49 protein-coding genes and 1 tRNA gene (2 of these 50 running past the window's edge) are annotated in these 57,362 nt (G+C 57.4%); 24 read left to right on the top strand and 26 right to left on the bottom strand.

What is annotated here, in order from left to right; translation table 11 throughout:
• The 3 genes in view from glmU to gor are tightly spaced (at most 49 nt apart) and all read left to right on the top strand, a layout consistent with a single transcriptional unit that may run on beyond the window.
• On the top strand, positions 1-387 hold the 3' end of the coding sequence (gene glmU, locus HF931_RS14760; RefSeq protein ID WP_273240751.1) for a bifunctional UDP-N-acetylglucosamine diphosphorylase/glucosamine-1-phosphate N-acetyltransferase GlmU. 984 nt of this gene lie to the left of the window's left edge; the window shows 387 of its 1,371 coding nt (coding positions 985-1,371); its start codon lies off the left edge, out of view; the stop codon is at positions 385-387.
• Between the two features lie 5 nt (positions 388-392).
• Positions 393-1,094, top strand: a complete 702-nt coding sequence (gene rpiA / locus HF931_RS14755) for a ribose-5-phosphate isomerase RpiA (protein ID WP_273240749.1) — start codon at positions 393-395, stop codon at positions 1,092-1,094.
• A 49-nt stretch (positions 1,095-1,143) separates the two neighbouring features.
• Entirely contained in the window at positions 1,144-2,544 is a 1,401-nt protein-coding gene (gene gor, locus HF931_RS14750; protein ID WP_273240748.1) for a glutathione-disulfide reductase, read from the top strand.
• 23 nt (positions 2,545-2,567) lie between these two features.
• Here the strand turns inward: gor and HF931_RS14745 are convergent, their stop codons facing one another.
• Positions 2,568-4,139 carry a caspase family protein gene (locus HF931_RS14745; protein ID WP_273240747.1) on the bottom strand — a complete coding sequence of 524 codons (1,572 nt, stop codon included), beginning with the start codon at positions 4,137-4,139 and terminating at the stop codon, positions 2,568-2,570.
• Between the two features lie 62 nt (positions 4,140-4,201).
• Positions 4,202-5,503, bottom strand: a complete 1,302-nt coding sequence (locus HF931_RS14740) for an AAA family ATPase (protein WP_273240745.1) — start codon at positions 5,501-5,503, stop codon at positions 4,202-4,204.
• A gap of 152 nt (positions 5,504-5,655) precedes the next feature.
• Here HF931_RS14740 and HF931_RS14735 point away from each other — a divergent pair, with 152 nt between their 5' ends.
• Together HF931_RS14735 and HF931_RS14730 are read left to right on the top strand one after the other, a co-directional pair.
• A complete protein-coding gene (locus HF931_RS14735) occupies positions 5,656-7,032 on the top strand; it encodes a class II 3-deoxy-7-phosphoheptulonate synthase (RefSeq protein ID WP_273240743.1) in 1,377 nt (458 codons plus the stop codon).
• 12 nt (positions 7,033-7,044) lie between these two features.
• Positions 7,045-8,463, top strand: a complete 1,419-nt coding sequence (locus HF931_RS14730) for an MATE family efflux transporter (protein WP_035549468.1) — start codon at positions 7,045-7,047, stop codon at positions 8,461-8,463.
• Positions 8,464-8,500: 37 nt separating this feature from the next.
• On the opposite strand, the gene HF931_RS14725 is transcribed toward HF931_RS14730, so the two are convergent.
• The 3 genes from HF931_RS14725 to HF931_RS14715 form a co-directional block, all read right to left on the bottom strand.
• The gene (locus HF931_RS14725; protein ID WP_027836466.1) at positions 8,501-8,767 is read right to left on the bottom strand and encodes an HU family DNA-binding protein; all 267 of its coding nucleotides are present in this window, start codon (positions 8,765-8,767) and stop codon (positions 8,501-8,503) included.
• Positions 8,768-8,867: 100 nt separating this feature from the next.
• Positions 8,868-9,779, bottom strand: a complete 912-nt coding sequence (locus HF931_RS14720) for a hypothetical protein (RefSeq protein ID WP_273240741.1) — start codon at positions 9,777-9,779, stop codon at positions 8,868-8,870.
• 2 nt (positions 9,780-9,781) lie between these two features.
• Complete coding sequence (locus tag HF931_RS14715; RefSeq protein WP_273240739.1) at positions 9,782-10,804, bottom strand: NADP-dependent oxidoreductase; 1,023 nt, start codon at positions 10,802-10,804, stop codon at positions 9,782-9,784.
• 171 nt (positions 10,805-10,975) lie between these two features.
• On the opposite strand from HF931_RS14715, the gene HF931_RS14710 reads away from it, so the two are divergent.
• Positions 10,976-11,899, top strand: a complete 924-nt coding sequence (locus HF931_RS14710; RefSeq protein ID WP_273240737.1) for a Gfo/Idh/MocA family protein — start codon at positions 10,976-10,978, stop codon at positions 11,897-11,899.
• An 8-nt stretch (positions 11,900-11,907) separates the two neighbouring features.
• On the opposite strand, the gene pth is transcribed toward HF931_RS14710, so the two are convergent.
• Both pth and HF931_RS14700 read right to left on the bottom strand, forming a co-directional pair.
• The gene (gene pth, locus HF931_RS14705; protein WP_035549583.1) at positions 11,908-12,510 is read right to left on the bottom strand and encodes an aminoacyl-tRNA hydrolase; all 603 of its coding nucleotides are present in this window, start codon (positions 12,508-12,510) and stop codon (positions 11,908-11,910) included.
• Between the two features lie 86 nt (positions 12,511-12,596).
• Positions 12,597-13,244 carry a 50S ribosomal protein L25/general stress protein Ctc gene (locus tag HF931_RS14700; RefSeq protein ID WP_273240735.1) on the bottom strand — a complete coding sequence of 216 codons (648 nt, stop codon included), beginning with the start codon at positions 13,242-13,244 and terminating at the stop codon, positions 12,597-12,599.
• 265 nt (positions 13,245-13,509) lie between these two features.
• Between HF931_RS14700 and HF931_RS14695 the strand changes: the two genes are divergently transcribed.
• The 3 genes from HF931_RS14695 (at position 13,510) to acs (ending at position 17,613) form a co-directional block, all read left to right on the top strand.
• A complete protein-coding gene (locus tag HF931_RS14695; protein WP_273013290.1) occupies positions 13,510-13,776 on the top strand; it encodes a DUF4212 domain-containing protein in 267 nt (88 codons plus the stop codon).
• Between the two features lie 3 nt (positions 13,777-13,779).
• On the top strand, positions 13,780-15,546 hold the full coding sequence (locus HF931_RS14690; protein ID WP_273240733.1) for a sodium:solute symporter family protein: 1,767 nt from the start codon (positions 13,780-13,782) through the stop codon (positions 15,544-15,546).
• A gap of 120 nt (positions 15,547-15,666) precedes the next feature.
• Entirely contained in the window at positions 15,667-17,613 is a 1,947-nt protein-coding gene (gene acs, locus HF931_RS14685) for an acetate--CoA ligase (RefSeq protein ID WP_273240731.1), read from the top strand.
• A gap of 3 nt (positions 17,614-17,616) precedes the next feature.
• Here the strand turns inward: acs and HF931_RS14680 are convergent, their stop codons facing one another.
• Both HF931_RS14680 and HF931_RS14675 read right to left on the bottom strand, forming a co-directional pair.
• The gene (locus HF931_RS14680) at positions 17,617-19,221 is read right to left on the bottom strand and encodes a stimulus-sensing domain-containing protein (protein WP_273240729.1); all 1,605 of its coding nucleotides are present in this window, start codon (positions 19,219-19,221) and stop codon (positions 17,617-17,619) included.
• 28 nt (positions 19,222-19,249) lie between these two features.
• Positions 19,250-19,714: a peptidylprolyl isomerase gene (locus tag HF931_RS14675; RefSeq protein ID WP_035549491.1), complete on the bottom strand. Its 465-nt coding sequence runs from the start codon at positions 19,712-19,714 to the stop codon at positions 19,250-19,252.
• A 110-nt stretch (positions 19,715-19,824) separates the two neighbouring features.
• Between HF931_RS14675 and HF931_RS14670 the strand changes: the two genes are divergently transcribed.
• A complete protein-coding gene (locus HF931_RS14670; protein ID WP_273013299.1) occupies positions 19,825-20,304 on the top strand; it encodes a DUF3995 domain-containing protein in 480 nt (159 codons plus the stop codon).
• Here HF931_RS14670 and HF931_RS14665 read toward each other — a convergent pair.
• The 3 genes from HF931_RS14665 to HF931_RS14655 all read right to left on the bottom strand — a co-directional run bounded on the left by HF931_RS14665 (position 20,264) and on the right by HF931_RS14655 (position 22,067).
• The gene (locus tag HF931_RS14665) at positions 20,264-20,887 is read right to left on the bottom strand and encodes a hypothetical protein (protein WP_273240726.1); all 624 of its coding nucleotides are present in this window, start codon (positions 20,885-20,887) and stop codon (positions 20,264-20,266) included. The genes HF931_RS14670 and HF931_RS14665 overlap by 41 nt on opposite strands.
• Positions 20,859-21,551, bottom strand: coding sequence for a response regulator transcription factor (locus tag HF931_RS14660; RefSeq protein WP_035549500.1), 693 nt, complete (start codon positions 21,549-21,551; stop codon positions 20,859-20,861). The genes HF931_RS14665 and HF931_RS14660 overlap by 29 nt, the downstream gene beginning before the upstream one ends.
• 159 nt (positions 21,552-21,710) lie before the next feature.
• Positions 21,711-22,067: a winged helix-turn-helix transcriptional regulator gene (locus HF931_RS14655; protein ID WP_035549502.1), complete on the bottom strand. Its 357-nt coding sequence runs from the start codon at positions 22,065-22,067 to the stop codon at positions 21,711-21,713.
• Between the two features lie 149 nt (positions 22,068-22,216).
• Here HF931_RS14655 and HF931_RS14650 point away from each other — a divergent pair, with 149 nt between their 5' ends.
• Together HF931_RS14650 and nfsB are read left to right on the top strand one after the other, a co-directional pair.
• The gene (locus HF931_RS14650) at positions 22,217-23,101 is read left to right on the top strand and encodes a DUF4437 domain-containing protein (RefSeq protein ID WP_273240724.1); all 885 of its coding nucleotides are present in this window, start codon (positions 22,217-22,219) and stop codon (positions 23,099-23,101) included.
• A 51-nt stretch (positions 23,102-23,152) separates the two neighbouring features.
• On the top strand, positions 23,153-23,818 hold the full coding sequence (gene nfsB, locus HF931_RS14645; protein ID WP_273240723.1) for an oxygen-insensitive NAD(P)H nitroreductase: 666 nt from the start codon (positions 23,153-23,155) through the stop codon (positions 23,816-23,818).
• Positions 23,819-23,867: 49 nt separating this feature from the next.
• Here nfsB and HF931_RS14640 read toward each other — a convergent pair whose 3' ends face one another.
• Entirely contained in the window at positions 23,868-24,770 is a 903-nt protein-coding gene (locus tag HF931_RS14640) for a Cif family virulence factor (RefSeq protein WP_273240721.1), read from the bottom strand.
• Positions 24,771-24,842: 72 nt separating this feature from the next.
• On the bottom strand, positions 24,843-27,632 hold the full coding sequence (gene polA / locus HF931_RS14635) for a DNA polymerase I (RefSeq protein ID WP_273240719.1): 2,790 nt from the start codon (positions 27,630-27,632) through the stop codon (positions 24,843-24,845).
• 149 nt (positions 27,633-27,781) lie between these two features.
• On the opposite strand from polA, the gene HF931_RS14630 reads away from it, so the two are divergent.
• Together HF931_RS14630 and HF931_RS14625 are read left to right on the top strand one after the other, a co-directional pair.
• Positions 27,782-28,222 carry a hypothetical protein gene (locus HF931_RS14630; protein ID WP_035549511.1) on the top strand — a complete coding sequence of 147 codons (441 nt, stop codon included), beginning with the start codon at positions 27,782-27,784 and terminating at the stop codon, positions 28,220-28,222.
• A 44-nt stretch (positions 28,223-28,266) separates the two neighbouring features.
• Positions 28,267-29,292, top strand: coding sequence for an NADP-dependent oxidoreductase (locus HF931_RS14625; RefSeq protein WP_273240699.1), 1,026 nt, complete (start codon positions 28,267-28,269; stop codon positions 29,290-29,292).
• Positions 29,293-29,417: 125 nt separating this feature from the next.
• On the opposite strand, the gene HF931_RS14620 is transcribed toward HF931_RS14625, so the two are convergent.
• The 4 genes from HF931_RS14620 to HF931_RS14605 are packed head-to-tail and all read right to left on the bottom strand — an operon-like array spanning position 29,418 to position 33,872.
• The gene (locus HF931_RS14620; RefSeq protein WP_273240698.1) at positions 29,418-30,836 is read right to left on the bottom strand and encodes an SLC13 family permease; all 1,419 of its coding nucleotides are present in this window, start codon (positions 30,834-30,836) and stop codon (positions 29,418-29,420) included.
• A 28-nt stretch (positions 30,837-30,864) separates the two neighbouring features.
• Entirely contained in the window at positions 30,865-32,022 is a 1,158-nt protein-coding gene (gene metC, locus HF931_RS14615; RefSeq protein ID WP_273240696.1) for a cystathionine beta-lyase, read from the bottom strand.
• Positions 32,019-32,864: a sulfurtransferase gene (locus HF931_RS14610; protein WP_273240694.1), complete on the bottom strand. Its 846-nt coding sequence runs from the start codon at positions 32,862-32,864 to the stop codon at positions 32,019-32,021. The genes metC and HF931_RS14610 overlap by 4 nt, the downstream gene beginning before the upstream one ends.
• Before the next feature lie 3 nt (positions 32,865-32,867).
• Positions 32,868-33,872: a cysteine synthase A gene (locus tag HF931_RS14605; RefSeq protein WP_273240692.1), complete on the bottom strand. Its 1,005-nt coding sequence runs from the start codon at positions 33,870-33,872 to the stop codon at positions 32,868-32,870.
• A 159-nt stretch (positions 33,873-34,031) separates the two neighbouring features.
• Here HF931_RS14605 and HF931_RS14600 point away from each other — a divergent pair, with 159 nt between their 5' ends.
• The 3 genes from HF931_RS14600 to HF931_RS14590 are packed head-to-tail and all read left to right on the top strand — an operon-like array spanning position 34,032 to position 36,799.
• Positions 34,032-34,589 carry a cupin domain-containing protein gene (locus tag HF931_RS14600; RefSeq protein ID WP_273013319.1) on the top strand — a complete coding sequence of 186 codons (558 nt, stop codon included), beginning with the start codon at positions 34,032-34,034 and terminating at the stop codon, positions 34,587-34,589.
• The gene (locus HF931_RS14595; protein WP_273240690.1) at positions 34,586-35,254 is read left to right on the top strand and encodes a DUF6134 family protein; all 669 of its coding nucleotides are present in this window, start codon (positions 34,586-34,588) and stop codon (positions 35,252-35,254) included. The genes HF931_RS14600 and HF931_RS14595 overlap by 4 nt, the downstream gene beginning before the upstream one ends.
• A gap of 12 nt (positions 35,255-35,266) precedes the next feature.
• Positions 35,267-36,799 (top strand): cryptochrome/photolyase family protein, encoded by a 1,533-nt coding sequence (locus HF931_RS14590; RefSeq protein ID WP_273240688.1) that lies wholly within the window; start codon positions 35,267-35,269, stop codon positions 36,797-36,799.
• 57 nt (positions 36,800-36,856) lie between these two features.
• Here HF931_RS14590 and HF931_RS14585 read toward each other — a convergent pair whose 3' ends face one another.
• Entirely contained in the window at positions 36,857-39,151 is a 2,295-nt protein-coding gene (locus HF931_RS14585; RefSeq protein ID WP_273240686.1) for an AsmA family protein, read from the bottom strand.
• A 159-nt stretch (positions 39,152-39,310) separates the two neighbouring features.
• Here HF931_RS14585 and HF931_RS14580 point away from each other — a divergent pair.
• Both HF931_RS14580 and HF931_RS14575 read left to right on the top strand, forming a co-directional pair.
• Positions 39,311-39,387: transfer RNA gene (locus HF931_RS14580), tRNA-Asp, on the top strand.
• A gap of 160 nt (positions 39,388-39,547) precedes the next feature.
• Positions 39,548-39,814 (top strand): DUF6538 domain-containing protein, encoded by a 267-nt coding sequence (locus HF931_RS14575; RefSeq protein ID WP_273240684.1) that lies wholly within the window; start codon positions 39,548-39,550, stop codon positions 39,812-39,814.
• A 94-nt stretch (positions 39,815-39,908) separates the two neighbouring features.
• Here HF931_RS14575 and HF931_RS14570 read toward each other — a convergent pair whose 3' ends face one another.
• From HF931_RS14570 to HF931_RS14550, 5 genes are all read right to left on the bottom strand, one after another.
• Entirely contained in the window at positions 39,909-41,315 is a 1,407-nt protein-coding gene (locus HF931_RS14570) for an MFS transporter (protein WP_273240683.1), read from the bottom strand.
• Positions 41,316-41,641: 326 nt separating this feature from the next.
• Positions 41,642-42,997 (bottom strand): M24 family metallopeptidase, encoded by a 1,356-nt coding sequence (locus HF931_RS14565; protein WP_273240681.1) that lies wholly within the window; start codon positions 42,995-42,997, stop codon positions 41,642-41,644.
• Between the two features lie 20 nt (positions 42,998-43,017).
• Positions 43,018-44,286: a M24 family metallopeptidase gene (locus HF931_RS14560; protein WP_273240680.1), complete on the bottom strand. Its 1,269-nt coding sequence runs from the start codon at positions 44,284-44,286 to the stop codon at positions 43,018-43,020.
• Entirely contained in the window at positions 44,286-45,731 is a 1,446-nt protein-coding gene (locus HF931_RS14555; protein ID WP_273240679.1) for a M20/M25/M40 family metallo-hydrolase, read from the bottom strand. Before HF931_RS14555 ends, HF931_RS14560 begins: the two co-directional genes overlap by 1 nt.
• 87 nt (positions 45,732-45,818) lie before the next feature.
• Entirely contained in the window at positions 45,819-47,480 is a 1,662-nt protein-coding gene (locus HF931_RS14550; protein ID WP_420537745.1) for an alpha/beta hydrolase-fold protein, read from the bottom strand.
• 418 nt (positions 47,481-47,898) lie between these two features.
• Here HF931_RS14550 and HF931_RS14545 point away from each other — a divergent pair, with 418 nt between their 5' ends.
• A complete protein-coding gene (locus tag HF931_RS14545; RefSeq protein ID WP_273240676.1) occupies positions 47,899-50,910 on the top strand; it encodes a TonB-dependent receptor domain-containing protein in 3,012 nt (1,003 codons plus the stop codon).
• A gap of 246 nt (positions 50,911-51,156) precedes the next feature.
• Positions 51,157-51,957, top strand: coding sequence for an IclR family transcriptional regulator domain-containing protein (locus HF931_RS14540; protein WP_273011057.1), 801 nt, complete (start codon positions 51,157-51,159; stop codon positions 51,955-51,957).
• Positions 51,958-51,996: 39 nt separating this feature from the next.
• On the opposite strand, the gene HF931_RS14535 is transcribed toward HF931_RS14540, so the two are convergent.
• Positions 51,997-53,322: an MFS transporter gene (locus HF931_RS14535; RefSeq protein ID WP_273240674.1), complete on the bottom strand. Its 1,326-nt coding sequence runs from the start codon at positions 53,320-53,322 to the stop codon at positions 51,997-51,999.
• Positions 53,323-53,526: 204 nt separating this feature from the next.
• On the opposite strand from HF931_RS14535, the gene HF931_RS14530 reads away from it, so the two are divergent.
• Entirely contained in the window at positions 53,527-54,528 is a 1,002-nt protein-coding gene (locus HF931_RS14530) for a hypothetical protein (protein WP_420537714.1), read from the top strand.
• Between the two features lie 5 nt (positions 54,529-54,533).
• Here HF931_RS14530 and HF931_RS14525 read toward each other — a convergent pair whose 3' ends face one another.
• Positions 54,534-55,349, bottom strand: coding sequence for a GntR family transcriptional regulator (locus tag HF931_RS14525; RefSeq protein WP_273240670.1), 816 nt, complete (start codon positions 55,347-55,349; stop codon positions 54,534-54,536).
• Positions 55,350-55,557: 208 nt separating this feature from the next.
• On the opposite strand from HF931_RS14525, the gene HF931_RS14520 reads away from it, so the two are divergent.
• Positions 55,558-57,273, top strand: coding sequence for an AMP-binding protein (locus tag HF931_RS14520; RefSeq protein ID WP_273240668.1), 1,716 nt, complete (start codon positions 55,558-55,560; stop codon positions 57,271-57,273).
• Positions 57,274-57,332: 59 nt separating this feature from the next.
• Positions 57,333-57,362 carry the start of a TonB-dependent receptor gene (locus HF931_RS14515; RefSeq protein ID WP_273240666.1) on the top strand. It continues 2,385 nt past the right edge of the window, so only the first 30 of its 2,415 coding nucleotides appear in the window; its start codon is at positions 57,333-57,335; its stop codon lies off the right edge, out of view.

Raw genomic sequence — 57,362 nt, 5'->3', positions numbered from 1 at the left:
AAAGATGCGTTCGTTGGTAATTTCGTCGAAGTGAAAAACACGACGATGGGCGAGGGCGCGAAGGCCAGTCATTTGTCTTATCTGGGCGATGGCGAAGTCGGAGCGAACGTGAACATCGGCGCGGGCACGATCTTCTGCAATTACGATGGCTATCTGAAATACAAGACGACAATCGGCGACAACGCCTTCATTGGTTCCAACAGCGCGCTGGTCGCGCCGGTGAGCATTGGTCGCGGTGCCATTGTTGGTTCCGGCAGTGTAGTCACCGACGACGTGATGCCAGATGCTCTTGCATTAGGCCGCGCACGGCAGACGCAAAAAGAACACTGGGCAGGTGAGTTTCGCGCGCGAAAAGCGGCGGAAAAAGCAGAGAAGAAGAAGGGCTGAGGCTGATGGCGAACGAAAAGGAAAAGGAGAACGCCGCGCTCGCAGCGATGGAGTTCGTTGAAGACGGCATGACCATCGGGCTGGGCACGGGCTCCACTGCAAAGTTCTTTGTTGAGCTGCTGGCCGAAGAAGTGGCCGATGGCCTTGTTGTGCGGTGTATCGAAACCAGCGAACAGACGCGGCGACTGGCCAGCAGCCTGGGTGTGCCGCTGATCCCGTTCGAACAGGTTGAGCGCATTCATCTGACCGTCGACGGCGCAGATGAGGTCGACGAGCAGGGGCAGTTGATCAAGGGGGGCGGCGCGGCCTTGCTGCGCGAGAAAATCATTGCAAATGCCAGCGATCACATGGTGGTGATCGCGGACCCATCAAAGCAGGTCGAGCGTCTCGGAAAGTTTCCCTTGCCGGTAGAGGTCACACCGTTCGGTTATACGATCACGGCAAAGCTGGTTTATGATGTGCTTGCCGCGTCGGGAATTGATCGTCCACGCGTCGAGTTGCGCTCACTTTCCAACGGTGAGCTGGTGGTAACGGATGGGGGCAATCACATTCTCGATTGCCATTGCGGCCGCATTCCTGACGCCGAAGCGCTCGCTGCGCGCTTGTCCAATGTGCCGGGTGTCGTGGAGCACGGTTTGTTCATCGGGCTGGCTCGCACAGTGATCATCGGCAATGAGAATGGGGCGACGGTGTTTGAATTCTTCTGATGGCGCCTCATATGGGGTGCGAAACCAGTAAAGATTCAAGGACACCTCCATGACTGACGCGACCTATGACTTCGACCTGTTCGTAATTGGTGGAGGATCAGGCGGCGTACGCGCAGGCAGGCTGGCCGCGTTGAGCGGCGCCAAGGTGGGCCTCGCGGAAGAATATCGCATGGGCGGAACCTGCGTCATCCGCGGCTGTGTGCCAAAGAAGTTCATGGTCTATGCCAGCAAGTACGGCAAAGACATCGTGAAGGCTGAAGGCTATGGCTGGTCGACCGGTGAGGTCTCCTATGATCACACAAAATTTGCCACGGCCATGCACGCTGAGGTCGATCGCCTGTCTGGCATCTATTTCCGCAATCTGAAGAATTCTGGTGTCGAGATCTTCGAGGATCGCGCGGAGTTTGTCGACAAGCACACGCTGCGGCTGAAGAACAGCGGCAAGACCGTAACGGCAAAAAAGATCCTTGTTGCTGTTGGTGGCCGTCCGTGGCGTCCTTCCGAGGATGAGTTGCCGGGTGTTGAGCATACGATCACATCTGACGAGATTTTCCATCTGGATGAACTGCCAAAGCATCTGGTGATCGCAGGTGGCGGTTATATCGCAGTCGAGTTTGCCCACGTCTTTGCTGGTCTTGGTGTGCCAACCTGCCTAGTCTATCGCGGCGAAGAAGTGCTGCGCGGGTTTGATGCCGATGTACGTACAGAAGTTCACGAGGGCCTCAAAGAGGCGGGCGTCCAGGTGATAACTGGTACCGTGTTCGAGGCGATTGAGAAGCGCGAGGGGGCGGACCTGCCGCTGCACCTGACCCTGAAAAATGGGCATAACATCGACTGCGACGTGATCATGATGGGAGTTGGTCGCCGTCCGAACACGGAAGGACTTGGCTGTGAGAATGCTGGTGTGGACGTGAACGAAAAAGGCGCGATCCCGGTTGATGAATGGTCAAAGACAAAAGTCGACAATATCTGGGCAGTTGGCGACGTTACGGATCGTGTTGCCCTGACGCCCGTAGCCATTCGCGAAGGGCACGCTTTCGCTGAGACGGAGTTCTATGACAAGCCCTGGCACTTCGACCACACGGACATTCCGACGGCTGTGTTCACTCAGCCAGAGGTCGGTACAGTCGGCATGACTGAAGCCGATGCCCGCAAGGAGTTTGGCGAGATCGACATCTACAAGACCAAGTTCAAGCCGATGAAGAATGCGCTGAATGGGGACCAAACGCGAACCCTTATGAAGCTGGTGGTGCGTGCATCCGATGAGAAGGTGCTTGGCGTTCACATCGTGGGCGAGGATGCGGCGGAGATGATCCAGATCGCGGGCATTGCGGTGAAAATGGGGGCAACCAAGCCTGACTTCGACCGGACCTGTGCGCTGCACCCATCCTCGGCAGAGGAGCTTGTCACGATGCGCCAGAAATGGGTACCGGATGTTCAGGAGGTCTAGGCGTCCATGATCGCGCCTGACGCCTAATGTTCAAGTAGGATATAGGCGTCGGACTTCGCATCGAACGCGTGCACCTGATCTGAATCACAGACCAGCATGGAGAGCCCGTTGCGGCGGGCATCCAGTACGCCAAGGCGCTTGCAGGATGTTTCAACCGGGATCGGCTCATCGTCTCCGGCGAGTTTTACCTCGCAGGCAGTCAGCCGCCCCCAGCGGGACCAGAAGCCGCATGTGAGCGTATCTGCGGTGCCGTCATCGTCAAAATCGAACTGAAGCGATTGCATCTCTGATGCGTCATCACTGTCCTCGAACATGCTGGACCGTAGTTCGGAGACGGCGGCGGCCTCGCGTTTGAACGTTTTCAGTACGAGCTCAGGTTTGTCGCCTTTCAGTGTGTATAAGTGGATGTCCTGCTTGAAGTCTTCCGTATTCTGGCTTTCGTTGAGTGAGACGAAGCGCGCCACCCAGCGCCCTTCATGGAGCTCAGCCGTTGGCGGATCCCACGCGTAGATGTCTTCAATCTCGCTCACGAGGAAGTGCCCGCTGCCCATGTCCGCCACAAAGTAGTATTTTGCCGGGCAGCAATTGCCGCCATCATGCACCGAAATCACGGCATCCAACGTGCCGTCAGCGTTAAAGTCTTTGAGTAACTCCACTTCTGGCGCGCCATAACCGAATTCGTGGATGGTGTATTCGAGTCCGTTCACAGTTGCCTTGAGAACTGCATTCTCCTGGAACAAAGAATACTCAGTGTCTTCCGTAAACCAGTAATCGGCCTTTCGAGTTGGTTCGTTGGGTTCGCCGCTGTGCGCAGGGGACGAGGTGCAACCCGCAAAGCAAAGCCCTCGCGGCAGCTTGCCGGGTGCCATGAACGGGCGGCTCGAAGACTTGCGTTTGTCGGAGACTTCGGCGAGCGCCTGATAGAATGCCACGACGGCGTCTTGTCCCGGTCTTCGAATTTCTTCCGCCAACGTATTTGCAAAGAGGCCGTCATCGGGTGTGGTTTCGCCCGCTGCTGTGGCGAAGGCTACAAGCATGCCCGGACGCTGCGATACGCGGGTCATGCCCTTGTCTGCAATGGATTTGGAGAAAGCGAACTTCAATTCATTGCGGCAGGCATCCGACACAACAAAGACAGCCTTCGCCTGCGTGGATTGGAGACTGGAAAGAACATCTTCCAATTCGACGCCTTTGCGGAAAATATGGCTCGCCGCCGTGATGCTCTCTCTGGCAGGGATCAGGTAATTGCGAGCCTCACGATCTTCATAGGCCGCCGCGCCGTGGCCCGAATAGTAGAAGAATGCGATCACTTCGTGCCCAGCGTCAGCTTCTTCGGAGATGCGAGCTTCGAACGCATCGAAGGCGTCTTCCATTCCGTCTTCATCCAGATCAAAGCCGGGCATGGTCTCGAAGCCGACATCGATGAGTGCCGCTTCCATCGTACGGACGTCTTGGTGCGTGTTGGTCAGCGCGCCGACTTCCGGGGGATAATCCTGATTTCCGATCAGGAGCGCGATGCGTTTCTCATCCGCCAGCGCCTGACAAGCGAGTGCCGCACAGAAGAGCAGGGCGAAACAGTATCTGAGCATGGACATTGTGCGTGTCCCCTATATCCACCTGCCGAGATATTAGGAGGACACCGCCAAGGTGTCACGCGTCAAGCGTCTTCGAGGAGTAGTTTCAGCTCAAGCGCGACCGCCTTCAGGCTCTCGCGGATGGGTTTTAGTCCGCCGCCACGTCCGGAATGGATGGTCAGCTGTCTCCAAGCCGGTTGGCCTTCCTGAGGCGCCTTGACCTGGAGGTGTCCGGATCGAGGCAGGGCGGCCCGCATCAGGGCCCTCGCAAGATCGAACCCTGCCTTCGCATTGTATGTGCCATTGCGCGCGTCCGCCTCGAAGGAGGATTGCTCAGAGCGGCCTACTGCGTTGAACAATACAGATAAGTCGGGTCGTTTATCCGCCGGAATTTGCTCCTTGATGACCTGATTGAGCAGGCGCACGCCGCGCAGGGAATAGATGTCGGCATGCATGGGCGCCAGAACGCGGTCTGCGGCTTCAAGCGCGCACCGCGTCAGGAAGGTTGCGTTCGGGTTTGTATCGAAGACGATCAAATCATAGTCGCTGCGATAGCGTTCGATCGATTGAAGGAAATGTTCCTTGATCATTTCCAGCGCGGTTGGGTCTGAAGCAAATGCGTATTTCGAAATCTCAAACTGTCCTGAGACGAGATCCAGCCGCCCGCCGGGGCTGCCTTCCCCCATGAGTTCATGCACGATTTTCTCTCGCCGGGTAGGGGCGAACGGATCGGTCGACAGAGTAAGCCAGGAATCTGCAGGACTGGAGGCGTCCCGGGCGTGGAGCCGGGACTTTTCAAACAAGGATATGACCGAACGATCTTCGGCGGCGCTGGAGTCCGCAACGTCCATTTCGAAAAATGTCTGGGTGAGATTATATTGCGGGTCGAGATCAATCAGCAGGATACGGCCGCCTAGCGCGCCCTGCCATGCGCCAAAGACCTGGCTGGTGACAGTGGTTTTGCCCACGCCGCCCTTCAGATTCATCACGGCAACGACAGGGCATTTCTTCTTGTAGGCCTGCTTGGTTTCGGCAACGAGTTGTTTCAACCCGTCCGGCGTCGTTGAAGACAGGCGCAGATGGGGGAGGACTTCGTGCTTGAAAAATCCGTTGAGACGCGCCTTGTCGATCTGGTACGGAATGAGCTTGAGGCCACGCGCCTTTGCCCGCTCAACATCCTGCTTTACCGCCTTGGACCGCACCGACGACGCGGACACCAGAACGATCATGGCGAAAGCGTCGTCAATGGATTGATTGGCGGTTTCGCGTGACCCGCCATCATTCGGCACGTACCAATCGGGGATGGAGGCAGCGCGCAGTGCTTCGTGCAGCTCGAGCAGCGCGTCGAAGTCTTTCGCGGAGTGGCTGATGAAGACGTGCGACATGATGGGGCGGGTGATCCTATGGTGACGACGAGCCTGCAGAATTACTAAAGGGCCAAATCATGATTCCGCCAGCAATCTGCTGTGAAATTATGGTGAAACTTGAGCGACTGCCTGCCATGTGATTAATGCGGCTCACGATTGGAGTATTTAAGATGACCTGGACCCCCTCAGACTGGCGCCAACTGCCAGCAAAGCATATTCCGGAAGACTATCCGGATTCTGCTGCGCTCGCTGCAGTAGAGGAAAAGCTGAAAAGCTTTCCGCCGCTGGTCTTCGCAGGCGAGGCCCGTCGTCTGAAACAACGCCTTGGTGAAGTCGCTGCCGGTGAGGCCTTCCTGCTGCAAGGCGGCGATTGTGCCGAAAGCTTCAAGGAGTTTCATCCGGACAATATCCGCGACACTTTCCGCGTGATCCTGCAAATGGCGGTGGTCCTGACTTTCGCGGCGTCAAAGCCGGTGGTGAAAGTCGGCCGTATTGCTGGTCAGTTCGGTAAGCCTCGTTCTTCTCCCGTTGAGACGATTGACGGTGTGACGCTGCCTTCCTATCGCGGTGACAATATCAACGGCATGGATTTCACGCCGGAAAGCCGTTTGCCGGACCCGGAGCGCCTCACGCAGGCTTATTCTCAGTCCGCAGCGACGCTGAACCTGCTGCGTGCATTCAGCCAGGGCGGATACGCGAACCTCGCGAACGTGCACCGCTGGATGCTTGGCTTCGTAGACCGTAGCCCACAAGGCGCGCGCTATGAGCAACTGGCTGATCAGATTTCCAAGTCGCTTGACTTCATGAAGGCCTGTGGCGTTACGCCGGACAGCGTGCCGCAAATGGCGCAGGTCGAGTTCTATACAAGCCATGAAGCGCTTCTGCTGGGCTATGAAGAGGCTCTCACCCGCATCGATTCCACCTCAGGCGAGTGGTATGACACGTCGGCACACATGCTGTGGATTGGTCACCGCACCCGTCAGGTCGACCATGCGCATGTCAATTTCTGCAAAGGCGTTCGCAATCCGATCGGCATCAAATGCGGACCAGGGCTTGAGACGGATGAATTGCTACGCCTGATCGATACGCTCAATCCGAATGACGAGGCAGGCCGGATCACGCTGATCTCCCGTTTCGGATCGGATGGTGTGGCGCAGGGCCTGCCGCCGCTGGCACGCGCTGTGAAGCAGAGTGGCCGAACAGTCGTCTGGTCTTGTGATCCGATGCACGGCAACACGCTGAAGACGGATAGCGGCTTCAAGACCCGTCCAGTTGACCGCATTCTTTCGGAAGTGCGCCAGTTCGTGGACGTGCTGTCGGCCGAAGGCTGCTATCCAGGCGGCGTGCATTTCGAAATGACCGGCCAGAACGTAACCGAATGTATCGGCGGCGCTCAGGCCATTTCGGAAGAGGACCTGTCATCTCGTTACCACACTCACTGCGATCCTCGCCTGAATGGCGAGCAGGCTCTTGAACTGGCCTTCATGATCGCAGAGAAGCTGCAGTCCGTGGGCGCAAGTGGCACCCCGGCGCTGAAAGCGGGATAAAGAGACAGTTCCATGCGTACGCATCGCCTGGGCTGGCCCGCCTGGGCGCGGCCTGCCGACATTACTGACCTGTTGCGGCTGTCGATACCGATTGCGTTTACGCGCATGTCGCAGATGTTGATGGCCGTCACGGACGCCATCGTGCTCGGCCAATACGCGCCGGGGCAGTTGCCCTATATTCTGAACTCCTGGCTGCCGATGGGCGTGTCGCTGGGGCTTGGGCTTGGTGTTTTGCTCGGCGTGCAGGTTCTTACATCAGAGTTGCTTGGAATCGGTCGCGAGAAAGAAAGCGGGCGCATTTTCAGGCGGGGCCTTTGGACCAGCGTCTGGCTTGGCTTCCTGCTGATGGGGCTGGTCTATTTCTCGGCGGATGCGTTGTTCACGTGGCTGTTCGTCGATATCGCGCCCCCAACCGATATCGAGGAGATCGTCGACCCGCATACCGTCGCCGGGTCTGTCGCATCTGTCACGCGCATCCTGTCCTATGGCATGGTCGGGTTCATGATCTCGACGGTTTGCGGGTACTATCTTGAAGCGTTGCGGCGACCGTTGCTCGTGTCCGGCGTCATGTATTTCGGTGTGTTCGTGAATGCGATCATCGACCTGGCATTGGTCGCCGGTTTCTGGGGCTTTGAACCGATGGGGGCAGAAGGCGTTGCGTGGGCAACCACAGGGTCACGCCTGTTCATAACAGTGTTGCTGCTTGTCGCCGTTGTTCTCCTGACGCCGGCTCTGCGAAAGTCCCCCAAGGCTCCGGCGAACGAAGCGCGTCGCCAATTGTCTGTCGGCACGGGCACCGCAATCAGCAATGTTGCCGAATGGGGCGGCTTCAATCTGACCTTCGTTATTGCGACCTGGATCAGTCTCGCTGCCAATTCGGTCTATGGGTACGCTATCCAGATCATGGGGCTTTGCTTCATGTTTTATCTGGGTATTGCGACAGCGACGAGCGTGCGCGTGGCGGAGGCCTATGGACGCCGAAATCTGGATGAGATGCGCGATGCCGGGCGCCTCGGCGTGGCGGCGACGATCTTGATGGGCGTGGGACTGGGAATTATCCTGATCTTGTTCAACGACACACTGGCAGGCTTCCTGGTGAAAGATGATGCGATGATCGGAGGCGTGCATTTGGCAACCGGGATCGCAGCCCTGCTTGTCATGGCGTCGGTAGTGACGGTCTTTGACGGGTTGCAGGCCACGGCGTCCTTTGCCTTGAGGGCGCAGGAGATCGTCTGGTCGCCGAGCCTGATCCACATTGGCTCGTTCTTCCTGGTGATGCTGCCGGCCTGTTACTGGCTTGGCATCGTGGAGGGCCGCGGAGCGCAGGGAATGATGGAAGGCGTGTTCATCGGCGTGTTCACAGCAGGCATCCTTCAGACCATGTTGCTGGAATGGAAAACGGCGCGCCAGCCGAGCCGACGCGCCGTTTGAATTCCTGTTGTTCAGGGCTGGAAGGCCCCGAGGAACCCTAGAGGTCTTTCAGAGCCGAAGCCGGCTTGAAAGCAGCCGATGTCTTTTCCGGGATCTTGATTTCTTCGCCTGTGGCTGGGTTGCGGCCTGTGCGAGCATTCCGGGTTTTCGCCGAGAATGTGCCGAAGCCTGCGATGGCCACTTGCTGACGGTCTTTCACGGCGCCAGCAATTGCGTCGAAAACAGCGTCTACGGCTTTGCCAGCGTCGCTCTGCGACAGACCGGATTCAGCTGCGACAGCCTTTGTAAGTTCGCCCTTGTTCATAGGGGTTCTCCTCTAATGTTAAACGGCGATCCCCCGCCGTTGCAGCGACTTACCCACGATTCGTAAGGCGTGAATATGTCGAAACCCCAATAAAGACGGGCTATGCGCCAAGAATCCAGCCCTCTTCTGCCTGAATTTGCGAAATTTTTCCCTCATCAAGGGAGTTATTTGTGGAAATTCGCCTTCCCAGAACACCTTTTCCATCCAGGTCCGAATAATGGTGGGCAATCTGGCGTACCTGAGCGGCGTCGGGTGCCTCACCATTTTCAGCCTTAAGGGGAACCAGCGATGGGTAAATTTCGGCGAAAACGATTTTTACGCCCTCCAGCGTTTCCTCAGTCATTTCGCCATCTTCGAACTCGAAAGGCCAGATACGAGACTCCGGCAGTGCCTGACGAAGTGCATGTACGTGCGGAATACCGGTAAGCGACTGGCTGCCGACGCTGCCCGTATAGGCGAGTTGCCAGACTGATTTGGGTTGGCCGAGTTTGGCGTCGCGCAGATGCGTCTCAACGAACCGGTACTCTGGCAAAGGCTGGCCGTCGAAGTCTGGCTTCGTGCCGGACAGCGTGGAAACGACATCCCTCGCTGGCGCCCCCCAGAACGGATAGGGGCCCTTGGAAATGGCGTAGTTCATGCCTGCAGCGATGGCATAGCGCGGATTTGAATTGTCCGGCTTGTCTTTCATTTTCGACGCCAGGTGGGCGTGCATGGCTTGCCAGGGCTTTTGGTCGGACACGTCCAGACCGAGCGCCGACGCTGTGCCTGCAGGGTAACCAAGTGAGAAATCGAAGCCGATCAGGACGCGATCTCCGCGCCCTGTCAGCTTGGCAATGATGCCTTCCAGAAAGGTCCGCGCTTTCAGGCGCGTATCAATGTTGGCAGACTGATACTGGAACTTCAGCCGGGCATCCTTAGCCAGGATTCCGATCCATATGGAGTTTTTCCCCGTCACAGGTTTTGACGCGGCGCTCCAGTCCACCATGATGTAGGCATCAAACAGACGCGACATAACTACCCCAGCTTGACCAGCATCTTGCCGGTATTGGCACCTTCGAACAGACCGAGAAACGCCTCAGGCGCCTTGTCGATCCCTTCCTTTACAGTCTCTTCGAATTTCATCTGGCCGGACGAGATCCACTTCGCCATGTCTTCAAAGAAAGCGGGCTGCATATCTGCGTGGCTCGATACGATGAAGCCTTGAATCTTAAGCTGTTTGCCAACCACTTGGATGATGTTGTGCGGGCCCACGGGCGTGCCGGTATCGTTGTACTGGGCAATCATGCCGCATTCGGCGAAGCGCGCCATTGGCCGTGCGCACTCGATCGCGGCTGTCAGATGATCTCCGCCCACATTATCGAAGTAGACATCGATGCCTTTTGGGGCTGCGTCTTTCAACGCCTTCACGAGGCCCTCATAGCCACCGGCGGCTTTGTAGTCGATCACGTGATCAGCGCCGAGAGATTTCACGAACTCGCTTTTTTCCGCACCGCCCGCTGAACCGATGACGGTGCAATTCTTGATCTTGGCGATCTGGACAACAGTTGATCCGACAGCACCGGCTGCACCAGATACGAAGACCGTGTCGCCCTCTTTGAGTTCTGCGATTCGAAGGATGCCTGCATAGGCCGTAAGGCCCGGCATGCCGGCTACGCCAAGGAACGCACTTTCCGGAAGGCCGACATCCGGCAGCTTTTGCGCCATCACCATTTCCGGCTTCGCAACCCATGCAGTCCGCCAGCCTGCCATCGAGGAGACCAGATCGCCTTCCTTGTAGTCCGGATGGTTTGAGATGGTGACGCGTCCAACCGCGCCGCCCTGCATGGTCTCGCCAATCTGGAAGGGAGGCACATAGCTTTCGCGATCATACATCCGTCCGCGCATGTAGGGGTCGACGGACATCCACTCATTCTTCACTTGAATTTCACCGGCGCCGGGAGGGGCGACATCAATAGTGGTTTTCTGAAAGTCCGACATTTTTGGCATGCCAACCGGCCGTGCGGCGAGGGACCATTCCGTCGATGTGAGGGCTGTCATGATGTTTCCTTCCTGTGTTTTGTAGAGGCGTAAGTGGACCGGCCCCTCTTGCGTGTGAAGGGGGCGAGGCGAAAGAATCTGTAATTCTCTGTGTCTGCTCCGTCTGAACCGAAGGCTTGCGACTTGGCGGGATGCAGTGTCTTAAGGGACGGGTATGAGGGCCCTTCTGTTATGACCACATTGAAAGTAGGCGTCGCTGGCGCTGGAGTATTCGGCAACTATCACGCGCAGAAAGCGGCTGCTTCAGTTCGCACGGAGCTTGTCGGCGTGTTCGATATCGATCTGGAGCGAGCTTCGCGTATTGCCGGTCAGTTTGGGGCCAAGGGCTATGACGATTACGAGAAGTTCCTCGAGGATTGCGATGCGATCGTGATCGCCGTTCCAGCTGTCTGGCATGAGAAGCTAGCGCGCCAGGCGATTGAGGCCTATTGCCATGTACTCGTTGAAAAGCCGCTGGCTTTGACCGGGAAAGCCGCGCGTGATCTCGCTGATGAAGCAGCTGCACGTGGGCGCATCCTGCAGGTTGGGCATCAGGAGCGTTTCGTCGCCCGCGCAATGGGCGTGTTGGCAATTGAAGAAACACCCCTGTTGATCGAGTCGGTGCGGGCGGGGCCGCCAGCGCCAGACAATCGTGCGGGCGACGTTTCGGTAATATGGGACCTCATGATCCATGATCTGGATCTGGCTGCGATGATGATGGGAAATGAGTTCACTGGCGTAATGGCCAGCGGCAAGCGCGTCCATTCAGAACATATCGATGAAGCGAATGCGCAGTTCACCTATGCCAGCGGCGGTGTTGCACGTTTGCGTGCGAGTCGCGCCGCCGAGGCTCGTGAGCGTACGATGCATGTCGTCTACCCGTCAGGCGAGATTTCGATCGACTTCCTGACGCGCCAATTGGTGAACACGACGCCATATGACGTTCGCGTCGACATTGCAGCGGATCTGCCAGATCCGCTGGGCGCTGCGGACGAAGGCTTTTACGCAGCCTGCTTGGGCCTCGGCCGCAGCCCGGTTCCGGCGCATGGTACGGTCGGCGCGGTAGCGATGGCAGAAGCGGCCGAACGGGCAGTCCTCGCCAAACTCGGCGAATAGCCAGATTTTCAGCGCTGTTGTTTCGGGTCGTTTTTGGGGGCAGGCGCCAAGCGCATCACCTCCGTCTGAAAGCGTTCGTCATTGCCGCCTGCCAGGAAGGGGAGGGCGTCGGAAATCGCTTTGACGAGTGGATCAAACCAGTCGTGATCTGCTTTTGAAAAATCGGAGAGAACGTAGGGCATGACGCGCGATTTGTCGCCGGGATGCCCGACCCCAATGCGGACGCGTCGGAAATTCTCACCGAAATGGGCGATCATTGACCGGATACCGTTGTTTCCTGAATGACCACCACCCTGCTTCAGGCGCAGGCGTCCGGGGGCAAGATCGATCTCGTCATGCAGAACCACAATGTCGTCCGCAGACAGCTTGTAGAACTGGGCGACCTTTGAGAGCGCGCGCCCGGTTTCGTTGTAGAAGGTCTGGGGTTTGACGAGCAGCGTTTTTACGCGGTCCGGACCGACAAAGCCTTCTGCGATCTCGCTTTCAAATTTGGAGCGCCAAGGCTGGAACCCGTAGGCGGCATGGATCTCGTCCAAAACGAGAAAACCGGCATTGTGCCGGTTCTTCGCATACTTTTCGCCTGGATTTCCCTGACCGGAAAGAATGAGCACGATGGGGCCTCCCTCTTCCGAATTAGCAGGGTCTGGCTGTGTGCCCAGCCCCAGAAGGCCGGACACACGGGACCAAATCGCCTGGATCAGTCTTCAGACTCTTCGCTGGCTTCGGCAGCTTCACCGTCTGCCTCATCACCTTCTTCGTCGGTGGTTGCTGCGGCTGCTGTGCGGCCAGCAATGGTCGCGATGGTGAAGTCACGGTCGGTGATGGTCGGTTCCGCATCGCCCGGCAGGTTGATGTCGGAGATCTTGACGTTGTCGCCGATTTCGAGCGCGGAAACGTCAGCTTCCAGCGACTCCGGAATGTTGCCGGCAGGTACGAGCAGTTCGACGGTGTGGCGCACAACGTTGAGTGTGCCACCTTTTTTGAGGCCTGGAGAGACTTCCTCGCCTACGAAGTGAACCTGGACTTCCACCTTGATCTTCTGGTCGCGGCTGACGCGGAACAGGTCAACATGCATCGGCTGGTCGGAAACCGGGTGCATCTGGATGGCTTGCGGGATAACGAGTTGCTTTTCGCCTTTGTGGACGAGCGTTGCGGTCGAGGACAGGAAATGGCCCGTTTCGATGGCTTTCAGCACTTCGTTGCGTTTCAGGGAGATCGCAACCGGATCTTCGCCGCCGCCATAGAGAACGCCTGGGACGAGGCCTTCGCGGCGCGCTGCGCGGGAACCGCCTGTGCCGGTGCGCTCGCGCAATTCGACGTTAAAGGTGATGTTTGATTTGGACATGGGTTTTCCTTTCGCCCTCGACTCCGCCTCTCATTTTCCGTTGATGAGGTAAGAAGCTGACACGCACGGCCTTGCGCCGCCGTTTCTGAAGGCGCGCGGATAGCCCATAAGGCCAGTAATGGCAAGGCTTCAGCGGCATGTGCGGCAAGGAGGCAGGTTTCAACGTTGCCTTTAGCGCGGTTTCCGAAAATCCCTTTATCAATTCACAGCATTCGTGCAGCTTGTTTGTAACAAGGGCTGCGCAGACGGCCAGGGAGGAAAATCCATGTCTCAATTGCCGACAGAGGTCGACAAGAAAAGGTATTGGCGTGCTGTGGTCCGCCTGACCCTCAGCCTGCTCGTGATCTGGTTCGCCGTCTCGTACGGGGCTGGCATCCTGTTTCGCGATCTGCTCGACAATTTCTCGATTGGCGGCGCGCCGCTCGGCTTTTGGTTCGCGCAAAATGGGGCAATCTATGTCTTCGTCGTGCTCATCTTCTATTATTGCCGCGCAATGAACCGCCTCGAAAAGAAGTACGGCGTGGGGGCATAAACGGTGGGGCTGGATTTCTGGACGTACTTCTGGGTGGTCGGCACTTTCGGCACCTATATCGCCATCGCCTTGTGGGCACGGGCGGGATCAACGAATGATTTCTATGTCGCCGGCCATGATGTGCATCCGACCGTGAATGGAATGGCAACGGCGGCAGACTGGATGTCCGCCGCGTCCTTCTTGTCGATGGCGGGACTGATCGCATTCCTGGGGTATGGCGGCTCAGTCTACCTGATGGGGTGGACCGGCGGGTTCGTCCTGCTCGCCCTGTTGCTTGCGCCATTCCTGAGGGAGTTCGGCAAGTTCACCGTGCCGGATTTCGTAGGTGACCGCTATTACTCGACCGCGGCGCGTCTGATCGCTGTGATCTGCGCGCTTTTCGTGTCGTTTACCTATATCGCCGGTCAGATGAAGGGGGTGGGGGTGGCGTTCTCCGGCTTCCTCGGCGTTGAGTTCAACACTGGCATCATGGTGGGGATGGCGATCGTGTTCGTCTATGCCGTGCTCGGTGGGATGAAGGGCATCACCTACACACAAGTGGCGCAATACTGTGTGATGATCTTCGCCTATACCGTTCCGGCGATCTTCATCTCTCTCATCATCACCGGAAATCCCGTGCCGCAATTGGGGTTCATTTCGAACGTGCGTGGGGAAGATGTGGCCATGCTGGAGAAGTTGAACACGGTGGTTCAGGACCTTGGGTTTCAGGAATACACGCAAACCAACAAAACGATGATCGACATGTTCGCCATCACAGGCGCGCTGATGTTCGGAACGGCGGGGCTGCCGCATGTCATCATACGCTTCTTCACCGTTTCCAGTCCTCGCGCTGCGCGCGTGTCTGCGGGGTGGGCGCTGGTCTTCATTGCCCTGCTTTATACAACGGCGCCAGCGGTGGCTTCTTTCGCGCGACTGAACTTCATCGATACCGTCAACGAGTCGACCTATGTCGCGGACGATGCAGATTATGTCGCCGAAGCTGCGGAGATCGTTGCGGAAGGCGGAAAACCAATTCCCGAATGGTTCAAGGATTGGGAAAGAACCGGTTTGCTCGGTGTTGAGGACAAGAATGGCGACGGCGTCATCCAGTATCGAGCGGGTGACGAGAACGAAGTGACGAAACTGGATCGCGACATCTTCGTGATGGCCAATCCGTCCATCGCCAATCTTCCGGACTGGGTGATTGGCCTGGTTGTGGCGGGTGGTTTGGCGGCAGCGCTGTCTACCGCGGCAGGTCTGTTAATGGTGATTTCGTCATCCATCTCGCATGATCTGTGTCGGCGGACCTTCTTCACCAGCATGTCCGACAAGGATGAGTTGCGGGTCGCCAGGGCATCGGCGGCGGGTGCAGTCATCCTGGCCGGAATCATGGGGATGAACACTGCCAAGCTCGGCTTTGTTGCGCAGGTTGTGGCTTTCGCCTTCGGGCTGGCGGCTGCATCGCTGTTTCCCGTTATCGTGCTGGGAATCTTCTGGAAGCGCATGAACCGGGAAGGGGCAATCGCCTCCATGCTCACCGGGCTCGTCTCCACGTTCAGCTATATCTATCATTTCAAGTTCGTGGACACGGATCCTGTAAATTGGTGGTTCGGCGTGTCGCCTGAAGGGATCGGCTTCCTGTTCATGTTTGTTTCGCTGATCGTGGGCGTCGTCGTCGCTCTGTTTACACCAGCGCCTCCACAGGAGGTTCAAGATCTGGTCGAGGACATCCGCGTGCCGGGGACTCGCAGGCCACATGGCGCGGGAGACGCGGCCCAGATGCCGAGCTGACCAAGCTGAAATTTTGGAAAGTCCCCGGGTTTTCCCGAATCTGGATGTTGACGTTGATGCGAGGGGGCGCATCATCGCGGCAATAAGCGTATGCAGGAAACAACAGACCACGAGGCGTTCATGACCGAAACAGCGAAAACCTATCCGGTACCTGCAGAGTTTGCAGCCAAGGCAAACCTGACTCCGGGCAAGTATCGCGAGATGTATGAGGCATCGATCGCGGCCCCGGAAGCATTCTGGGACGAGCATGGCAAGCGGCTCGACTGGATCAAACCCTATACGGTCGTGAAGGATGTCTCGTGGGAGACGGGCGATTTGCACGTGAAGTGGTATTCGGATGGCGTTCTGAATGTGTCTGCCAATTGCCTGGACCGGCACCTTGAAACTCGCGGGGATAAGGTTGCGCTCATCTGGGAGGGGGATGAGCCCGGCATGACGCACAAGATGACCTACCGCCAGCTTCACACGGCGGTGTGCAAGTTCGCCAATGTGCTCAAGAAGCTGGGCGTGCAGAAGGGCGACCGGGTCACGATCTACATGCCCATGATCCTGGAGGCGACATACGCCATGCTCGCTTGCGCGCGCATCGGGGCGGTCCACTCCGTTGTCTTTGGTGGCTTTAGCCCGGAAGCCTTGGCCGGGCGGATCACGGATTGTGAATCAAAGTTCCTGATCACCGCAGATGAGGGCGTGCGCGGCGGCCGGAAAGTGCCGCTGAAGGTCAACGCGGACAAGGCTGCAGAGATTGCAGGCGGCATGGTCGAGAAGATGTTGGTGGTCAAGCGCACGGGCGCAAACGTCGGCGTGAAAGAAGGCCGCGATCATTGGCTGCACGAGGCCGCGGAAGGCATTTCTTCGGATTGCCCGCCAGAGCCAATGAACGCCGAAGACCCGCTATTCATTCTTTACACGTCGGGGTCCACTGGAAAGCCCAAGGGCGTGTTGCACACGACCGGTGGGTACCTGGTCTGGGCATCGATGACGCACGAATATGTCTTTGATCTGAAAGAGGATGACGTATTCTGGTGCTCGGCCGATGTCGGTTGGGTGACGGGTCATACCTATATCGTGTACGGACCGCTTGCGAATGGCGCGACCAGCCTCGTCTTCGAAGGCGTGCCGACCTATCCCGACGCGTCACGTTTCTGGCAGGTGTGTGACGAACAGAACGTTACGATCTTTTACACCGCGCCGACTGCTATCCGCGCGCTGATGCGAGAAGGCGAGGAGCCGGTCAACAAGACGTCACGCAAATCCATCCGATTGTTGGGGACCGTCGGCGAGCCGATCAACCCCGAAGCCTGGGAATGGTACTTTCATGTTGTCGGTGAGCAGCGATGCCCCATCGTGGATACGTGGTGGCAGACCGAGACCGGCGGTACGATGATTGTCCCCTTGCCGGGCACAACGGATATGAAGCCGGGAGCCGGCAGCCACCCATTCTTCGGTATCAAGCCTGTTCTGGTCGATGCGGACGGAACCGAGCTGCAGGGGGCGGCTGATGGAAATCTGCTGATCACGGACAGTTGGCCAGGGCAAATGCGCACTGTTTATGGGGATCATCAGCGCTTCATCGATACATACTTTACCGCTTATCCCGGAACCTATTTCACGGGCGATGGCTGTCGTCGGGATGAGGATGGATTTTACTGGATCACCGGACGCGTGGATGATGTGATCAATGTGTCAGGTCACCGGATGGGGACTGCTGAAGTCGAAAGCGCGCTCGTCAGTCATGATGCGGTCGCGGAAGCTGCTGTTGTAGGCTACCCCCATGATGTGAAGGGACAGGGCATTTATGCCTATGTCACCCTGCGCCAGGGAGTTGATGTCGACGACGCGCTGGTAAAAAATCTGATTCAGCATGTGCGCCAAGAGATTGGCCCGATTGCGAGCCCGGATTTGATTCAGATTGCTCCGGGTCTGCCGAAGACGCGCTCCGGCAAGATCATGCGACGCATCCTGCGCAAGATTGCCGAGAATGAGTATTCGAACCTTGGGGATACATCTACGCTGGCTGAACCCGAAGTGGTCGATGACCTGATCGAGAACCGTCAAAATCGCTAGGGGCTAGATTGCGGGAAGGTCGACCACGAAACGCGCGCCGCCCTCGGCGCGGTTTTCGGCCCAGACTTTCCCGCGATGCGTCGTAACGATCTGCTGCACAATGGAGAGTCCCAGTCCGGAATTGTTGCCGAACGCGGTTCCGGCGGGGCGGTCCGTATAGAAGCGACTGAAAATCTTTTCGAGCTTGTCTTCCGGAATGCCTGGGCCGCTGTCCTCAACCATGATGCGGGCGATGGTTTGTGGCCCATCATTGCTCTGGTCGACGATGACGAACACTTCGCCGCCTTCTGGAGAGAATGAACGCGCATTGTCGATCAGGTTTCGGACGACCTGGCCCAGTGGGCCATCGCGACCGCGCACGAGAAGCCGCGCCCCCATCGTATCGTCACGGAATTCGACATGGACCGACCGATCATCCCGGCTGAGCCCCTCATAAGTCTGCACGACGTCGTGAACGAAACCGGCAATATCCATTTGCTCGGTCGGTACGCGCGTCATTTCAGCTTCGAGGCGGGACGCGTTTGAAATGTCTGTAATCAGACGGTCAAGACGCTTCACGTCTTGTGCAATCACTTGGCGGAGCCGTTCCAGAGCGACAGGATCGTCCTGAACCCGTTCGGCTGTTTCAACAGCGGACCGGATAGAAGTGAGAGGATTCTTCAGTTCGTGCGCCACGTCCGCTGCGAATTGTTCGTTGGCCTGAATGCGTTCCAGGAGCGCTTCGGTCATGCTTTGCATGGACTCGGCGAGATTGCCGATTTCGTCTTTGCGACTGTTGAGCGCCGGGATGTCGATACTGTCAGATGTTCCGGCCTTGATACGGTCAGCCGCCACTGAAAGCCGGCGCAAGGGGCGCGCGATTCCGAGCGTCAAAAGAACGGATGTGATAAACGCGACGAGTACGGCTACGCCAATGAACGGGATAAGGGCGGCGCGTTCAGACCGTATGATTTCGTCGATATCATTTGATTCCAGCGTCAGTACACCGACAACGGCGGACACTCGCTGGATCGGCATTGAGACCGAGATGATGCGCTGACCACGATCCGAAAAACGCTGGCTGGCGGCTTCTTGTCCGCGGACGGCAATCTCGAATTCCTCTTCAAAGCTCTGGGCAACCAACGCTTCGGAGCTGCGCCGTGGCATGATCGGGCCGAGCGTGTCACTTGCCCATTCCGAGAGGCTCGCGCCGAGCCGGGCAAAATCGCTTGGTTCCTGCAACGGGGGCAGGGCGTCGATATCTACGCGTTCAGAGAGATAGAAGCTGTCGCCAACCAATTCGCCGTCCGGCGTATAGATGCGGGCGCGAACTCGTTCAGGCAGGTTCAGCCGGACAATAGTCTGCCGGGCAGCTTCGACGTCCAACAGGGGCGCAGGTGTTGTGGCATCGTCGCCCAGAAGACTCGTGAAGATTTGCGCCTGCGCGACAAGATCCTGCTTCTTGGAGACGACAAAACCGGCGCGCATTTCATTCAGAACCATCGCGCCGATGATGAGGATGGCAAGGCCGGCCAGGTTGGACGCAAAGATCAGCCGGGCGATGCGCGAACCGAATACTTTCGATCCATGCCGCGCGATCGCTTTACGACTGACTTTACCGTTCGCCATCCTGGCCTGCCTGACTGCGTGCCTTCGATCAGGCGTCCGCAGCGACTTTCATGCTGACGATCTGGTCGGGATTGCGCGGTGGCTCGCCCTTGGCCAGTTGATCAACGACATCCATGCCTTCGGTTACCTGACCCCAGACAGTATATTGGCGGTCGAGGAACCGGGCGTCGTCAAAGCAGATAAAGAACTGGCTGTTGGCCGAATGGGGCGCAGATGTGCGCGCCATGGAGCATGTTCCCCGGACGTGTGGCTCTGCGTTGAATTCGGCTTTCAGGTCCGGTTTGGACGATCCGCCCATGCCCGTGCCTTGTGGGCAACCGACCTGTGCCATGAAGCCGTCAATAACGCGGTGGAAGATGATGCCGTCATAGAAACCTTCGCGCGCCAGTTCCTTGATGCGCTCGACGTGACCGGGGGCCAGGTCTGGGCGAAGCTCAATCTTCACCGATCCTTTTGAGGTTTCGAGAAGCAGGGTGTTTTCCGGGTCTGCCATGAAGTTATCCTATTGCTTGTGCTAATCTGAAGTCTGGCTATTGAATGATGGAGGGAACGGCAAGTGGTCGACGCATTTTAGAAGTGTCGCCAAGCCTCGGGAGTGTAGACATGTTTGCGCCCATCACATCTTTGATCCTTGTTTCAATCCTGGTCGCGCTGGGAGTGTTGCATCTTCTGTGGGCGCTGGGCAGCAGTTTTCCCTGCGCAAATGAACAGGCGCTGGCGCGCGCTGTTGTTGGGCGTAGAGGCATCACGAAAATGCCGTCTTCGCTGTCTTGTGCGGGCGTTGCGTTTTGTTTGTTTGCGGCGGCAGCGCTGGCGGGTCTGCTCGGCGGACATGTGTTCGCTACGGAATTGCTGTTCTTGCACAAGGCGGCGCTGGCGCTGGCGGGACTGGCGGCTGCGCTCGTGTTTCTGGGGCGAGGAATTATTGGCGTGTTGCCAGCTTTTGAACGGTCAGCGCCAGAATTGCCATTCCTGAGCCTGAACCGCCGCGTATATTCGCCTCTGAGTTTCCTGATCGGATTGGGCTTTCTATTGCTGGTCATCAGCTTGCCGAACTGGAGTTGGCGGTTCGGGGGCGGCTGAAACGGTCTCCAAGTTGATTGATGTAATCTATCGCAGACAATCCGTTGTCATCCGGGGAGGCCATCATTTGCGCAAATGCAAAATGGTTCAGGTCGGCGACGATTTGAGTGTGCGCAATTGCAAGGCGCCGGTGCAGTGTGCCCCCGATCCACTGGCCGAGATCTTTCACGCTGTCTGACTGGTTTGGGCGGGTTGGCCGCGCATCGACATGGATGATGTGCCTGGCGTTACGCGGTGTCGGTGGCGGATTGAGCCGCGATTTGGGAACAGGGTCCACACAGACAAGCAGGTCAACAAATTCGGGGTTGAGAGACCTCAGCACCCGCAAAGCCGTGTCGCCGCCCCAGCTATGGCCGACTATTAGCAGTCGGCGACCAGCGGCGACCGCCTGACGTGCGCACTTCAGGCATCGGCGGGGGGCGTAGTGCGGGAAGTAGTGTGCCTTGCGATGTGCATCGTGCGCAAACATACGTTGCCGGGTTTCAGCAAAGGTCGCGACGAGGCGCGTGCGGGTATCGCCCGCCCCGCCAATATAAATTTCGGTAACGCCGAGTCTATTCAGTATAGCGGTAGCCGACGCCATAGAGGGTCTCGATCGCATCGAATTCATCGGTCACTTCGCGGAACTTCTTGCGAAGGCGCTTGATGTGGCTGTCGATGGTACGGTCGTCGACGTAGATCTGGTCGTCATAGGCGGCGTCCATCAGTTGGTCGCGGCTTTTCACGTATCCAGGGCGCTGGGCCAAGGCTTGCAGGATCAAGAATTCGGTGACCGTCAGGCGAACAGGATGGCCATCCCATGTGCAGGCATGACGGTTTGGGTCGAGTGTCAGTTTCCCGCGGACGATCGGCTTTTGGTCGCCTTCTTCCGTGCCTGCAACGCCACCGCGCGCGCGGCGCAGCACCGCTTTCACGCGTTCGGCCAGCAGACGATTGGAGCAGGGCTTGCGCACAAAATCGTCAGCGCCGATGTTGAAGCCGATGACCTCGTCGATTTCCTCATCCTTGGAGGTCAGGAATATGACGGGCAATTCCGATGTCTGGCGCAGGCGGCGCAGCAGTTCCATGCCGTCCATACGTGGCATCTTCACATCCAGAATGGCGATATCTGGCGGTGTTTCGGTCAATGCGGGCAGGGCGGCTTCACCATCATGATAGGTGCGGACATTGTAGCCTTCGGCCTCGAAAAAGATCTTCAGAGACGCAACGATGTTTTCGTCGTCATCCACCAGTGCCAAAGTCGTCATCGGTCTATCCTTCTCAGCCACAGCATATCCGCGCGCGGGATCTGGCCGTCTCACATTACGGTGTTCAAACATGGTTCGCGTCACGGCAAAAGCCCTCCTTCATCGCAATTGCAATGAAATCAAGGGATCAAGGCATCCGCGAGCTCACATTACGGCAATTTAAGGGATATTGGTCGCTGGTTCTGGCGCGGCGAATACGTGCTCTTCGCCCCATTCTTTCAGAGCATTCAGGATAGGTCGCAATGTTTCGCCTTTTGTCGTCAGGCTGTATTCGACCTTTGGCGGGACCACGGGATAGACCTCACGGTGGACGAGACCGGCATCTTCCAGCTCGCGCAGTTGCTTGGTCAGCATGCGCTGGGTGACGTTGCCGACATCGCGCTGCAATTCATTGAAGCGCTTCACGCCGTCCAGCAAATGGAAGAGCGTGACGCCCTTCCACTTTCCGCCGATCACTTCCAGGGCCGCCTCGACCGGGCAGCCAGCGGAACAGTCATATTTTTCGAAGCGGGTCATGTCTTACAGTATACTTTCTGTGCGTATAGGCCAAAATTGTGCGTACTTGCGCATTCAGTTTGTATGAATAAATCGGAGGGCGTCAACTGATTGAACCCATCTGGCGTGCCATACGCCACCATAGAACCCGCCGCGTGGAAGGATCACTCATGCCTCTGAATTCACTTCCCTCAATAACAAACGCCGTCTCCGGAATGGGATGCGCTGTGTTGGTCGTCTCGCTGATGGGGGCATGTGCCACCGCCCAGCAGGTTCAGGGTACACCGTCGCACTCCGAAATCGTTTTGACCTCTGACGTGGAATGGGGCCCTCTCAATCCCGCCCGTGGTGATGCGAGCCCGAGAGCCGGAACGCTCTGGGGAGATCGCGCGGCAGAGGGGGCTTCCGGGTTCCTTGTTCAGTTCAAGCAAGGCTTCTCCTCCCCACCACATATTCACAACGTGACTTACCGCGGTATCGTGATTGAGGGACGAATTCACAATGATGATCCGGGAGCGGCGGATATGTGGCTGCCCGCCGGGTCTTTCTGGACGCAGCCAGCAGGAGAGGCGCACATCACGTCGGCCCAGGGCGCGTTCAACATGGCCTATATTGAAATCGATGAAGGCCCTTATCTGGTCGAACCAACCGAAAACGCATTCGACAATGGCGAGCGCCCTGTAAATCTGGACCGGTCAAACCTGGTCTGGCTGGACGCATCTGATCTCTCCTGGGTCGAGCAGGGTGGCGGCGCTGATGTTGCTTTCCTTTGGGGAGGTGAAACAGATACCAGCGCCCGCGGCACTTTAGTGAAGATACGTGCTGGACAGTCTGTTCGTCTGTCCACTGACCAGGCAGGCATCAAGGTCGTCTCGATTTCTGGAAAATCCGAAGTTCAGATTGGCGATGCGCATGCAAAGCATGAGCTGGTGCCCGGCAGTTTTGTGTCAGGCGCGCCGGACGCTGCGAATGTGTTCGTGTGCAACGCCGAGGCGGACTGTTTATTTTATGTTCGCAGCGAAGGACATTTCAAGATCACCTCTGCTCGGAACTGAACCTTCCCTCCCGAAACTTTCTCCAAATTTTCTCCTTGAAAGGACTATCTCATGGAACATGATATCACCTGCTATGCAAAAAAACGACATACAACGAAGGCGTACGATCCGAACCGTCGCATTCCGGACGAAACGGTCGAGAAGCTGAAAGAATTGCTGCGCTTCAGCCCGTCCAGCACGAACATTCAGCCTTGGCATTTCGTCATCGCCTCCACGCAGGAGGGCAAGGCGCGCGTTGCCAAGGCGACGGAGAAGTATCCTTTCAATCGCCCGTCCATCCTCGACGCCTCGCATGTTGTGGTGTTTGCCAGCCGTCTGGCCGTAGATGAAGACTATCTGCAGCACGTGCTGGAGCAGGAAGACAAAGACGGCCGCTTCGATGCGGACAAGGAAACCCATAAGCCGGCCATGCATGGCGGGCGCTCCCTGTTCGTGAATCTGCACAAGCAGGACTTCAAGGATGTCCAGCACTGGATGGACAAGCAGGTCTATCTCAACCTAGGACAATTCCTGTTGGGCGCTGCAGCGCTGGGTATGGACGCAACGCCGATGGAAGGGATCGAGATACCGGTTCTGGATGCCGAGTTCGGCCTGCGCGAGAAAGGCTATTCCGCCCTGTTCGTCGTGCCGCTCGGCTATCATGACCCGGAGCAGGACTATAACGCGTCCCTTCCGAAATCTCGCCTTCCGTATTCGGATATCCTGACGGAAGTTTAGCCTGGTAGCCGTCCTGGTCGCTCACCCGCGCCGGGACGGCTTCGCAGTCTTACTGGTCATGCATTGAGATTATGCGGTAAGTCCGCAACGACCCATCCTTGTTTCGCTTCATGATACGTATGCCCTTGCCGATGGATACGCCGGAATTGTCCAGTGAATCCCAGCGAAGGTTGTAGGAAATCAGAGACAAGACATAAGGCGAGGTACCTTCAATCCTGTGAGAGGCTGCTTTTATGAAGTCAAAACTGGGCCAGCCAGACGTATAGCCTTCCAAAAAGTCTTTTATCGCTTCCCGGCCCACTTCCGGTTCGCTGTCATGTGGATACATTACGGCGTCTTCGGCGTAAACGTAGTGGAGAAGGTCGGGTTGTTGTCTTATCATCGCAGCGTCGTTGTATAGGTCGACGGCAAGATGATCGAATGCTACGCCCGTATCGATGGGCACCGATGGCGTAAAGGCCAAATGGACGCCTGGCAGCTTATCAAACATCTTGGTTTCGCGTACTTCCGGGTACACGCTGTCAAAATTCCAGGCTTGCGCCAGTAGCGTATAATCTCCCGACGCGCTTTCCTGCCAGACATCTACGTAGTGCCCGGATATTTCCTTCGTTTCTGTGGCGTCCGCTGCCGTATAGTGCAGAGTGAATGCGCCAATGTCGATTTTCAGCGCGTCCACCGGAATGGTCTCGGTCAGCGCTTTGTCAAAATGCGTGATGTCGATGCCGGCAAACAGCGTTTTGTAGTACAATGCGGCGTGTTCGCGCCCGATCATGGTTTTTTGGTATTCCGGCATGATCCAGACGTCCTGTCCGAATGCTGCGGAGATCGTCGGCAAATCTTCAGATACCATTGCCTGCTCAATCTGTGTCCTGAGCGTAGACAGATCTGTCTCGGCGATCGCCGGGCTACCCAAGCCTACCGCGATCAATCCCGACAACAAGCCGTGTCTCATAATTAGCTCCCCCATGTTCCGGGAACGCTAACATGAGAGCAGGCACAGCGTGTGTGAAAACTTGGTTAGGCTTTAGTGCGCTTCGGCCCAGTTGCTGGCGGCCCGCGCGTCCACGACGAGTGGCACTGACAATTCAAGCGCAGGTCCGGCGGCGCCCTGCATCGTGGCTTTGACGGTGTCGATCAACGCGTCAGCCTCCTTTTCCGGGCATTCGAAGACGAGCTCATCGTGCACCTGCAACAGCATGCGCGCCGACAAACCTGCCTTGGCCAATGCTTCGGGCATGCGGATCATGGCGCGTTTGATAATGTCGGCGGCCGAGCCTTGAATCGGTGCGTTGATGGCCTGACGTTCAGCGAAGGAGCGTTGAGGGCCTTTTGACTTGATACCGGACAGATTGATTTTCCGTCCGTAGGCGGTCGTCACGAAACCATTCTCTTTGGCAAATGCCTTGGTTTCGTCCATATAGGCGCGGATGCCGGGGAAGCGTTTGAAATACGTCTTGATGTATTCGCTAGCTTCGCCCTGTGGAATGCCCAGTTGGCGCGCCAGGCCGAAGCCGGAAATGCCGTAGATAATCCCGAAATTGATCGCCTTGGCCTGGCGGCGGACCATCGGATCCATGCCTTCAATTGGCACACCAAACATTTCACTGGCCGTCATGGCGTGGATATCAAGACCATCGCGGAACGCATTCTTAAGAGCATCGATGTCGGCTATGTGCGCCAGGATACGTAGTTCGATCTGGCTATAGTCGGCGCTGACCAGGACATTTCCCTCATCGGCAATGAAAGCTTCGCGGATCTTGCGGCCTTCTTCGGTGCGGACGGGGATGTTCTGCAGGTTCGGATCCGTAGATGAGAGGCGACCCGTCTGTGCAACGGCCATGGAAAAACTGGTGTGGACACGACCTGTCTTTGGGTTGATCGCCGCTTGCAATGCTTCTGTGTATGTCGATCGCAACTTCGATAATCCGCGCCAATCGACGATGGTGCGCGGCAGGGCGTGACCTTCGGCGGCGAGCCCTTCCAGCACATCGGCGTCGGTTTGCCACGCGCCAGTCTTGGTTTTCTTGCCGCCTTCAAGCGCCATCTCGTCGAACAGGATTTCGCCCAATTGTTTCGGGCTGCCGATATTGAATTCGCGGCCGGCCTGCTCATAGGCATCTGCTTCGAGCGCGGCCATGCGTTGAGAAAAGTCGGAAGACAGGCGAGACAGGTGATCGCGGTCTACCTTGATCCCTTCCTGTTCCATTTTTGCCAGCACCGGTACGAGCGGTCGTTCCAGAGTCTCGTAGACTGTCGTCACTTTCTCGGTCCGTAGCTGCGGCTTGAAGACCTGCCATAGGCGCAATGTGATGTCGGCATCTTCGGCGGCATATTCGGTCGCCTTGTCCAGCGCGATCTGGTCAAACGTTTTCTGGGACTTGCCCGTGCCGGCAATCTCCTTGAACGGAATGGTCTTGTGCTCAAGATAGCGCTCGGACAGAGTATCCATTCCATGATTGTGCTTGCCCGCATTCAGCACGTACGACAGCAACATCGTGTCATCGATCGGTGCGACATTGATCTTGTGCGTGGCGAAAATGGACAGGTCATACTTGATGTTCTGCCCGATCTTCAGAACACTTGGGTCTTCCAGCATTGGCTTCAAAGCGCGAAGCGCGTCCGCCATCCTGATCTGGCGCGGTGGGTCTGCGCCGAACATGTCACCATCACCAGCATTGTCCGGGTCTATATGAGCCAGCGGAATGTAGCACGCTTCGTTCGGGGATAGCGCGAGCGATACTCCAACAAGGTTTGCGGCAATGGAGTCGAGACTATCGGTTTCCGTGTCGACGGCGACAAAGCCCTGTTTTATGGCGCGCGCGACCCATTCTTCCAGTTCAGCAAAATCCCGTATGCAGATGTATTTGCTCCGGTCAATCGGATCTGCCGCAGGCTGAGCGGTTTCAATGGCGCCTTCCAGTTCCATCATTTCGCGCACGCGGCGGGTGATGGTGCGAAATTCCATCTCTTCCAGGAAGCTGATCAAGGTGTCCGGGTCCGGGTCCTGCACAGCCAGGTCTTCCAGCGGTACGTCCAGCGGGACATCATCCTTCAGGGTGACAAGCTGTTTCGAAATGCGGATCAGGTCCGCATTGTCGATCAGGGTCTGGCGGCGCTTCGGTTGCTTGATCTCCTCGGCCCGCTCCAGCAGGGTTTCGAGATCGCCATAAGTGTCCAGCAATTGCGCCGCGGTCTTCACACCAATTCCGGGCGCGCCGGGCACATTGTCGACGCTGTCGCCGGCCAGCGACTGAATGTCGACAACCTTTTCCGGGCCCACACCGAACTTCTCAAACACGGCATCCCGGCCGAGCGTCTTGTTCTTCATCGTGTCCAGCATGACGACCTGGTCAGATACCAATTGCATCAGATCCTTGTCGGACGAGACGATGGTCACGCGGGCGCCCTTGGCCTCGGCTTGTCTGGCATAAGTGGCGATCAGATCGTCGGCCTCGAATCCTTCTTTCTCAATGGCGTGGGCAGCGAATGCTTCGGCGGCGCGGCGGACCAGGGGGAATTGTGGACGCAATTCTTCCGGTGGCTCTGACCGGTTTGCCTTGTACTGGTCGTACAGATCATTGCGGAAGGTGATTGAGGACTTGTCGAATATGCAGGCGAAATGCGTTGGCCGTTCGTCGCCTTTCAAGTCTTCCAGCAGTTTGAACAACATGTTGCAGAACCCGCTGACCGCCCCGATGGGAAGATCGTCACTCGCCCGCGTCAGCGGTGGCAGAGCGTGAAAGGCGCGAAAGATGTAGGCGCTGGCGTCTACCAGATAGAGGTGACTGTCCTTGTCGACGGGGGCAGTGGCCATGAGTCGGGATTCCTTGTTCTGGCGAATTGTTTAGCCCGCCTTCAGGACGGCGTCACCCATTGAGCGCGCAGGATTGCAGGCGCATGGGCGCGGAATTGCCCAATGGGGCTACGCAGCGTAAACTCTCTCCATAATCCTGGGAGGGAAACATGAACGAGACACCGAAAACGCAATCAGTCGGTACGCCCTGGCACCTTTGGTTGGTGGGAGTGCTGGCCACCATATGGAATGGTTTTGGCGCGTTTGATTTCACCGCAACGGTGACACGCTGGGCGCCTTATATGTCGAACTATACCGAAGAACAGCAAGCTTTTTTCTATTCCTTCCCAGCCTGGCAATACGTCATCTGGGCGCTTGGAGTCTGGGGCGCTCTGATTGGGTCGATACTTCTGCTGATGCGCAGCCGGTACGCGGTTTGGGCATTTGCTGTCTCGCTGGCCGGGGCCACGATATCAATGATCTACAGCCTGTCTTTGAAAGACGTACCCGAAGGCGCGTCAAACCCTGCATTTGCAGCCATAATCATCCTGATAGCCGCCTTGCTATTGTTCTATGCGTGGCGGATGACGCGGCGGGGCGTCTTGCGCTAGCGCAGTTTTGGCCTAGCCTCCACTTCAAAGCATGGGAGGAATGAATGGCCGAATTGAACAAAAGCTGGATTCTGCGTCAGCGTCCGGTGGGCGATCTCAAAGAAGGTGATCTCGAATTGGTTGAGGCACCGCTCGAGCCCCTGAAAGACGGGGAGGTGCGCACGCGGTTGATTTACCTGTCGCTGGACCCCACCAACCGCATCTGGATGAGTGATGTTGATGGCTATCTGCCACCTGTGGGTATTGGCGATGCCATGCGAGGCGGTGGCCTTGCGGAAGTGGTGGAAAGCAAGTTTGACGGGCTCAAACCCGGAGACATTGTGAACACGGGACTTGCCACCTGGTCGCTATATTCGAACTTGCCGGGCGAGGCCCTGAATGCGCTGCCGCGCCTGCCGGGCGTGCCGCTGACGGCTTATATGGGGCCGCTCGGCGCAACGGGCATGACGGCCTATTTTGGCCTTATGGATATTGCCAAACCGAAGGCAGGTGAAACGGTTGTGGTGTCCGCCGCTGCGGGTGCCGTCGGCTCGATGGTCGGTCAGATTGCCAAGATCCAGGGCTGCCGGGTCGTGGGCATCGCGGGCAGCGATGAGAAATGCAAATGGCTGACCGAGACGGCCGGCTTTGATGCAGCGATCAATTACAAACGGGAAGATGTCGGTGCGGCGCTGGACGCGCATTGCCCGGATGGCATCGACATCAATTTCGAGAATGTCGGCGGCAAGATCATGGATCAGGTAATTGCCCGGCTGAACGATTTCTCGCGTATGCCTCTGTGCGGCCTGATCAGCACTTACAACGCGACCGAACCGGTGCCCGGACCGTACAGCTTTTCGAATTTGCTTATGCGGCGCACCTTGTTGAAGGGCTTCATCGTGATCGACTATTTCCCACGCTTCCCCGAGGGCATTCAGCAGATGGCTCAATGGCTGATGGAGGGAAAGATCAAGTTCGAAACGGACATCGTCCACGGGTTGGAGAATGCTCCCGGCAGTCTGTCGCGCCTGTTTGAAGGCAAGAATTTGGGCAAGCTGATGGTGCAGGTCAGCGAGCCACCTGAAGCCTAACCGACCAAAAAGTTCAGGTCGCGTTCAGCTGTGCTGGCTATGTCTTGTGTCGGACAAGCTGGGATCGCGGGACGCGAACTTGTCGGCTCAAAAAGAAGCCCGGTGCTGGCAGGCATCGGGCTTCGCTACAATACGAGCGGTGCAATCCAGTACCCGACAGCGGCGATGATCACGATGCCCGCGAGATTGATGTAAAATCCCTTGCGGATCATTTGCTGTATCGTGACATGCCCAGACCCGTAGATGATCGCATTCGGAGCCGTGGCAACGGGCAGCATGAAGGCGCATGAGGCGGCGACTGCGGCTGGCGCGAGCAAGCTTTCGGGCGCGGTCCCTAGCGCGACCGCGAGAGATCCGAGCACGGGCGCGAGCGTCGTCATCGTTGCCACGTTCGACGTCACCTCGGTCAGGAAGATTACGAGGGCAACGACGATTACGATGAAAACGAGCGGCGGCAGCACGTCCAATATGCGCAAATTTTCGCCAATCCACTCCGAGAGACCAGTTCGTGAAATCGCTTTGCCCATCGCAATGCCGCCACCAAACAGCAGCAGTACGCCCCAGGGAATTTGCTCCGCTTCTTTCCAGTCGAGCAGGCCGCGATCTTCCTCGCCGCCTGCCGGGACCAGGAACATGAGCACACCGCTAAAGATTGCGATCATCATGTCTACTTCCGCGCCGCCAAAATTCGCCAACAGGTCGATGCCCGCAGATTCGAGGAAGATCTGTATCGGAAGCCTCAGCAACCAGAGTGTCGCCGTTATGCCGAACACAATCGCGACGCGCATTTCCTGCTTCGTCATGCCGCCGAGTTCGCTGAGCTGTGTCCTTACATGCGCCTGGACGGCATCTGCGTTGTCTGAACGTGCCGGCATGCCGCGTGTCACGTTCCACCAGGCGACTGGCAGCAACAGCGCCATGGCGGGTAGTCCGAAGGCCATCCATTGCGCGAACCCGATATGCGCGCCCGCCTCGGTCTGTAGCCAACTGATCGCGATCAGGTTTGTCGGCGTGCCAATTGGTGTCGCCACACCGCCAATGGAAGCAGCGTAGCAAATCCCCAGCATCAGGGCTGTCGTGAAATGTCGCGATATGTTGCCCAGCACCGCGCTGGCTGAAATGGCAATGGGCACCATCATGAGCGTTGATGCCGTGTTCGATATCCACATCGACAATACGGCAGTGGCCAACATGAAGCCGAACACAATCGCCCCCGGAGACGCGCCGACCCGCGCGATCACATTCAGGGCAATCCGCTTGTGGAGCCCCCATCGCTCAATACCCAGAGCGACGATGAAGCCGCCGAGTAGCAGGATAACGATATGGTTCGCGTAGTCGCTGCCTGTCTGGGCTGGAGACCCTGCACCGACCAAAGGCAATACGACGAGTGGAAGCAGGGATGTTGCGGGGATCGGAATAGCCTCGGTTGCCCACCAGACGGCCATCCACACCATGAGGGCGCCTGTGCCCCACGCCGCATCGCTCAAGCCCTCCGGTGCACCGGCCAGCCACATCAGACCGGCGAGGGCTGGACCGAGTAGCAACCCAATTTTCCGTGCCCCCAATTGCACCCTAGTCTCCCTGCATCGCAGTAAACCCGGCGTCGAGGTCGGCAATCAGATCGTCCGGTGATTCCAGGCCGACATGGATGCGTAACAAAGGGCCGGCCTTGTCGTGGATCCAGTGATCCGCAGACCGGTTGAGCTGCGGATCGCAAGGGATGATCAGGCTTTCAAAGCCGCCCCAGGAAAAGCCCATGGAGAAGAGTTCCAGACTGTCAAAGAAGCGCTTGAGCGCATTTGGTCCTGTGGCCTTCAGAACGAATGAGAAAAGGCCGTTGGAACCTGAATAGTCCCGTTTCCAAAGAGCGTGATCCGGATGGTCTTCGAGGGCCGGATGTAGCACTTGCGAAACTTCATTCCGTTGAGACAGCCAATGAGCCAGTTTGAGCCCAGCCGCTTCGTGGGCATCAAGACGGGTTTTCAAACTGCGCAAGCCACGAAGCGCGGTATAGGCGTCGTCCGGGGCAAGGCTGATGCCCCAATCGTCTGCGCAATCGAGAACATCCTGCGCGATACGCTTGTCGCGGCTCATGACGGCGCCGCCGAATACATCTGCATGCCCGACCACATATTTTGTCAGCGCCTGAACGGAAAGGTCGACGCCAAGATCCAGCGGCCTGTGTAGCAGCCCGGCACCCCACGTATTGTCCAGAATGGTCCGGATATTGTGCTTTTTTGCAATCTCGACAATCGCTGGCGTGTCGCTGATTTCGAATGTCAGGGAGCCTGGAGATTCCAGATAGATGACGCGCGTATTCGGCTGGATGTATTCAGCAATGTTGGCGCCGCATCTTGGGGGGAAACGAGTCGCGCTTATCCCCATATTCTGCAGCCTGCGTTCGAGATACCGCGCAGTTGGTCCGTAGGCGGAGTCCGTGAACAAGACATGGTCGCCAGCCTTCACCTGACTGCCGATGGCGAGGGCGCATGCCTGCAATCCATTTGATGTCAGCTTTGCGTGACTGGCATTTTCGAGAACGCATAGCGCGGCTTCGAGCTCGCGGTGGACAGACAGGCCCATACGTCCATAGCCGGGCTTTGCGCCATAGAGATCAGAAGATGTATCGAACAGGACTGTCGAAGCACGCTCAACCGGTGGATTGACGGTCTTCTGGTCCATTCGGCGGCCGCACGTATGGATCAAGCGGGTCGCGGTGTCTTTTGTCATGCGGCGCCTTTTGCGATTGGGCGAGAGCTGTCAGAGGCCCATTCCGTCCATGACCCGTCATAAACGGCGACGTCCCAATTGCCGAGGCGCGCGAGGGCGAGGGCGGTGACAGCAGCGGATACGCCGGATCCGCACGTCGCGATCGTTGGTGCCGTCGGATCTGCGAACAATGTCCGAAGCTCGTCCGCTGATTTCAGCCTGTCGTCGGGTGTTCTCAATTCTCCAGATGGCTGGCAGATGCTGCCCGGAATGTGTCCTGAAGGGAGGTCCTCGCGTGGCTCCGGTGCGTCACCGGAAAAGCGCTCTGGTGATCTTGAATCAATGATGGTGTGAGACCCGGCCTCTGAGGCTGCGAGAACCTGGTTTGCATCCTTCACCAAGTCGGAGCGCACACGTGCCGTGAAGTGGCGTTCGACAGGTACGGGCGGCAGGTCTTCGAGTTCGCCACCCGCGTCAATCCATGCCTGCAATCCGCCATCGAGGACCTTCACATCCTTTTGGCCCATCACGCGCAACATCCACCAGACGCGTGCCGACGCGAAGAACTTGAACTGGTCGTACACAATGATGCGGTTGCCGTCGCCAATACCGAGTTTGCGGACGCGTGATGAGAACATCACCGGGTCGGGCAGCATGTGCGGCAGGTCAGTGCCCCCAGCCTTGATCGCGTCAATGTCGAAATAGACCGAGCCTGGAATGTGGCCTTCGCTCCAGGCCTGGCGCCCGGTTTTCTCCATGTTGAGGAAAGGTGGAAACCAGGTGGCATCGACCACTCTGACATCAGGGGCGGTGATGTTCTCTTTCAGCCATTCGGCGGTGACGAGCGGATCTTCGTGTTCCATGAATCAGGCCTCCATCCAGTCGGGCACAGGAAGGTCCTTCAATTTCAGGAACTCCGGATTGTAGAGCTTAGACTGGTAGCGATTGCCATAGTCGCAGAGCATGGTGACAATGGTGTGGCCCGGTCCAAGGTCCTTTGCCATCTGAACCGCGCCGGCCACGTTGATCCCGGCGGAACCTCCAAGGCAGAGGCCTTCATTGCGAACCAGATCGAACAGGATATTCAGCGCTTCCTCATCGGTGCAGCGGTAGGCGCGGTCAACTTCAATGCCCTCAAGGTTCGCCGTTATCCGTCCCTGACCGATACCTTCGGTGATGGACGTGCCTTCAGACCTCAGCTCGCCATTCTTGTAGTATTCGTACAATGCGGCGCCGCCGGGGTCTGCGATGCCAATCTGGATGTCCTTGCTTTTTTCCTTGAGGGCCAGAGAGACACCGCCAAGCGTACCTCCGGAGCCAACAGCACAGATGAACGCATCCAGCTTTCCGTCGGTTTGGGTCCAGATTTCCTGGCCGGTCGTATCGTAGTGGGCCTTCCGGTTCGAGACATTGTCGAATTGGTTGGCCCAGATTGCGCCGTTCGGCTCTGACTTGGAGAGGTCTTCCGCGAGGCGGCGGGAGAAGTGCTGGTAATTATTGGGGTTTTTGTAGGGGACCGCGTCAACTTCGATCAATTCTGCGCCGAGCAGGCGGATGGCGTCTTTCTTCTCTTGGCTCTGCGTGCGCGGCATGACAATGACGACGCGATAGCCAAGCGCCGCGCCCACAAGCGCGAGCCCGATGCCGGTATTCCCCGCTGTGCCTTCGACGATGGTGCCACCGGGCTTCAGCTCTCCTGACGCCTCTGCATCACGCACGATCCCCAGCGCAGGGCGATCTTTCACGGATTGACCGGGATTCAGGAACTCGCACTTGCCGAGAATTTCACAGCCGGTTTCGTCTGATACCTGGTTGAGACGGAGCAGGGGGGTGTTGCCGATAAGGTCGATCACCGAGCGATGAAACTGCATCAGGAGGGGTCCGATTCTGGTCGTTCTGTTGTGCCATCGAAGCTAGTGCGCAAAGGCCGTTTTCACAACCGCTGGAAATCCTGCAGATGCAAGGTGATCCGAGGAGCGTCGCAGTGCGTAACGATAGCGACAGACACTTATTATATAAGGACACCTCGCTTGACCCGGAACGACACGTATATCGCCTTCATGATGGACCACGCTGCTGGGAACCATCCGGAGTCCTTTGCGCTGGCAGCGGATCTGCACGTCGCACTCAACCCGGATGGCGCCGAAACGGCGGATATCTGGTCGATGATCGGGGGCGTCCTGCTGGAGTCTTCTGATATCGCCGAAACGGGCGGGACTGTATACGCTCACAAACGGGTACAGTCGCGAAAGTCAGGCTTGTCTGCAGCAGGATTGCTGGCGCAGCCCATGGAGTCTCTCAAATGGCGGCGCGGCCTGTCAGGCGTGCAATACGCATCCGCCGGGGCACCGGGAACCAAATTCATGAAGCTGGACCCGGGACAATCGGCGCCAATGCATGGTCATGGCGATTTGGAAGCAACCGTCGTGCTGTCCGGGCGTTTCTCTGATGGACATGGGACCTATTCACGCGGTGATCTCGTGCTTGGTCAGCCCGGCATGCGGCATAAGCCGTCCGCGGTCGGTGAGGAAGCCTGTGTCTGCTTCGTGGCCCATCGGCCGAACAATTTCTGGAGAATCTTCCAATGAAACGCACACTCGCAGTCCTGTTTGCCTCTACCGCAATGATCGCCTCACCTGCCGCCGCCAAGAATTCGGGGGGTGTGTGGACACCGGAGCCGGGTGATGTCATCGAATTTGATGTGCTCCGCAAAGGCAAACCGTTCGGCTCGCACTCGGTGACGTTTGGTGAGGACTCAAACGGTCGACTGACAGCCAGGACGGATGTGCTGCTGAAAGCTGGGCTGGGGCCTATCACGGTGTTCAAGTACGAATTGGACGCCACCGAGGTCTGGCAGGATGGTCAACTTGTCTCGCTGAACGGCGAGGTCAATGATGACGGCAAGGAAGGCCAGGTAACAGCGACGCGGGCCGGCAATGAACTGAACGTCGATGGAACCCAGTTTGAAGGCCGGGTAGCGACATCGATCATTCCGTCCAGTCACTGGAATTTTGCAGCCACGCAGGCTACCGAGCTCTTGTCGACCGAGGATGGTGAAATCCTTGATGTGTCCGTGTCCGAACAAGGCAAGGAATTGATCGTTGCCGCTGGCGAGGAAGTGGAGGCCACGCGGTACTTGCTGGCCTCCGATATTGACGTGACGCTGTGGTATGATGAGGCGGGGCGCTGGCTGAAGCTTGCGTTCGAGGCGCGCGGTCAGGACATCGAATACGTGCTTACAAAGCCGTACTGACACAGATTACAAATGCCGTCCCTGATACTGGTTCTGGGCGATCAATTGTCGCTCAGCATGTCATCCCTGAAAGATGCGAACCCTGAATCAGACATTGTTCTGATGGCGGAGGTTATGGAGGAGGCGACATATGTCGGGCACCACAAGAAAAAGCTCGCCTTCGTATTTTCTGCGATGCGCCATTTTGCCCGTGAACTCGAGAAGAAAGGCTTCTCGGTTCGTTACGTGCACCTGACGGACAAGAACAATCAGGGGGCTTTGCGAGCGGAAGTTTCACGAGCGCTCGAAGACCTGTCTGATGTGGAGAAGCTGATCGTCACCAAGCCGGGTGAATGGCGCCTGCTGGCCGATATGGAAGATTGGCCAGATCTCTTCGACGTTGAAGTGGAGCTGCGTGACGATACGCGCTTCATCGCGACATTGGACGATTTCTCTGATTGGGCTGCGGATAGAAAGCAGCTCCGTATGGAATATTTCTATCGCGAGATGCGCCGTAAAACCGGTCTTCTCATGGATGGCGATGAACCTGCTGGTGGAGAGTGGAATTACGATCAGGAAAATCGCAAGCGGTTGCCGAACTCCAAGCAGACACCGCAACGGTGGTTTTGCGAGCCGGATGACATCACGCAGGAGGTGATGAATCTGGTTGAAGATCAGTTTCCGGATAACTTTGGACGCCTCAGACCTTTTAACTATGGGGTCACACAAAAGCAGGCCGAGGCTGCGCGAGATGCGTTCATTTCAGATATTCTTCCGGGGTTTGGGGACTATCAGGACGCGATGGCACAGGAGGAGCCGTGGATGTGGCATTCGATCCTGTCGCTGTATCTCAATGTGGGGCTACTGGACCCGCTGGATCTTTGCAAGCGCGCCGAAGCCGCATGGCGGGAAGGGCGCGCGCCTTTGAACGCTGTAGAAGGGTTTGTTCGTCAGATCCTGGGATGGCGCGAATATGTGCGGGGGCTGTATTGGTACAAGGGGCCGGAATACAAGAACAGCAATTTCCTGAACGCACAGAATGATATGCCGGAGTTCTACTGGACTGGCGAAACCGATATGGCCTGTATGTCCGACGCAATCCAGCAAACCATCGAACATGCGTATGCGCACCATATTCAGCGCCTGATGGTTACGGGGAATTTTGCGCTGCTGACAGGTATCCACCCCGATCAGGTCAACAACTGGTACATGCGCGTTTATGCTGACGCCTATGAATGGGTAGAGCTGCCCAATACGCATGGCATGGCAATATTCGCCGATGGCGGCGTGATTGCCTCCAAGCCCTACGCAGCCAGCGCGAATTATATCAACAAGATGTCGGATTATTGCGGCAACTGCCGGTATAATCACAAGGGGCGGGTAGAAGACGACGCTTGCCCGTTCAACGCATTGTACTGGAATTTCCTGATCGGAAACCAGGACGTGTTGCAGACTAATCCGCGCATGGGTCTTGTCCTCAAGAATGTTGACCGACTGAGTGACGACGACCGGAAGCAGATACAGGCGCGTGCAGCGAGTCTGATGAAGTCATTTGGAATGTGTTGAGGCGCACCACTGGCGGAGTGGCGCGCTTCGGTTTCATCATTGTTCAGACATTCTGAATTAGTCGTCAGTTTTCTTCTTGTTGCGATTGCTGAGCAATCCGCCAAGTGCCTGAAGCGCAGCGTCCTCCGCGGAAGTCGGCGCGTCTTCATCGGATGAATCCGTGTCACCTTGCGCGCCTCCAACACCCAACAGCCCGTTAATTACAGACTCTGTGCCCCCTGAACCTCCCGCTTCAGTCAGGCCAAGTTCCTGCAACACACGTGATCCAAGCTCCGCCTTCAGGGCATTGGTGACTCCGCTGAGGTCAGGGGTAATTTTGGGATTGTCCCAAGCGCCGGATATGCGCACCGGCACGGGAATTCCATTCAGCTGGACAACGCTTCCTTGCCCCTGAGCAGCCTTGTCCACGCTGGTGGCAAGCCGCAAATCCATTGACTGACCGGCCAGATTGATTTGTCCACTTCCATCGATTCCCAACACCGGGTTCAACAGCTTCATGAGATCAACATTGGCCACCCCGTCATTGATGGTGAGGACCGTGTCAAAGCTGGAAAAATCCGTCTCCGCATTCTCTGACAAGGCTTCGCTGAAATTGAGGTTCTGCACTGATCCGGTTGCCACCGCCTCTTTCAGCGTCGACGCGCTGCGTACCAGGGCAGCCACGTTCAGCCCCTTGATCACGCCTTCGGAGAGATTGGTCGATACCTGACCATCCAGCGCGTTCATGATCTCATCGATCGAGCCACCGGTAGACTGCGCAGAGACCTTGAACTGTCCGGTTCCTGTCAGACTGTCGAAGCCTGCCAATGTACCGAGCAGATTGGACACGGCGACGTTCTCGCCCTGCATGTCGAAATTCACCTTGGGAGCGGTGGGGCGTGCATCCACTGTAAGCTTGCCAAGCCAGTTGCCGTTGAACGCCTTGAATTGAGAGAGGTCTGCAGTGAGGAGGCCATTTGAGAGATCCACCTCCATGACTGCGTCGGTGAGCGTGATGTCGCCGACCGTCAATGTGCCAACCTTCAGGTCCAGATCGGCATTCACTGATTTGAGGCCAGACAGGTCAAGTGGCTCGTCGCTCCATGGTTGAATGCCCTTGGACGTCGTTGATGCATCCTGTTCCGGCTCTCCCATGAAGGGCGTCAGGTCGAGCGTTGGCATGTCCAGATCCCCGATGATGCGAGGTGTTGCTGCCGAAAGGTCTATGCCAGCCTTTCCAGTGCCGCTCAGCTCATCAAGCGAGAGAGACAGATTGTTGACCATGATGGATTTGAAACTGCCCGCGGCCGCGCCCGATACGGCAAAGGACTGAAGTGTGTCGCCCGGCGCCAATTCAGTGTCAGCGGCTGCGAGCAAGCCTCTCAGCTCCTTGCTTGAAACCGATAGATTGCCACTGATTGAGCCATCTCCGGCGAGGGACACGTCACCAGCATATGATGCACTCAGCAATTCACTAGAATGCGACAGGTCCAGCCCTGTGAATACCAAGGCATCAAGTGGGCCATTGGCCTGACCTGAAATCTGGACCCGTCCAAGTGCATCTTGTGCAGGCAGCTCCAGATCGAACTGGCGAGCCAGCGCCGCCACATCGGATGAGGCGATATTGAATGCCCCATCAACGCTCGGCGCGTCGCCCAATTGTACGTTTCCGTCATAGCGGATGTCGCCCAGATTGGACGAGAGTTTGAACTCCATTGTCGCGGGCAGATTACTGGTCAGCGCTTCCGGTGTTTCCAGTCGAAGTGACAGGTCGAACACCTGATTCTGGAACAGCCCGCTTGCCTCTGCGGACAAGGGCTGGTCCATGCCGCGAAGCGAAGCCTGAAGATCAAAGTCTGTCAGCTCATACGTTTTGCCCGACTCGTCATCCTGGTATGTCAGGGACGCGTTCTGCAGGACCGCCGACGCAATACCTGCATCGAAGCTGCCCCCGGAATTTTCAGTGGTCTCAGAAGGGGTGTCGCTGGAGGCGAGTTCCCAATTCGTGCTGCCATCCGCTTTTCGCTGGAGGAATACGTTTGCGTCTACGAATGCGATTTCCTGAACATCCACGCGTCTGGACAGCAGGGGCATCCATTTGACGGATCCGCGCAATTCGCCCGCCTCAATCATGTATGGAGTCGCAAAGCCATCGGGATTCGCCACTGTAACTTCGGACACCGACGCAGCGATTCTTGGAAACACAGAAATGTTCACATCGCCCGCCAGAATCACTTCCCGCTGCAGCGCATTGGTGGCGGCGGTCTCGATCTGCTTCTTGTAGACAGACTTCGGAATGAAGAAAGGCACTGAAAATGCAGCAATTATCAGCAGAAGTATGACGCCGGAGAGGATGACAAGAACGCGTTTCATGGGGGAGCCTCAATAGTGGAGCGGCAGGGTTTCATGGGAATATGGCCGGGGAATGACACCTTTATACAGAAAAGTACAAATTCGCGTGAAGTTCCCCGCTTGACCGGCCATCCGGGGTCTAATAGAGAAGCGGCTCGCCGGATTGCGGCAAGGAAATGCGCGGGTGTAGCTCAGCTGGTTAGAGTGCCGGCCTGTCACGCCGGAGGTCGCGGGTTCGAGCCCCGTCACTCGCGCCATTTCTCTTCAGATGGCGACTGCCAAATCCCTTGAAATCATTGAAAGTCTTGGAGAATCTGCGGGTCTTCCACGCCTTTCCGCCGATCGTGCACCACAAAATGCAAAATTTTTGCACTACAAACGGCGATGAAGCATTTCTCACTTGGATCACGATTTCTAATGGATCGCGGCGGTTGGTGGCACTATGTCAGGCGGGTTCCGGCTCGCTTCAAAGACGTCGACACACGCGGCCTGATCCAGATCGCCTTGCGCACCCAGTCTCTCGAGCTGGCCATGATGCGCCGCAACAGTTTGGCAGAAGCCGACGCCGCCCTCTGGAACAGCCTGGCTCTCCAGATTGAGGGCACGCAACGATCAAGAAGCCGGGCCGGACAGGCCGGCGTGCTGATGCCGGAACCGCAGCGCTGCCAAAATCCGCAAGGCTGATTTGAGACCAGGCTGACGCGCTTTTCTGTGCGAGCCCGAAGCATCCGACAGATCCACCCGGTCCGAGGCCTTCCCGTCGCGTGCACATGGTTGTTTAGTCAACAACACCGCGTTCGAGCTGCGTCGTATAATGCTTGCGTGTGAAACAGATGAGGGCAGTCGCGGGAACGAGCACGGCGAACGAGATGATTGCCAGAGCCGGCCCCAAATCGGTGGGATTGGCCGATATCGACGACAACCAAGCCACGAGGGGCGGGCCCAATCCGAGACCGATGAGGATTGTGCACATGAACATGATGGCAATCGCTGTCGCGCGAAATCTGGCTGGAACGGTGAATTGATTGGAGATGACGATTAGATTACTGCAACCCGTCAAACAAAACACCATGACACCAAGACAGATCAGTGCGCCAATCCCGTTTGTCTGGATCGCGGCAAGGCCAGCCGCAGCACAGCCAAGCGCCGCGCCAGCACTTGCGACAAGGACCAAGCCATCGCGGATGCCGTTTCGGGTGAGGCTCTCAGCCAGGCTCGAGAAGGCCAGCGTCCCAATTACGCTGCAGCACAGACCGGTAATTCCATAGGACAGTCCCGCCTGCTCGACGGACCAGCCTTGGGAGCGATGCAGGTATTCCGGGACCCAGGCGCCGAAGGCGAAAATGACAATCGTAATGAGGCTGGCTCCCAGGAACAGGCCGCCAAAAAGATGGGTATGCTGGAAGAAAAAGCGGGTAACCTGCGACAGGCCTGACGCCTCAGTGGTCTCGTCTCCGTCACGTACAGGCTCAAATGTGGTTGCGAAAAATAGGATGCCGATCAAGAGTCCCGGTACGCCAACGCAAAAGAATACCACCTGCCACACGCTGAAACGGTCGAAGAAAACCGACCCATCCGAGGCCGCCCATCCGAGTACGCTCGCTCCGGCGATATAGGCGCCATAGGTTCCCACATTTCCAGATGCCGCGTAGATGGCCGACGGCAAAAACCTGCGCTCCGGTGTGAACATGCTGCCAATCATCGAATAGGCCGCCGGTGACAGGACAGCTTCCCCGATCGCAACGCCCATGCGGAGCAACACGAGCGCAATGAACGTGCCTGCGAGACCGGACCCTATCGTGCAGAGGCTCCAGAATGCCACACCGGCCAAGATCAATTTCTTTCGATTGCCCCGGTCCGCCAATCTCGCCGCCGGCAGGCCGAGAAAGCCATAGAAGACGGCAAACGCCGCCCCGAACAGCAAGCCGATGTGCGCATCGCCGACGTTAAAAGCGGCTTTCAATGGCCCCACGAGCAAACTTGGAATGATCCGGTCGATATAGGAAACAATGTAAAGGCTGGACAGAAGGCCGACAGTCCACCAGGCGCGCCAAACCTGAGCCGGTCGAGGGGCGCTGTTCAGTTTGCGCCTGAGGGGCGGTTCATTGTGTGACGTTGCGTCAGCTTGGGCGCTCAACCCGTTCCGGGGCAGCTCTGTTTCCCTTGGAAACTGGCAATCTGCCATGTTCAGCGTATCATCCTTCCAGCGAGAGGAAGGCGACTGTAGTTTACTTGTCGGATTGTCAGCCGTTTGCGCCGAACTATCCCGCTATCAGCTGTGAGATCTGGCATGTTCAATTGCAGTATCCAACGTGTTGAATGCGTTAGATGACACAATGATGCCCAATGGCACAAGCGTGCAGTTTCTGCTCAGCACTTCGCTGAACAGAATACTCCCTCAAAGTGGGGGGTAGCTTGCAGAAATTACCGGCCGGGCATGTGCAATCCTGAAGGGGACCAGGTTGCGAGCCCGGCCGGAGGTTCATCCGGTGAGCGGGATGAAGGGAGGAATCAGTCGGTGGCGCTGCCGATGAGGTGAAGCCGTGTTTGGCGCCCATCAATGTAGCGAACGGTCGCGCCGTCAAAGAATGCATCTTCTTCCGTCCGGAAGGTAATTTCCTGGCCACCCCATTCAGGGACAGCGGTCTTGGCATACAATTCGATTGACCAGGCCGTGTTCGGGCGCAGGCGATACTCACCTTTCTCTGTGGGACCTTGATTGTCCCAGAATCCGATTGAAGGACCAGCTCCATGGCCGTGATTGCCGAGGGGGTGAGTGTAGATGCTGGGCTCAAGGCCTTGGGCGATTGCCTTCTCTCGGGCATTTTTCAGAATCTCGTTCCCGGAAAGCCCGGTCACAAAGGATGATGTAAGCGCATCCTGCACGTCATTGCTCGCGCGAAGACCGGCTTTCAGCCCTTCCGGGGCATCGGTCTCGCCCTCTTTCAGGACATAGGCCAGATGTTGCGTGTCAGTGCTCAGGCCCATGTAAACGATGCCAAGATCAATCCAGAGAAGGTCTCCTTCCTGAATGATCGCATCGCCCATCAATTCCTCATCTTCGCCTTCACGGAATATATGGACAGAATTGTGAAACCAGGAGTCGATGCCGAGATCTGCCGTCTTCTGTCGAGTCCACCAAACGACGTCGTCAGTTGTCGTAATGCCGGGCGTGATCACCTTGTTGGAGAAGGCTTCGCCAATGATGCTGTGAGCCGTGCGCACAATGTCGTCATAATATTCCATTTCGGCCGGAATACGCGTTTCGAGCCAGCCGATTGCCAGATCGAAGCCTGAGACAAGACGTGCCTGATACACCGGATCGAGCGCGTTATAGAGATCCGTATACTGGCTGCTGGTAAGGCCGTCAGCAAAGGCAGACACCGACGACACATTTATCGCAATATTCTTAGGGTCGCGCTCGGCGACAATTTCCGCGAAGCGTTCCCATTGGTCATCGCCGTCTTCCGGTACCCAGGCTGGTTCGAAGAAGCCGCCAAGGCCGTAACGGCTGACTGTCAGTCGTTCGATGTCCTGACCTTCGCCCGGATCATTGAAAACAAGGATGGTCCGGCGGCGCGCGTGCAGGCTCGTTGCGTTGAGCATCGTATCAACAACGGGATCTTCAAGATATTCTCGGGCCACGAGCACCCACATATCTATTCCGTTTTCACGCATGAGTTCTGGAACGACCGTGTCGAGGCGTTCGCCAAGCCATTCATCGTGCAGCTTGGCACGTTCGCGAAGGGACAGGATTTCCGGAGTTGCTGGGGAAAGACTGACTTCACCCTGGGTGGGCTCGTCGGCCGCCGCTGTGCCACCTGACAAAAGGGCGAGGGCAGACAGTCCGTAGATCAAATTGCGCATTGTGAATCTCCTTCAAGGGATCAGCCGAAAGGGGCGTCGAGAGTGTTCGGGGGTTGGGTGAAATAGACTGGGCCGTGCTGGCTCATATAGAAGCAGTCTTCGATGCGGACGCCAAATGAGCCCGGTATGTAGAGACCGGGTTCATTGGAGAAGCACATGCCCGCAGCGAGTGGTGTCTGTTCACCATGAACAAGGTTGATCGGCTCATGGATGTCGAGGCCGATGCCGTGTCCGGTTCTGTGTGGCAGGCCGGGGGTCGCATAGCCGGGGCCGTAGCCAAGGCTTTCATATAGCGCGCGCACAGCATCGTCCACGGCGCCGGCGGGGGTGCCGATCTGCGCAGCCATCATGGCCGCCTCCTGTCCCATGCGAACCTGTCTGTACACGTCCCGGTGCTTTTTCGTCGGTTCGCCGTAAACGAAGGTCCGAGATATATCCGCGTAGTAGCCGTCGACCCTGCAGCCGCAATCCATGAGAACGACCGAACCGGGTTTCACGGTTTCCCGAAACTTCGATCCGTGAGGCAAGGCCGATCCTTCATTGATCTGGACGCCGCCTGACGGGGCGGTGCCGCCATGTTCTGTGATCGCCGCGCTCATGATCATGAAGATGTCCTGACCATCCATTCCAGCTTCGATCTTGCCGGCAATGCTGCGATAGGACGTATCGACGATATCCGCTGCCTCTTGCAGCAAGGCCAGTTCCGGAGCCGTCTTGATCATGCGGCAGGCGCTGACCAGGGTAGCAGCGGATACGAGGTTGAGCGAGGGAAGTGCGCTCTGAAGTCCGTCTACGGCGAAATACCGGACGGTCTCTTCGATCGCGACCGGGCGATCCCCGAGTTTCTGTTCCTGAATCCAGCCTGCAACGAGCTTGTGGGGATCCTGGTGTTCGTTCCAGATCCGAACGTCTCCCGGGACCACAAGCATTTCGCGGATCGAGGGTTCTTCAAATTCGGGCGTCACAATACAAATCTCGCCCTCTGCCGGAATCAGGGCCGCAGTCAGTCGTTCGCTTCGCCACCAATTCACCCCGGTGAAATAGAACAGCGACGCGCCTGCTTCGATGAGGGTGGCCCCAATGCCTTGCTCACGCATCAATTGTTGAAGGCGGGCCAATCTCGATGCGCGTTCGGTCGGGCTGATCGGGTCCGCGCGTTTGATGGGATCGGGGCTGGGCTCGGTGTGAGCACACGCTGACTGCGCCGCGGTTGATGCCATCAGCGCGGTGCCGCCCGTCGCAACAAGGAAACTGCGGCGGTTCAGCGGGGGGGAGGCTATGTTTCGCATCAGCCCTGACCTCCTGCGAGGTCCTTGAGCAGACCATCCCAGAAGATCAGCTGATCGAAATAGGATTTGATCGGAAGACGCTCATCGATGCCGTGCGCGCGGAAGTCATCCGGACGCACGAGCGTGATTGCACCGGCACCGTAGGTCGGAATGCCTGCCGACCTGAACTCCCGGCCATCGGTTCCGCCTGACGACATGGAAGGCTTCACAATCGCGCCCGGCTGGACAACTTCAATGGCGTTACGCAAGGATTCAAAGAGGGGTTCATTTATCGGTGACACCGGGCTTTCAACCGGGGCGCCGAGCACCTCAATGGACAGGGCTGAATTGTCTATCACATCGGTCAGAGTCTTCTGGACATCGGCGACAGACGTGCCTGGCAGGATGCGGCAGTTCACGGTCAGGCGGGCCTGCTGCGGGAGTGCATTCTCTGCAGTTCCGGCTGCCAGCATGGTCGGCACACAAGTCGTTGAAATGAAATGCGTGCTTACGGAAGACGCATCCACAATGGCCCGGGCTTCCGCATTCGATGGATCTCGTGTCAGGGTTTCAAGGGCACGACCGAATTCGCCCCCTTCGGTTTCTGCGAGATCCAGAGCCATTTGCCGAGAGATGTCGTTGAATCCGACAGGAAATTTTAGGGAACGGATTCGGGTAATCGCATCTGCAATATCGAACAGGGCGTTGTCTGCGCGTGGCGCAGAGCTGTGCCCTCCCTTGTTTGCAGCCGTGATGTGAAACGTTGCATAGGTCTTCTCGGCAGACTGGATGGAGAAGGCTGGATTGTTGCCATTTGCGTCTACGGATCCGACTCCCGCGTCAGAATTCAATGCGTACTCAGCATTCTCCACCCAAGGATGGGTCGTCAAAAGTCGCGTCGTATTCATTCCGGTTTCTTCGTCACCGGAAAAGGCAATGACGAGGTCCCGGTCAGGCTGGAAGCCCTCCCGCTTCAGGCGGATGAATGTCGTGACCAGAAGCGCGACCCCCGCCTTGTTGTCGACCGAGCCGCGGGCATAGATATAGCCATCCTTTTCGACCGGGACGTAGGGGGCGGTTTGCCACAAATCTGCGGAGGCATCGACCACATCCATATGTGCAATCAGCGCGATGGGGCGCTTGGTTGATCCGGCGGGGCCCTTGTAGCGCACGACCAGGCTGGCGACGGTCTCGCCATCGATCTGCAGCGTTGGGATGTCGATGTCTTCGTCACGGAACCCGCCTGCGCGCAGACGGTCGGCAAGAAGCTCCGCTTGTGGTTTGGTTTGTGCGAAACCCTTGACGGTACGAAGTTTTAGAATGTCTTCCAATAGGCTCCGGGCGAACGTGAAGTCGGAGCTTTCGATTTCGACCTCAGCCGTGTCAGCGCGCACAACAGGCGCGGCCATGCCCCATGCAATCGTTGACATACAAGCTGCAGCAGCAAGTCTGGTGATGAGTTTCATGATGTCCTCGTATCGGTCTGTTCTGGGGCAGATCACCTCCCGGCCCGCTGACATGGCGTCCGGAAGGTGTCGCAAGGAGCAGCGCGTCTAGTAGCGCCAGCTTTCGAGATCCGCGCCGTCTGGCGCCGAATCTTCAATCCGTTTGAGGATTTTCGGCACATACATCCAATTGTAGCGCAGACGTGAGACCGCGTTTGGAAGGTCTGGATCGCCGTTCCAGCAATGCTCGTCGCGGTCGCCATATGTCACCTCGCCCTGATAGGGCGGATCGGTTTTGTTGAGGAAGTCTTCCATCAGATAGACGGCATTGTTGAGGTAAAAATTGTCCATGTCGCCGGTATAGATATGGATCTTGCCTTGCAGTTTCGGGCCAATCTCTGCCCAGTCACGCTCCAATATGTATCGGAGGTCATAGTTCTCGCGCCAATACTCTGCGACGTCGTGATTGATCTCGCCTGTGCGTTTGTCCCAGATGCGCTGTGGGTATCCATCGTCCCCATTGGGGGAATACACGGCCTCCCAGACATCCCATTGGGCGCCGGATCGGGTTTTGTCACCCAGAACAAGTTCCCAGCGATTCTCCATTTCCACCGTGTACGGGACTTGACCGAGATAGTTGCGTTTGCCCGGCTTCGCCACTTTTCCGAACGGTCCGAAATTGTAGTAGGCATTCTCCTCTTCATATATGTCCGTCAACATGAATTGGCGGAAATCGATCGGGTCCGGGCAGGCTGCAAAGGCGCCATTATACTCGTCTGGATACTTGACCTGAACAGCCAGGGCTTCCCACCCGCCTGTCGACCCACCGTAGACGAAGCGTGACCAGCCTTCACCAAGACCGCGAAATTTCTCTTCCAGAGCTGGCACGAATTCATAGGTGATGGCATCCCCATAGGGGCCGATGTTCGCGGAGTTCACCGCGTAGCTGTCATCATAGTACGGATTGGAATGGTCGATTTCCACAATCAGCATGCGTGGGAAGTCGTCGGATGTCCATTTCTTGTAGAAATCGTAGGCCTCCTGCTGTTCGATACGATTGTAGCAAGGCTCATCAAAGCGTTCGCTGTACTCGCATTCCAGGTCCGGGTCCGGTGGGGATGTGCGGAAGCCTCCGAAATCAGCCGGGAAGTGGCCGTGGAAAATGATGAGCGGGTATTCGGCTTCCGGATGGTCATCGAACCCCTCCGGCACAAGCACATGACCGCGGATGAAGACATCAGTTCCCCAAAAGTCTGACAGCTTGTCGCTGCGAATCTTGAAGTGACGAATATATTTCGTGTCCTGAGGTTCTTCGATTTCTGGCAACACCTCGTTCAATGAAATCGAAATGGTATCGCTTCCTTCAGGGTCAAAGCTGACCTTTCTTGGCTTGCTGATCACATTGTCGGGTTCAAGTCTCCAGTTCTGGCCGGCGCCGCGCGCTGCCGGAAGCTTCACGGTTTTTCCGTTTGAGAGGTTGAACGTGTCATATTTGTGCAGAACGGCCTGCACGTAGTAATCACCGGCCGGGACACCCTTCATGTCTTCGGCTGGAAAACCGAGGACGCCCGTGCCGATCTCGACAGCCCCGCCGGGTTGAAGGCTGTTTACATTGACACCGAAAATCTGTGGCGCGTCATAGGACTGCTTTACCTGGAACCGCGGCTCCTTTTCTCCGTCAGGCGTGATGATGAGAAGGACGCGACCATCATGCGCCTCGGTCACGGCTGTATCGGACAATTGGATCTCAAACGAATCGGCGTGTGCCATGCCGCTGGTGGCGGCGATCAAGGCAGCGAAACCGACGGAGCCGGCAAGGTTCTTTAAAGTCACGGAGTGTCCTCTCATAATTCTGTGCGCGGAGTTAAATCGGAATTCGATCCGCCCTCTTCCCTAGTGCGACTTTACAGGCGGGGCGCCTGCCTATGTCAACAAAAAAGTGCGAATAGCGACCAGAAGTGCGATATTTAGATTGTGGAGGATTGGGGTGGTTCATTCTTGGGCTATGGGTGCCTGAGCACCGGGCAAGCCCATCGTATTTGCTGGTAAACCCTACAAAATTTGGTTGTTATCGGCGATTTCGGTTGACACGACCTGTGACATTGATGTGAACGTGACCTCGAACTGAAAATACGCATAACGCACAAAGTTCGTAAAACGCACACAAGTGAAGACTATGGGGGTCATCATGTTCAATAAACTTAATCAGAATTCGCGTGATAAGAAAGCGCACTTCAAGCGACAAGTTTTTCTCGGGGCGGCTTCTGCTCCCATCGCCGTGGTCCTGGCGACGGGGTCTATGCAGGCCTTCGCTCAGGAGGGAGTCGAGCGAGTAGAAGCCGAGGCTGAGGCGAGCAAGGTCGAGCAGACGATCATCGTTACCGGCTCTCGCATCAAGAACGCAAATCTCGTGTCTCCGAGCCCGGTCACCACGGTTGGGGCCGACCAGATCCAGGCGCGCGGCACGGTGCGTGTTGAGGACATGCTCAACACGCTTCCGCAAGTCTCGCCATCAGAAGGCGCAGGGCGCGCCAATGAAGCGGCTGGAACGGCCAATGTCGACTTGCGCGGTCTGGGCGCTGAGCGGACCCTCGTGCTCGTGGATGGACGCCGCATGCCATATGGCTCTCCAGTGTCTGCTCCGGCAGATTTGAATCAGATACCATCGATGCTGGTAGAGCGCGTTGAAGTGCTGACAGGTGGTGCTTCGGCGGTTTATGGCGCGGATGCTGTTGCCGGCGTTGTGAACTTCATCATGAAGGATGATTTCGAGGGAGTGATGGCCGATGTGCAAATTGGCGCCTTCCAGACTGCGAACAGCAACAATCGGATAGAACAGACGCTGCGCGCTTATGACCAGCCGATTCCGGGGTCAACAATGGATGGTGAGTCCATTGATGTGAATCTTGTATTTGGTTTGAATGGCGATGACGGTCGCGGCAACATTACTGGCTACTTCAATTGGAAGAAGCAGAATGAAGTCCTGCAGGGAGAGCGCGTCAGCAGTGCGTGTGCTTTGGGCTACAGCAACGACACGTTTACCTGCGGTGGCTCAGGCACCACCAATCCAGGGCAGTTCACAAGCTTCGGGGGCGGGGACGTCCCATTCTCCTTCACGCTCGCCGAAGGGGGCGGCATTCGGGATTACAATCCGGACACGGATACCTACAACTACGCGCCATTGAATCACTTTATTCGCCCCAATGAACGATTTTCATTTGGCGCGATGGGGCACTATGACCTCACCGATGCGGTTGAGCTTTACGGATCATTCGCTTTCACGAATGATCTCACGACGGCGCAAATTGCACCGGCTGGGAACTTCTTTCAGACCAAGACAATCAATTGCGACAATCCGTTCCTGACGGACGAGATGGTCCAGGTGATCTGCCTGAATAATGGGTACAGCCCGACGGCCGCTGACCTCGAAGATCGTGTCGCCCCCCTTCAGATCGGCCGCCGCAATGTCGAGGGAGGGGGTCGTCAGAACGAAACCGAGCACACATCCTTCAAAGTGCTTGGAGGATTCCGCGGAGATCTGGGCAGTGCCTGGTCATACGATGTGTATGGGCAGTACTCGAAAGTCATGTACTCCGACAGCGCGGCAAATTTCTTCAATCTGGACAAGGTTGCGAATGCGCTGGAAGTCAGGATTGATCCGGATACCGGAGCGCCAGCCTGTCAGGTGGCCATTGATGGAACCGATCCGAGCTGTGTCCCGTACAATGTGTTTGAGCTTGGCGGCGTAACCCAGGAAGCACTGGATTACGTTCAGACCCCGGGGTTCCGGGAAGGCGAGGTGACCCAAGAGATCTACAGCGCCGTGCTGACAGGTGATCTGACCGAGTATGGCCTAGTGATGCCTTGGGCGGAAACAGGGATTCAAACCGTATTCGGCGCAGAATACCGTGATGAGTATCTCGTGCAGACCAATGACGCCCTGACCCGCGAAGGCAAGCTCGGCACAGCCCGCGCTGACGTCGAGGGTGGTATCAGCGTTTACGAGTTCTTCACCGAAGTGCAGGTGCCACTGGTCGAAAGCCGTCCCGGAATCGAGGAGCTTGCGATCAATGGTGCGTATCGTTTCTCTGATTATTATGAAACGACGGGAACCCAAAGCACTTACGCGCTGGGTCTGACTTACGCGCCGGTTTCCGATTATCGCTTCCGGGCGCAGTATCAGCGCGCGACCCGCTCGCCGAATCCGATTGAACTCTATGCGCCGCAATCGCCATTCGAGTTTACGCTACCGGTGAATGCGAATGGCTTGTATGATCCTTGCGCAGGCGCCAACCCGGCGCGTACGTTTGAAGAATGCGCGCGCACAGGCGTTACCGCCGCCCAATATGGCAACATAGCTGATAACCCTGCGGCCCAGTTCCGGAATATCAGCGGCGGCAATCCGGATCTCGATGTGGAAAGCTCGGATACTTACACGATCGGTATGGTCGCATCTCCCGGCTTCATTCCCGGGCTGAACGTGTCTGTCGACTATTTCAGCATCAAGGTTGAAGACTTCATCGGGAGCGTCCCTGAGGAGCAGGCGCTCAATCAGTGTCTCACGACCGCAGATGAATTCTTCTGTGGCCTTATCAATCGGGGCTCGAATGGTGAGCTCTGGGCGAGTGAGGATGCGTTCGTGATTGCCACGAAACTCAATACGGGCTCGCTGGAAACGTCCGGGATTGATGTCTCCGCGAACTATGCCTTCGACATCGGATCGTACGGGTCGCTGCGTGTGGATTATCTGGCAACCTTCCTGCACGCGCTCGACAAGGAGCCGCTGCCGGGCCTGGATATCATTGAATGTGCGGGGTATTTTGCGTCCACCAATGCATCTTGCGGCACGTCCAAGCCGGAATACCGGCACAATATCCCGGTGACATGGACGACACCGTGGGGCGATCTGACCGCTCGTGCAACCTGGCGACACATCGGATCGGTCGACCTTATCGGATCGACTGCGAGCAATGCCAACACGGTATTGGACGCGCGTGATTATCTCGACCTTTCCCTCCGGGCGACTGTTCGGGATGGTGTCGGAGTGCGGTTTGGTGTGAACAATGTGTTCGACAAGAACCCGCCGGTCAGCACGAATGTCGGCTCAGCTGGCGGTTCGTTTGGCAACGGAAATACATTCCCGCAGGCCTATGACGCACTTGGCCGATACATTTTCGCCGGCGTGAACGTCAAATTCTGATGCTGGCGGCGGACTGAATTGAATCGGGTGAGGGCGCGATGTTCGGGCCCTCACCTTCATCGCGTCCTGGTTCCAGCTCTGAGCCAAATCGGGAAGGTATTAAATCCGGCGCGCACAAATCGCATCTGATGCGGCAGAATTGTTTGCAATATCAGTGACATATTTTAGTCTTTAACTGTTGAGGCGTAACCTTCGCTGCGCGCCAACAAAAATTTGCCATCGGGTTCAGGTGGGGAGGGAGGCATCGTGCCGGAAAATATGGAAGAGCATGTCGAGGATAGTGACCGCGACTATGTGGCGACCCTTGCGCGGGGCCTGGACGTAATCTGCGCCTTCACGCGTTACACCCCTAAGATGACTCTCAGCGATGTGGCGAACGCGACCGGCATGACGCGGGCCTCAGCGCGGCGGATATTGCTGACGCTTGTAAAGGAGGGGTATGCGGAGAAAACGGACCGGGTATTCTCGCTTCGCCCCAAAGTGCTGCAACTCGGATACTCCGCACTATCATCAGTCGGGATTCTGGATGTGGTGCAGCCAGTCATGAATGAGCTGACGCAATCCACTCAGGAATCCATCTTTGCGGCAGTGCTGACCGGGGATGATGTCACCTATCTTGCAAGGTCCACGCCGGACCGGGTGATGTCGGTCAGTTACAATATCGGAAAGCGCTTGCCGGCCTATGCTGTCTCTACCGGTCGCGTGCTGCTTGCATACGAGCCAGAAGAAGCGCTCGAGCAATATCTTGCGCGCGTAGATCTGCAGCAATTCCAATCAAAGACGGTGGTGTCAAAAGTCAAACTGCGGGAGATTATCCATGAGACGCGGCAACTTGGATACTCCCTCGTCGATGAAGAATTGGAGCCGGGTGTCCGATCACTTTCAGTGCCAATACGCGATGTGAACAATCGCGTCATTGCTGCGCTGAATGCGTGTTGTCCGTCTGTCCGGTTCAGTGTGGATGAAATGCGCAGTCAGCTGGTTCCGAAACTTCTGGAATCCGTTGCGAGAATCAATCGATCATTTGTAAACGGAGCAAGTTCCTGAGCCTGTGCGAAGCTGGTAACCAGAGCCGCGTATCCTGACTCATTGTTCCGGCCTGGAAACCTGCTGGATGTAAGGCTGGCGTGACCACATGACCAGGCCGGCAGACAGAGGCAGCGTCACGCCCGCGAGCAGGGAGAGGGCGGGTGCAAGTCCGCCGGTTCCGGAGAACACGCCTTCGGAGAGCATGGCGACGACGGGGGGGCCGAGCCCAAGACCGATCATGGTCGTGCACATGAAGAGGAGCGCAATGGCCGTCGCCCGTATTTCGCCAGGCGCGATGAATTGGACCGACACGACGGCCAGATTGCTGCAGCCCGACAGGGCGAAGATCATGATGGCAATGCCGACAAGCGCCTGCGACGCCTCGGGTGCCAGCGGCGCGGCAATGGCCGCTGTGCAACCAGTCAATGAGGCAAGCAGTGCGGCAAGCACGAGTCCATCGCGCCGTCCCCGCTTTCGAAGGAATTCTGCCAGCATGGTGAAGGATATTGTGCCTGCGGCGGCTGCGATGATGCCGGTCGCCCCGAAGGCAAACCCGGCCTGGCTGATGGTCCAGCCATAGGTGCGCCTGAAAAGCTCAGGTGCCCATGCGCCGTACGCGAACACGATCAGATTGACCCCGCCTGCGCCCAGAAACAGACCAAGATACAACTGCCATCGATGCCGGAAATATGCGATCACTTCAGCGAGTGGCTGCGTGGTCGACGTCTCGGCTGAATGACGCCCCGGCTCCCGGGTTGTGAGAAAGAATACCGCACATAGCAGCAGTCCCGGCACGCCCACCGTAAAAAAGACCAGCTGCCAGAGCTTGAAACCTGCAAGAAACGGAAGGTCTGCCAGCCCGCCCGATGACAGGGCTGTGATGACCGCTGCGCCGACAATGTAGGATCCATATCCGCCCATACTGCCGGCAGCAGCATAGATGCCGGCTGGCAAGGCGCGGCGCTCGGGCGGGAACATGTCCCCGATCATCGAGTAGGCTGCCGGGGACAGAGCAGCTTCTCCGATCGCGAGTCCAATCCGTAGACTGACGAGAATCCCGTAGGAGGTCGCAATTCCGGAAAACGTTGTGCACAATCCCCACAGGGCAACGCCTGCGAGAACAAGGTGCTTGCGATTGCGGGTGTCTGCGACGCGCGCCAAAGGCAGTCCGAGCAATCCGTAGAATATCGCGAAGGCGCCACCAAACAGCAAGCCGATTTCGAAGTCATTGACATTGAAATCCTGCTTCAACGGTCCAACCAGGAGGCTGGGAATGATCCGGTCGATGTAGGAGATGATATAGAGACCGCAGAGCAATCCGACGGTCCACCAGGCCCGAAATCCGGGTTTCGGGGGAGCGGGAACGTGTTCGACGGGTGGCATGGTGGATCCTCCGCAAGGCTCTTCATTGGAGCCGTCTGTCTGGCGTCACCTGCTCGACATTCTGTGCTCATGGCAAAGACCAGAAAATTGCAGGACAATCTCGGGATGCTTGTCATGCGCACCGATCAATCTGATGACGGGCAAGTTTAATTATTGTTGACACTTGAGGGCGTGACGAACAGATTGTCAAACAATATTGGAAATATGTCGATCAATCGACTGATAGGGAGGATCAAGCTTGTGACCGACAAGACGCCATTTTCTGCAGACATCACCGAGGTCGATGGTGTGCTCATGGGACCCTGGCGATCGCCGCGACAAATGCTTGGCGATCAGACCTATGATGATCATGCCTCCATTCATGATGATGCCACGGCGCAGAAGCTTGGCTTCCAGGGCGGGACCATCGAAGGGCCGACCCATTTCAGCCAGTTCTCGCCGCTCGGCCATGCTGTTTGGGGGGACAGATTCCTGGCGCAGGGATGCCTGTCGGTTCATTACCGCAATCCTGCCTTCGAAGGCGAAAAGATCCGGGCCTGTCTGAAGCGAACGCCGGACGAAAACAATGCCGAAATCTGGGCCGAGAAGGAGGATGGGGTGGAAGTCCTCCGAGGATCTGCATCCATTGGCGAAGGGCCGGTCGCAACTGCCCTGGAAACCCGGCTTCAGTCTCTTGCCCCTCTCGAACGGCCGGTCATTATGGCAGACCTGAAAGTGGGGATGACCACCGGCCGTGTGCCCGTGAGCATGGCATTCGATCAGCATATGGGAGACTTGTATCCGTTCTCCCTGGAGCAGAAACTGAAGGTGATTACAGAGCCGTCTCCATGGTATCAGGGCGATGGCACGCCGTGGGGAAGGGCCATCATCCCATTTGAAATGTTGAGCGTACTTCTGCAGTACACGGCCCGAACAGAGCATTTTCCCGTGCGCGAGCCCGTGGTCGGTCTGTTTGCCGACCAGGAAATCCGGCTGATGGATGGACCGTTGTTCGTTGGTGAAGCCTATGAGGTCGAGCGCGAATTGGTGGCATTGAGCGGGAGCCGGCGCACGGAAAGCTTCTGGGTCAAAACGCGAGCTTTCCGGGCATCGGACAACAAGCTGGTGGCCAGCATGTTGCTCAATCAGGCCACGCTCAAGGAGACCTATGCGGCGTATGACGCTGACTATGCCGATCTGTACGGCGCGGATGCGCGACCGGCCTGACCGGCTCAGGCGGTCGGCTGCGACAGGCGTGAGACAAGCTGCTCAAGGCGGTCCAGACGGCTTTCGAGGTCGGGTGTCTGACCGGTTTGCGTATCCGCCTGCGCAAATGTGACCAGTCTCGCCGGGTCGATCGACTGTTTGCGACGAATGGATAATTGTTTCAGGACGGCGTCGCGATGGCTCTCATGAAACAGGCGGATTTCCCGCTCTGCGCCATCGCTGTCGCGAATTTCAATTCTGTTCCATACCGCCTGCACCATTCGGGCAACCTCGCGCTGACGGTCCAGCGTAAGATGGTCGCAGGGGATTTCCCACATCGCCTCCCAGGATGCCTCCGTCAGGATCGTGGAGATCATGCCGCGTGCTGTCCGGTTGCCGCTGGATGTGATCATGATCGAGAAAAAACGTCCCAATGCGGAGGCAAACTCGATCGGTGGGGTGAACCCAGACTTCGCCAATCGCACAATCTCATCATGGCGGGCCTCCACCTCATGAATGATGTCCGGTCGCGCTTGCTGTATGACATAGCGGCAGGCCAGTCCGATGAGTGTGGATGTGACAGCAAAATTATCGGCGATGATTTCCAGCGGAATACCGATCACGACCGCGCCGCGATTGGGATTCATTTCAATCAAATTGCGTTGTTCCAGCAAGCGCAGCGCATCGCGTACGGATCCCCGACTGGCTTCGAACCGGGTGGCGAGCTTCATTTCGGTCAGCCGCTCGCCGGGCTTCAGGTGTTCGGCGGCGATTTCGCTGGCCAGGGTGGCAGCGATTGATTCCGGCACCGAGCGGGCGGCGGAGGCGGGGGGCTTGGTCATGCTCTTGGATTGTCCCGTGTTGATCTCGGCGCGTCGCCAAATTGTACCATTTTGCAGAACAATGTGTAGAATTGTTGAACAAAAAAATCAATTGAATTCGAAAAGCCTCAAAATACCGATATTTTGATTGACAATATGCACATCGGGCTGAAATTGTCCTTCAAAATAATAAAAATTGTTCGTCAAAGTGGATGGAATTGGAGGCATCATGGATGCGTCGGTCGAGACGGATCGAGAGGCATATCTCGCGGATCTGAAACAACGTATCGCGGCGGCGTGGCCGGAAGACATGCCGCGGGACCCGGTATATCCGTTCGGTCAGATTTGCGTCCCGGATTATCTGCGAGCCTGGTCAGACCGCAAGGGCGATGAAACCGCAATCGATTTCTATGGATACCCTGTCAGCTGGGCCGACCTCGATCGCCTGTCCGACGCCTTCGCCTCCTTTCTTGCGACGCGGGATGTGGGCCCGGGGGATCGGGTCGCCGTGTTCATGCCGAATTGCCCGCAATTCTCCATCACCTTCTTCGGCATTCTGAAGCGGGGCGCGATACTCGTCCCCGTCAATCCCATGGTCACGGGGCGGGAGCTATCGCATTATCTAGAGGATTCCGGTGCCAGCCTGGTTGTGGCGCTGGACAAGCTTGCCCCGCTTGTGAAAGAGGTCGATCGTGACAACGCCCTGACAATTGTCAGTACCGCATTGCGCGAATTCCTTCCAGCCGATCCGGCGTATCCCGTCCCGGCCGGCGCGCTTGATGAGCCCGTCGATGTTCACGGAGTGATTCCATTCTCCTCCGCCATCTCGACCCCCGTCGATGAGTCGGCAATGGCCGAGGTGTCGTGGAACCAGATCGCCGCGATCAATTATACCGGGGGCACGACAGGGCTGCCGAAAGGGTGCCTGCACACACATGGTGACATGATTTACACGGGAGCGTGCGCGGCGACATTCTGCCTGCCGGCCTCGGAAACGGATGTCGTTCTTTCCTATCTTCCCCAATTCTGGATTGCCGGTGAGGTGGCCGGAATCCTGTTGCCCCTCGTTTCGGGCTGCCGGCTTGTCCTGCTCTCCAGATGGGATGCATCCGCGGTCATGGCGGCGATTGACCAGGCCGGAGTGACCGGCATGGGCGCGCTGACCGATGGCGCTGTTGAAATCATGGATCATCCCGATGTCGGGGAGTTCGATCTGCGTTCCCTGCGGGAGACGGTCGTCACGTCGTTTGTGAAAATTCTGAACCCCGACTATCGCCGGCGCTGGAAAGCGCTGACGGGTGCCGTGCTTCGGGAATCCTCATTCGGCATGACCGAGACAAACACGCTGGATACATTCACGACGGGTTTGCAGGCCGATGATGCCGACATCACCGGGGAGCCACTCTTTGTGGGGCTTCCATGCCCGGGCGCTGAATTCATCATCGTGGACCCGGAAACCGGACGGCCGGTCGCACATGGTGAGCCGGGCGAGATCCTGATGCGCACCCCGTCGCTCATGAAAGGCTATTGGGGCGTGCGCGGGCAGGCAGATGACAGCCCCATACGCGATGGGTGGCTGCATACCGGCGACACCGGCGTGATCGATGAGCGGGGCGGCATCTATTTCCGTGGACGCCGCAAGGAAATGCTGAAGGTCAACGGCATGAGCGTGTTCCCGACAGAACTGGAAATCTCGATCAGCCGCCATCCCGCCGTTGCCGTATGCGGAGTGGTGGGGCGTCCCGATGACCGCAAGGGCCAGGTTCCGGTCGCCTTCGTGCAGATCGATGACGACGCCCCCGGGCCCGTCACGGCGGAAGGCTTGTCAGCCTGGTGCCGCGAGAACATGGCCAGCTACAAGGTGCCGGAAATCCGCTTCATTGCCCAGATGCCGCTGACCGATACGGGCAAGGTGAAACGCAACGCGCTTCTGGATGCGCTGTAACCACCCCTGACAAAAACTCAAACAACGAGCGTCCTGGAGACGCCAAAGGAGGAAGTGCTATGAGAGTATTGCTGACAAGTGTGTGTGCA

Origin of the sequence: Hyphomonas atlantica corrig., assembly GCF_017795365.1 — a bacterium.
GTDB classification, from domain to species: Bacteria; Pseudomonadota; Alphaproteobacteria; order Caulobacterales; family Hyphomonadaceae; genus Hyphomonas; species Hyphomonas atlantica.
This window is presented reverse-complemented; position numbering and strand designations above follow the sequence as displayed.

What these genes read in the sequence shown, in the direction of transcription:
- HF931_RS14670 (WP_273013299.1), top strand. Translation starts at nt 19,825, where the DNA reads ATGTTTGCGCCCATCACATCTTTGATCCTTGTTTCAATCCTGGTCGCG.
- HF931_RS14700 (WP_273240735.1), bottom strand. Translation starts at nt 13,244, where the DNA reads ATGTCCAAATCAAACATCACCTTTAACGTCGAATTGCGCGAGCGCACC.
- HF931_RS14595 (WP_273240690.1), top strand. Translation starts at nt 34,586, where the DNA reads ATGAAACGCACACTCGCAGTCCTGTTTGCCTCTACCGCAATGATCGCC.
- HF931_RS14565 (WP_273240681.1), bottom strand. Translation starts at nt 42,997, where the DNA reads ATGCGCAATTTGATCTACGGACTGTCTGCCCTCGCCCTTTTGTCAGGT.
- HF931_RS14715 (WP_273240739.1), bottom strand. Translation starts at nt 10,804, where the DNA reads ATGACAGCCCTCACATCGACGGAATGGTCCCTCGCCGCACGGCCGGTT.
- HF931_RS14655 (WP_035549502.1), bottom strand. Translation starts at nt 22,067, where the DNA reads ATGACCCGCTTCGAAAAATATGACTGTTCCGCTGGCTGCCCGGTCGAG.
- HF931_RS14730 (WP_035549468.1), top strand. Translation starts at nt 7,045, where the DNA reads ATGCGTACGCATCGCCTGGGCTGGCCCGCCTGGGCGCGGCCTGCCGAC.
- acs (WP_273240731.1), top strand. Translation starts at nt 15,667, where the DNA reads ATGACCGAAACAGCGAAAACCTATCCGGTACCTGCAGAGTTTGCAGCC.
- HF931_RS14630 (WP_035549511.1), top strand. Translation starts at nt 27,782, where the DNA reads ATGAACGAGACACCGAAAACGCAATCAGTCGGTACGCCCTGGCACCTT.
- HF931_RS14590 (WP_273240688.1), top strand. Translation starts at nt 35,267, where the DNA reads ATGCCGTCCCTGATACTGGTTCTGGGCGATCAATTGTCGCTCAGCATG.
- HF931_RS14675 (WP_035549491.1), bottom strand. Translation starts at nt 19,714, where the DNA reads ATGGCAGACCCGGAAAACACCCTGCTTCTCGAAACCTCAAAAGGATCG.
- HF931_RS14610 (WP_273240694.1), bottom strand. Translation starts at nt 32,864, where the DNA reads ATGGAACACGAAGATCCGCTCGTCACCGCCGAATGGCTGAAAGAGAAC.
- gor (WP_273240748.1), top strand. Translation starts at nt 1,144, where the DNA reads ATGACTGACGCGACCTATGACTTCGACCTGTTCGTAATTGGTGGAGGA.
- HF931_RS14720 (WP_273240741.1), bottom strand. Translation starts at nt 9,779, where the DNA reads ATGTCGCGTCTGTTTGATGCCTACATCATGGTGGACTGGAGCGCCGCG.
- metC (WP_273240696.1), bottom strand. Translation starts at nt 32,022, where the DNA reads ATGACAAAAGACACCGCGACCCGCTTGATCCATACGTGCGGCCGCCGA.
- HF931_RS14550 (WP_420537745.1), bottom strand. Translation starts at nt 47,480, where the DNA reads ATGGCACACGCCGATTCGTTTGAGATCCAATTGTCCGATACAGCCGTG.
- nfsB (WP_273240723.1), top strand. Translation starts at nt 23,153, where the DNA reads ATGGAACATGATATCACCTGCTATGCAAAAAAACGACATACAACGAAG.
- HF931_RS14660 (WP_035549500.1), bottom strand. Translation starts at nt 21,551, where the DNA reads ATGACGACTTTGGCACTGGTGGATGACGACGAAAACATCGTTGCGTCT.
- HF931_RS14570 (WP_273240683.1), bottom strand. Translation starts at nt 41,315, where the DNA reads ATGGCAGATTGCCAGTTTCCAAGGGAAACAGAGCTGCCCCGGAACGGG.
- HF931_RS14585 (WP_273240686.1), bottom strand. Translation starts at nt 39,151, where the DNA reads ATGAAACGCGTTCTTGTCATCCTCTCCGGCGTCATACTTCTGCTGATA.
- HF931_RS14740 (WP_273240745.1), bottom strand. Translation starts at nt 5,503, where the DNA reads ATGTCGCACGTCTTCATCAGCCACTCCGCGAAAGACTTCGACGCGCTG.
- HF931_RS14535 (WP_273240674.1), bottom strand. Translation starts at nt 53,322, where the DNA reads ATGCCACCCGTCGAACACGTTCCCGCTCCCCCGAAACCCGGATTTCGG.
- HF931_RS14520 (WP_273240668.1), top strand. Translation starts at nt 55,558, where the DNA reads ATGGATGCGTCGGTCGAGACGGATCGAGAGGCATATCTCGCGGATCTG.
- HF931_RS14640 (WP_273240721.1), bottom strand. Translation starts at nt 24,770, where the DNA reads ATGAGACACGGCTTGTTGTCGGGATTGATCGCGGTAGGCTTGGGTAGC.
- HF931_RS14605 (WP_273240692.1), bottom strand. Translation starts at nt 33,872, where the DNA reads ATGCAGTTTCATCGCTCGGTGATCGACCTTATCGGCAACACCCCCCTG.
- HF931_RS14650 (WP_273240724.1), top strand. Translation starts at nt 22,217, where the DNA reads ATGCCTCTGAATTCACTTCCCTCAATAACAAACGCCGTCTCCGGAATG.
- HF931_RS14725 (WP_027836466.1), bottom strand. Translation starts at nt 8,767, where the DNA reads ATGAACAAGGGCGAACTTACAAAGGCTGTCGCAGCTGAATCCGGTCTG.
- rpiA (WP_273240749.1), top strand. Translation starts at nt 393, where the DNA reads ATGGCGAACGAAAAGGAAAAGGAGAACGCCGCGCTCGCAGCGATGGAG.
- HF931_RS14625 (WP_273240699.1), top strand. Translation starts at nt 28,267, where the DNA reads ATGGCCGAATTGAACAAAAGCTGGATTCTGCGTCAGCGTCCGGTGGGC.
- HF931_RS14665 (WP_273240726.1), bottom strand. Translation starts at nt 20,887, where the DNA reads ATGGCGTCGGCTACCGCTATACTGAATAGACTCGGCGTTACCGAAATT.
- HF931_RS14555 (WP_273240679.1), bottom strand. Translation starts at nt 45,731, where the DNA reads ATGAAACTCATCACCAGACTTGCTGCTGCAGCTTGTATGTCAACGATT.
- HF931_RS14545 (WP_273240676.1), top strand. Translation starts at nt 47,899, where the DNA reads ATGTTCAATAAACTTAATCAGAATTCGCGTGATAAGAAAGCGCACTTC.
- HF931_RS14745 (WP_273240747.1), bottom strand. Translation starts at nt 4,139, where the DNA reads ATGTCCATGCTCAGATACTGTTTCGCCCTGCTCTTCTGTGCGGCACTC.
- HF931_RS14560 (WP_273240680.1), bottom strand. Translation starts at nt 44,286, where the DNA reads ATGCGAAACATAGCCTCCCCCCCGCTGAACCGCCGCAGTTTCCTTGTT.
- HF931_RS14710 (WP_273240737.1), top strand. Translation starts at nt 10,976, where the DNA reads ATGACCACATTGAAAGTAGGCGTCGCTGGCGCTGGAGTATTCGGCAAC.
- HF931_RS14525 (WP_273240670.1), bottom strand. Translation starts at nt 55,349, where the DNA reads ATGACCAAGCCCCCCGCCTCCGCCGCCCGCTCGGTGCCGGAATCAATC.
- polA (WP_273240719.1), bottom strand. Translation starts at nt 27,632, where the DNA reads ATGGCCACTGCCCCCGTCGACAAGGACAGTCACCTCTATCTGGTAGAC.
- HF931_RS14575 (WP_273240684.1), top strand. Translation starts at nt 39,548, where the DNA reads ATGGATCGCGGCGGTTGGTGGCACTATGTCAGGCGGGTTCCGGCTCGC.
- HF931_RS14530 (WP_420537714.1), top strand. Translation starts at nt 53,527, where the DNA reads ATGTCGATCAATCGACTGATAGGGAGGATCAAGCTTGTGACCGACAAG.
- HF931_RS14735 (WP_273240743.1), top strand. Translation starts at nt 5,656, where the DNA reads ATGACCTGGACCCCCTCAGACTGGCGCCAACTGCCAGCAAAGCATATT.
- HF931_RS14680 (WP_273240729.1), bottom strand. Translation starts at nt 19,221, where the DNA reads ATGGCGAACGGTAAAGTCAGTCGTAAAGCGATCGCGCGGCATGGATCG.
- HF931_RS14695 (WP_273013290.1), top strand. Translation starts at nt 13,510, where the DNA reads ATGTCTCAATTGCCGACAGAGGTCGACAAGAAAAGGTATTGGCGTGCT.